Raw genomic sequence first — 57,671 nt, forward strand, 5'->3', positions numbered from 1 at the left:
AGAGATGCAAGCATCTCTTCAACTCCGCTCGACTTGCATGTATTAGGCACGCCGCCAGCGTTCGTCCTGAGCCAGGATCAAACTCTCCAAATTGGTGTTTGACTTGCTCAATAACTAAACTAGCTATTTTAAAACTTATTATCAGATCGACGTGATCCATTTGTTCAGTTTTCAAAGAACTTGTTTGTCACAATTTGTCGTGACAAGAAATTATTTTATCATCTTCATTCCATCTTGTCAACAGCTTGTTTCATTTTTATTTATGAAGCATTTCGTTGTTTTCCGATGTGTCCGAAGCGACAAGAAATAATATACCACTTAGAAAAGGATAAAACAAGTTGTAAAATTTGACAATATGCATTTATTTTATATGTCCCTTTTGGAAGCGATTATCCTCACAACTAAAAAGGTGTTCATGCAGCTGCATGAACACCTTAATGATCACTACTTCACTTCACCCAATAGTCTCAGCAACTCCGCTTCTTCTTCGATTACTGTAATACCAAGTTCACGGGCCTTAGTCAGCTTACTGCCTGCACTTTCTCCTGCAATGACGAAGTCGGTCTTCTTGGACACACTGCCTGAAATCTTTGCACCGCATGCTTCCAGCAGCTTAGCAGCTTCATCTCTAGACATCGTTGGAAGTGTTCCCGTTAAAACAACAGTCTTCCCACTAAAGATACTATCTTGCCTGATTACGGTTTGTTGCTCTGTTTCTGCCTTAACACCCAGTTCACGCATACGAGCAATGCTTGCAATCTGTATCGGATCATTAAAGAATCCAACTATGCTCTCCGCCACAATGCCCCCGATATCCGGCAAGACGATAAGATCTTCTGCTTGCGCCTTCATAATCTCATCTAGACTGCCATAATGCTCAGCAAGCATCTTAGTCGTTGCTTTACCCGTATTCGGAATACCTAGTGCAAACAAAAAGGATGCTAATTCACGTTCCTTCGATTTCTCAAAAGCATCAAGAAGCTTGCGTGCTTTCTTCTCTCCAAAACGATCTAGCTTGATAAGGTCATCATAGCCTAGCGCATACAAATCAGCTGGATCACGAACCTCGCAATCCTTATAAAGCTGCTCTGCGGTCATAACGCTGAATGTATCAATGTCCATAGCATCACGAGAGGCAAAATGTGTAATGCGACTAATGATTTGCGGCTGACAGCCAAGCTTATTGTTGCAGAACAAATGAGCGCCGCGCTGTTCAAGCTCTGTGCCACATGAAGGACAGACATTTGGGAATACAATTTCTTGACCCGGTTCCTCGTCCGCCTTGCCTAATATTTCTGGAATCACATCATTTGAACGTCTAATCGTAACGAGTGTTCCTAATGCATTTTTTAGATTTTTCCGTTCAATATCGCCAATATTGTTAAGCGTACAGTTTTGAACGGTTACACCAGCAAGCTCTACCGCTTCCACACGAGCAACCGGCGTTATTTTGCCAGTACGACCAACCTCCCAGGATACCGATTCCAGTATCGTAGTCGTTTCTTCCGCCTCGAATTTGAAAGCAACCGCCCAGCGCGGGAATTTATCCGTAAAGCCAAGAGCCTCTCGAGTACGCATATCAACAACTTTAATGACCGCTCCATCAATTAAGAAATCCAATGTCTCACGCTGCTCTGTTACGAGAACTAATTCTTCCAGTACCTCTTCGATGGTGTTCTTGTAAGTCACATAAGGATTCACTTTAAATTGATTGTCACGTAAAAATTGCTGCATTTCGCGATGGTCTGCAAAGCTAACGCCATCCGCATAACCGACATTATAGAAGAAAGCATCCAGCTTCCGTTCAGCGGTCACCTTCGGATTGAGATTGCGTAGCGCGCCAGCTGCTGCATTACGAGCGTTTTTGAGCGGATCAATGGCGGTTTCATTATATTTAGAAAGAACAGACAGCCCCATGATCCCTTCACCCTGCACCTCAATAATCCCATTATTAAACGGAATCACGAGCGGAACCGAACGAATCGTACGCACCTGCTGCAAAATACCTTCTCCAACCGTACCGTTGCCGCGTGTCGCTGCTTGCACAAGCTGTCCATCCTCATACGTAAGGTTCAATGTTAGACCATCAAACTTTAGCTCTACTACATAAGTAGGCTGCGGCAATGGCTCCTCATTAGGATGCTTCGCGTTATAATCAGCGACTGATTTCAGCAAGCGAGTATTCCATGTCAGCAAATCCTCAGCGTTTTGCGCTTTATCGAGACTCCACAAGCGAGCACGATGACGATAAGGCTCAAAGCCTTTTAAAAGCTCTGCCCCTACCCTTTGCGTCGGCGAATGCGGAAGAGTGACACCCGTACTTGCTTCCAGTGCGACAAGCTCATGGTAGAGCTTGTCATAATCCACATCATTTATGGTTGGCTGATCCAGAGTATAGTATTGATAATTATGCTCTGATATTATCGCAACAAGCTGTTGCATCCGTTCTAATTGAGCGTTCACGGGAGGCTCCTCCTTCTAATCGTCCAAAATAACTCATAAACCTTAAACTTTTGTTATTGGTGCAAAGCCTGCTAATAGACGCTTTATCCCTATCGGTGCAGGGAAGGCTATATTAAGCTCCATATCCTTACCTGTTCCTTTAACGGATACTATTACACCTATTCCCCATTTGCCATGCGATACTCTCTCACCTGATGCAAAACCTTCAGATGGGGCACCGCTTGCTGCGCCGCCGCCTTGAGCAACACGAGCAGCATCCTGCAGCGGTGTACTCACTCGAACTCCGCCTCTGCCGCCAGCAGCCGGTGTTCCTGTCATGCCTGGTGAGCGATTTCCTGCACCAGGCGTACTGCCCGCTGGTCCTCGTCCCGTTTGCATACCTCTACCTTGAACTGCCGTACCACCAGCGCTCGCACTAGAACCACTGCGTCCAATAGCACGTGAGAAACCGCCTCCGCCTCCGGAGACACCTTCCCTTACACTCTCAGGAATCTCCTGCAAAAATCGAGAAGGCATATTACTGCTCGTACGTCCAAACAAGGTGCGCATCCGAGCACATGTCAAGAACAACTGCTTCTCAGCTCGAGTGATGCCTACATACGCAAGACGGCGCTCCTCTTCAAGCTCCTCATTATCAGCAAGCGCTCTGCTATGAGGGAAGACACTCTCCTCCATACCGATAATGAAGACAACCGGAAATTCCAAGCCTTTTGCGCTATGCATCGTCATCAACGTAACGGAATCTTTGTTTTTCTCTGCTTCCTCTTCATCCTTGTTCAAGGAATCGATATCAGCGATTAACGCCAAGTCAGTTAAGAACGCGACAAGCGTACGATCCTCGTTACGTTTCTCAAAGTCCATGGTAACCGACAGAAACTCATCAATATTTTCAAGACGAGCTTTCGATTCCAAAGTATTCTCTTGATGCAGCTCCATCCGGTATTGCGATAGCTCAAGCACTTTCTCTGTAAGCTCCGTTACGGACAAATACTCTACCATCCTTGTTAGGTTGTCTATGATATCGTAAAACTCACGCAGCAGCGTTCTTGTCCGACCATTAACTTCAACCTCACCAAGATCATTGAGCACTCTATATATAGAAGTTCCTCGTCTTCCCGCTTCATCTGCCAACTTACCTACCGTTGTATCGCCAATTCCCCGCTTCGGAACATTTATGATACGAACTAAGCTAATATCATCATCTGGATTAGAGATCAGCTTCAAATAACCAAGCAAATCCTTGATCTCTTTGCGATCATAGAACTTAATGCCTCCGACAATTTGGTACGGTATATCCGATTTAATAAGAATTTCCTCTATAACCCGGGACTGCGCATTGGTACGATACAAAATCGCATGGTTCGAGAACTTCTGCCCTTTGTTCACGTTTTTACGAATCTCGCCGGTTACAAAATAGCCCTCATCATGCTCCGTATCCGCTTGATACAGAGAAATCGGATCGCCTGCGCCTTGATCGGTCCATAGTTTCTTAGGCTTGCGTCCAGTATTCAGCTTAATAACCGCATTGGCAGCATCTAGAATGTTTGCAGTCGAACGATAGTTTTGCTCCAGCATGATCGTCCGTGCCTCAGGGTAATCCCCTTCAAAATTCAAAATGTTCGTAATATCTGCGCCCCGCCAACGATAAATGGACTGATCGCTGTCACCTACTACACATATATTATGATGTTTATCCGCCAGCATGCGAGTCAGCATATATTGCGCTCTATTCGTATCCTGATACTCATCGACGTGAATATAACGGAATTTGTTCTGATAGAATTCAAGCACCTCAGGTACATCCTTGAACAACTGAATCGTCATCATAATGAGATCATCAAAATCGCATGAGTTGTTAGCTCTCAGCTTTTTCTGATACTTCGTAAATACTTGAGCTACAAGGCCTTCAAAATAATCCCCAACCTTCTGCTCATATTGCTCAGGCGTGATCAGTTCATTTTTCGCTCCGCTAATAGCAGCTTGAACAGCCTTCGGTTCAAACTTCTTCGTATCGATATTCAAATCCTTCATACAGTTGCGGATAACCGAGAGCTGGTCCGAGGAATCCAATATGGAGAAGCTTGATGTGAAGCCGATCCGATCAATATCTCTTCTTAAAATACGCACACACATGGAGTGAAAAGTTGATACCCATATATCCCGTCCAGATGGACCAACAAGCGCACTCACACGATCCTGCATTTCTCTTGATGCTTTATTGGTAAAGGTGATGGCAAGAATGCTCCATGGCGCCACACGCTTCTTCTCTATTAAGTAAGCAATTCGATGTGTCAGCACGCGCGTCTTGCCGCTGCCCGCTCCAGCCATAATAAGCAATGGACCGTCTGTCGTTTGGACGGCATCCCGCTGCGGCGGGTTGAGCTTTTGAACAGCTTGTTCGATGCTAATTTGATTAAACATGCTCCGACTCCTTTGTTCGCATATGTTCGCCTTTTAATAGTGTAGACAAGGACCTGCCCACATGTCAATTACGTATATTTCCTACATGATGACGGTTCACTTCACCGCCAGTTTATAGGTATCAAATACCGCTAGCAAAAGGCTATTAAGGCTGTAAAATTTCGATAGTTTCATACTTAACAAAACCTATTTCGGTGAAAAATGACGTTGTACATCATAAGAGAACAGTATCTCCAACAGTGAACAGCGCCATTATATTCGTTATCCGTATTAAATATTAGTTATATAAAAGGAAAGCTCAGTATTTCAAACCATTAGCCTCACGAACGGCTTCAACAGTAGACAATGCTGCCTTCAAATCACTATAGATCACATTGCCAACTACGACGGTATGCGCAGCTTCGGCTGCTTGACGTGCTTTCTCAGCATTATCAATACCGCCGCCATAAAAGAGCTGAGCTTGAACAGTCGCTGCTTTTGCACGCTTCACTAGCCCCATATCTCCGAATCGCCCGCTATATTCCAAATAAATAACTGGCAAGCGCATTAAGCGGTCAGCCATTCGAACATGGGCTATCAGTTCTATCTCGCTAAGCTCGGTTTGAGCTTCCGTCACTTTGGCCGCAGTAGCCTCCGCATTCAATATAATGTAGCCCTGAGCCGCTGTCTCTTCCCATGGAACAAAGGAGCCATACTCCTGCAAGCCCTCTGTCTGGCGACCTGTTATCCACTCCGCTCGATTCGTATTGAGGACAAGTGGGATAAAATAGCCGTCAAAGCCAGGAACTGCCCCCTCCAGCGTCGACACCTCTAGCGCACAATCGACTGCATATCTGCGTATGCGAGCCATGAGATCGACTGTATTTTCAAAAGTGACTCCGCTGGAGCCCCCTACAATAATAGCATCGGTTCCAGAGGTACAAATAAGATCGAGCTCTTCATCGGATAGTTCACGATCAGGATCAAGCTTAAATACATGTCTCCAGCCAGAAAACCAAACATCATTCATGATGATCAAGCCTCTCTTTTAAACAAAAATGGTTTGCCGTACAATGGCGTTATTTCTCTATGCTATGTCACGTCCATTAACGTGTCAAACGATCTCTCCCTTTGAAGGTCATACTTCCTAAAAAACACGACCAAACAAAAAATACCGTTCCCCCAAACCGCAGAGAACGGTACATTCATTTCACTCTATTTATTTATTGACCAGTTGACCGCGTGTTACACCCAATTGGTTGATCGCTTTCAGACTGCGCCATACTTGCGTTCCTGTGATACGTCCATCAAGAGCGTCTCGGTATAATGATAATACTTCAAGCACCTTCTCCGGCGTTTCTTCCAGAAACTCAACTCGGAAATTAGATACGCCAAGTCCGACGAAATTACGAATGTACTCCGCACCCGATTGCTCGACTGCATTATACACGGTATTGCGGCAGCCTTCATCAACGCGAACCGGATGAGCCATGCCGATGCGATCCTGCAAGGAAGCACGTTTCTCTTCACATGGTCGTCCGCAGTTTGTGAAATCCGTTCCTTCGCTCATAAAGGTACAATATACACAATGCTCTGTATGGAACATTGGCAAATGCTGATGAATGACCATTTCCAGCATCGACGTATCTGAACTCTCCAGTAAATCAACCATTTGCTGAATATTCAAGTCATACGATGGCGTAATAAGATCAAGACCTACCTCTGTGAAAAGTTTAACAGCTTTATGGTTAGCCACATTAAGAGAAAAATCTCCAATAAGCTTAGGGAATGGCTTATCCGGATTAGCAGCTTTTGCACGCAAGTAGTAATAAAGTGCGCCTGTATTTCGAACAAGAACAGCATCCGGCTCCAACTTCAAAATATTTGCGTGATAGCCGTTCTCTCCCGGCATATGAATACGCGGCGTTGCCAGAGCAATAGGCTTGCCAGCTTCTCGAGCAGCAGCAACGGCGGCTGGGAATTGTTTAATAAATTCAAAGTCGGCATATACATACGAAACATCGGTTTTCACCGCTGCTTGCACCTGTTCCAAGCTCCGGCACAAAGCAGTCAGCTTCGCATCTTTTCCACTTAGCGGCGTTAATATGTTAGTATCCGTTTCTTTCGCTTGGAAAGCATCCGCATGAGCATTAACAGCATGCTTCACATAAACAGGAGGCTTAGGACGCTCGCCTGCCAGCAGATCTACCGCTTCGCGACGAAGTCGGTTAAGCTCACGAATCGGTACAATGAGATCGCCCTGAAGCTCAACTTCAAGCTTCTCAAGCTGATAGACTGTACCGCCTAGACGGCCAAGCTGATCCTCAAGCAACGCGGCATCCATTGGACGCTTCTGCGCTTGCTCTAGTTCGAGCTCAGTAGCTACTTCAACGGTTGTTCCTTTCTGAACATCCGTCCACCATGTGCGCATCGGTTGACCAAGCGCACCGGTAACTCTAACATGTAGCGGAAATACGCGATATGGTTTTTCTGTTTCAAAGGTAGCTCTCAGACGCTTATCCAGCGCAGGATCACTTGTCTTCCATACACGGTCGCCTACATGAACCTTGCGCAAATCAACATCATTCCGGCCAGCAACCAGCTCAATCATCGTGCCTTCCTGTGCTTCGCCTTCCATCTTCGTGCCTTGACGGCGTATATCATAGACGCGGCCGCCCTCTTCCTTCTTCGTTGGGTCGCCTGCGTCAAACACAATACCGTCGCCGCGTTTTAGCGGAGCTTCAATACGCAGCGTAACCGCATCGCGCATAATGCGCTCTACACGACCGAGGTATACGCCTCGGCTCTTCGGGAACGTTCCTTCAACAAGCTGCTTGTTGTTCGTTCCCGACAGGAAACCATGCGTGAAGCCGCGCGAAAAGCTTTGCTGCAGCTCACGCACATCTTCAACTGACGGCTTCGATAGATCGCCGTCAAAATATTTATCGATCGCGCGCCGATACTTGCTCACGACATTCGCGACATATTCAGGGCTTTTGAGACGCCCTTCAATTTTAAATGATGTAACGCCCGCTTGGATGAGCTCCGGCACAATATCAATCGCCGCCAAATCCTTCGGCGATAGCAAATAGGCGATGTCTCCCATCGGCTGAACCTCGCCATCGACCATCAAATCATAAGGCAGACGACAAGCCTGCGCGCATTCGCCGCGATTCGCGGAGCGTCCTCCCCACATTTCCGAAGTTAGACACTGACCTGAGTAGGATACGCATAACGCACCGTGAACAAATACCTCCATAGGAAGCTTTGCTTGCTCACCAATTTTTTGAATCTGCTTTAGATTGTTTTCCCGTCCTAGTACAACCCGCTCGATTCCAAAAGGCTTCGTAAATTCAACCGCTTCCGGCGAGGTAATCGTCATTTGTGTCGATCCGTGAATCGGGAAATCAGGCGACAGCTCTCGGATAAGCTTAACCAGGCCCAAATCCTGAACAATAACCGCGTCCACTCCCGCGTCGATACACATTTCAATAAGCTCCTGAGCGTCTCTTAATTCATTCTCAAATACAAGAATATTAAACGTCAGAAAGCCTTTCACACCATACGTATGAAGAAACGCCATAATTTCCGGCAATTCCTCACTGCGGAAGTTATTTGCTCTCGCGCGGGCATTAAACTTCTCCACACCAAAAAATATCGCATCTGCCCCGTTTGCAACAGCAGCACGCATACAATCCCAATCGCCAGCCGGAGCTAGCAGCTCTATGTCCGATCTTATTATTGAATCTGTCATATTGACTATCAATCCCTCACATTCTTGAAACTTGCTCCTCTTATATTAACAAACCGCGACTATCTATTCCACCACACATTACTCCCAGTAAATCGCTTCTCCCTAAAAGAGAGTCTCTACTTCCCCTGCAATACACTTTATTTGCTCTGTTATTATGTGATTTTGTCAAATATGATTTCGTTCATATCTTCCTATTATAGAAGTGATATACTAGCTATGACTGCTAAAACAATCCATGTAATGGATTCGGGAGGTAAATGATAAATGAAATTAGGCGTATTTAGCGTACTCTTCGCACAAAAATCATTCGAGGAATCACTCGAATATATTGCTTCCAAAGGACTTAATGCAATTGAAATCGGTACAGGCGGCTATCCAGGAAACGCACATTGCGATCTTGACGGGCTGCTTGCAGATGCCGGGAAACTTAAAGCTTATAAACAAGCAGTAGAGTCACGCGGCATTATGATCAGCGCACTTAGCTGCCACGGTAACCCGCTTCATCCTCAAAAAGCAATTTCCAGCGAGCATGATGAGGTTATTCGCAAAACGATTGAACTGGCTAACCGCCTTGAAGTACAGGTCGTTAACACATTCTCCGGTTGTCCAGGCGACCATGAGGATGCTAAATATCCGAACTGGCCGGTTGCGCCATGGCCTAATGATTATCAAGAAATTCTAAAATGGCAATGGGAAGAAAAAGTTATTCCTTATTGGACAGAGATTGGCAAAATCGCTACAAACAGCGGTGTGAAAATGGGACTTGAGCTTCACGGCGGATTCTCTGTTCACAGTCCAGCGACAATGCTTCGTCTTCGTGAAGCTGCAGGAAATGCAATCGGAGCTAACCTAGATCCAAGTCATATGTGGTGGCAAGGTATTGATCCTGTACAAGCCGTTCATATTCTTGGCCGCGCAGGAGCGATTCACCACTTCCACGCAAAAGATACTACAATTGATCCTATTAACGTCAATCATCATGGCGTTACAGATATGCAATCTTATGCTCTCATGCTGGATCGCGCATGGCAGTTCCGCACAGTCGGCTACGGTCATGATATGAAAACATGGGCAGACATCCTTAGCGCGCTTCGTTTGGTCGGCTATGACTACGTTGTAAGCATTGAGCATGAAGACGGCCTAATGTCCGTTGACGAAGGCTTTACGAAGGCTGTTCAAAACCTTCAACAAATTCTTATCACAGAACCGCTTGGCGAGATGTGGTGGGTATAATCCTCACAAAAAAAAGATCTGTCGGACTTGTCCGACAGATCTTTTTTTATTCGACTGCTTAAGCCATCCATACTTTCGTGATCATAATGAAATCGATCAGCAGGAACAATGCCAATGAAACAGTAGTGAAACCAATTGCAAAAATGTTTTTCTTTGGAGTAACTCTTAAAAGCCGAACAAGACCGATCGCAATCAATACCGTGAAGGCAAGCATAAACCAATCGAAAGTGCCAATCTTGCTTGCTTCTGTAGCTGCTTCTTCTGCCAAAAACATGAAGGGACCCCCTTTTTCTTCGCACGTAACCTAATAATACTATATGTTAGCTTTAAGTTGCCAGAGACGCAAGTCCGAAATGAGATTCGTAACAAGTTTGTCACGATTTCATAATATTTCCTTCAATTTTTAAAAAACAGTTGACTCTTACGGGTTTCATTTTCCTATATTTCTTATATATGATATCTACAATCGCATAGAATCATACTGAGCTCTTGGATATCTTCAACCCGTTGTTCGCCTATATATTGTCCAACTTTGGCATTATCTATAACATTTAAAAGCATGAAATCATTCCAGTATAAACAATCTCTTTTCAAACTCCATACAGGATCTGAACAGAGAAAAAGCAAGCCGCTATATCGCTAGCGACCTGCTCTTTCCTTATTCTTATTCTGCCGCAGCAGCTACCTTTTCCTCTGCCTTCTTGTGAGCGGCAAATGTACGTTCGCGATCACGCTCTAGAATAGGCTTTAGATACTTGCCGGTATATGAACCGTCCACTTTTATAACCTGCTCCGGTGTTCCTGTGGCTACGATTAATCCACCGCCATTACCACCTTCAGGTCCTAAATCAATTAAATAATCAGCTGTCTTGATAACATCCAAATTATGCTCAATGACCAATACGGATTCACCTGAATCAACTAAGCGATGCAGAACCATCAATAGCCTGTCGATATCATGCACATGCAATCCCGTAGTCGGCTCATCCAATATATAAAGCGTCTTGCCTGTAGAACGGCGATACAGCTCAGCCGCCAGCTTCACGCGCTGCGCCTCGCCTCCAGATAAAGTCGTAGCAGGCTGACCCAGCTTCATATAACCAAGACCAACATCCAACAGCGTCTGTACCTTGCGAAGGATGCGCGGGATGTTCTCGAAGAAGATGCAGCTGTCTTCGATTGTCATTTCCAGCACTTCTGCTATATTTTTTCCTTTGTATTTCACTTCCAGCGTCTCACGGTTATATCGTTTGCCCTTGCAGATCTCGCACGGTACATAAACATCAGGAAGGAAATGCATTTCGATCTTGATAATCCCGTCACCACGGCAGGCTTCACAACGTCCGCCCTTCACGTTAAAGCTGAATCTGCCCTTCTTATAACCACGTACCTTCGATTCATTCGTACTTGCGTACAAATCACGAATATCATCGAATACACCCGTATAAGTAGCCGGGTTTGAACGCGGCGTACGCCCAATTGGCGATTGGTCGATATCGATAACCTTCTCTAAGTGCTCGATACCTCTGAGTTCTTTGTATTGACCTGGGCGAGTTTTGGCTTTGTTTAGATCACGAGCCAATGTCTTGTAGAGAATCTCGTTCACAAATGTCGACTTTCCTGAACCTGATACGCCTGTCACCGCTGCGAACACGCCCAGCGGGATTTTGACATTCACGTTTCTCAGATTATTTTCCTTCGCGCCTCGAACCTCAAGCCACTTCTCGCTTGTCTTTCTCCGCTCCAATGGAACCTCGATAAACTTGCGGCCGCTCAAATATTGACCGGTCAATGAATTCTCATTCGCCATGACCTCTTCAGGTGTTCCTTCGGCAATAACCTTGCCTCCGTGGATGCCTGCGCCTGGTCCAATATCAATAATGTAGTCCGCTGCAAGCATCGTGTCTTCGTCATGCTCTACGATTATAAGCGTATTGCCTAGATTACGCATATGCTCAAGCGTCTCGATCAAGCGATCATTATCACGTTGATGCAATCCGATGCTCGGCTCGTCCAAGATATAGAGAACGCCCATCAAGCTGGAACCGATTTGGGTTGCTAGTCTAATACGCTGTGCTTCACCGCCAGATAGTGTACCGGCAGCGCGGCTTAATGACAAGTATTCCAAACCTACATTCACAAGGAAGCCGAGACGGCTGTTAATCTCTTTCAATATGAGACTTGCAATCGTCATTTCCTTCTTAGTGAGCTCTAGTGAACTGAAATAGTTCTGTGCATCACCAATCGAAAAGGATGTAACTTCAGAAATATTTTGGGCGTTAATCGTAACGGCAAGTGTTTCCTTCCGAAGTCTATGACCCTTACAGCTTGAGCAAGCCTTTGCACTCATATAATTTTCAATGTGCTCACGCATCATATCCGATGCTGTATCACGATAACGGCGCTCCAGATTGTTCACGATACCTTCGAAAGGCACATACGCCTCTTTGCGATGACCGAAATCATTCTCATAGAGGAAACGAACACGCTCACCGCCAGTACCATAAAGCAGCTTCTTTATCTGCTCTGCAGGTATTTCTGATACGGGTACGTCTTGAGGTATGCCATAATGCACACAAACTGCGCTTAGAAACTGCGGATAATAATTCGAAGTACTGCCCGCCCATGCAAGGAATGCTGCATTTTCAATCGATTTGCTCCAATCAGGAACTAGCAGATCCGGATCTACAATCATTTTAAGACCAAGACCATCACATTCTGGACATGCTCCGTATGGGCTATTGAATGAAAACATACGCGGTTCCAGCTCTTCGATGCTGAATCCGCATTCTGGACAGGCTAGGTTTGAGCTGAAGAGCAATTCTTCCTGATCGATGATATCAACGAGCACACGTCCTTCAGACAGCTTGAGCGCTGTTTCCAGTGAGTCAGCTAGTCTGCTCTGAACGTCTGCCTTCACGACAATACGGTCTACTACTACTTCGATGCTATGCTTCTTATTTTTTTCAAGCTCGATTTTCTCACTGAGCTCACGCAGCTCGCCATTCACTCGAACGCGAACGAAGCCTTGTTTCTGAATGTCCGCAAGAAGCTTGGTGTGCTCTCCTTTACGGCCAGAAATAAGCGGCGCCAAAATTTGCAGCTTCGTTTTCTCTGGATATTCCATAATGCGGTCAACCATTTGTTCTACCGTTTGTGATGTAATTTCAATGCCGTGCTCTGGACAATGTGGCTTGCCGATCCGTGCAAATAACAGACGTAAATAATCATAAATCTCCGTTACCGTTCCGACAGTGGAACGCGGGTTGCGGCTAGTCGTCTTCTGGTCAATTGAAATGGCAGGAGACAGACCTTCAATTGAATCGACATCAGGCTTCTCCATTTGCCCTAGAAATTGACGTGCATAAGCAGACAGAGACTCAACATAACGCCTCTGGCCTTCCGCATAAATCGTGTCAAATGCAAGCGATGATTTTCCCGATCCGCTTAGTCCTGTAAGTACGACAAACTTATCACGCGGAATCGTCACATCTATATTTTTAAGATTATGGGCACGAGCGCCCTTAATTACGATTTTATCACTAGCCAATCTATTCTCCTCCTACTTATCCCATCTCAGCGCGAAGCTCAAGCAATGCATCACGAAGCTCTGCAGCGCGTTCGAACTGTAAGCTCTTTGCTGCTTCCTTCATTTCCGCTTCCAATCTCTGAAGAAGCGCTAAACGATCCTTCTTCGACATTTTCTCGGCTCCAACGCCGGTTAAGTAATCGGCCTTTTGCTCCGCTACCTTTGTCGCTTCAATTACATCATGGACTTTTTTGCGAATCGTCTGCGGTGTCACTCCATGCTCTTCATTATAAGCAAGTTGGATCGTGCGACGCCGATTCGTTTCTTTAATGGCCCGATCCATAGAATCGGTAATTTTGTCTCCGTACATAATAACGCGGCCGTGACTATTACGCGCTGCACGTCCAATCGTTTGAATAAGTGCACGATCAGAACGAAGGAAGCCTTCCTTATCCGCATCAAGTATCGTCACGAGTGAAACCTCGGGTAAATCCAATCCTTCTCTAAGCAAGTTAATGCCGATAAGGACATGGAATACACCGAGCCTCAGATCACGCAATATAGCTAGCCGCTCCAGCGTCTTAATATCGGAATGAAGATATCGCACCTTGATGCCGATTTCCTTCATATAATCAGTGAGGTCCTCCGACATTTTCTTCGTCAGCGTCGTCACGAGAACACGTTCATCCTTCGCGATACGGTCACGAATCTCCTCCAATAGATCATCAATTTGTCCTTTGGAGGGACGCACATCGATAATAGGGTCGACCAGCCATGTCGGCCTAATAATCTGCTCAATCATTTTGTCTGTGTGTTCAATCTCATATGGACCCGGTGTAGCCGAAACATAAACAAGCTGTTTCGCCTTCGCTTCAAATTCTTCAAAACGAAGCGGACGGTTATCCATAGCTGATGGCAGACGGAAACCATGATTCACCAGCATTTCTTTACGAGCACGGTCACCATTGTACATCGCGCGAATTTGCGGGAGAGAAACATGTGATTCATCAATAACGATCAGCATATCATCTGGAAAATAATCGAGCAGCGTATATGGAGTAGCTCCGCGCTCCCTAAAGGTAAGCGGTCCTGAATAGTTCTCAATGCCTGAGCAAAAGCCCATTTCCGCCATCATTTCCAGATCATAACGCGTTCGCTGTTCCAGTCGCTGCGCTTCCAGCAGCTTGCCCGCTTCACGCAGCTCAACGAGACGCTCCTCCAGCTCTCTCTCAATATTTACGAGAGCCACCTTCATCGTTTCCTCATGGGTTACGAAGTGAGAGGCTGGAAAAATAGCAATATGTTCGCGTTCTCCAATAATTTCTCCGGTGAGCACATCAATCTCCGATATCCGTTCGATCTCATCTCCAAACAGCTCAACCCGAATCGCCCGCTCATTATTAGCTACTGGGAAAATTTCAACAATATCGCCGCGCACACGGAACGTTCCGCGAGTAAAGCTGATATCATTTCGCTGATACTGAATATCAACCAGCTTATGCAAAATTGAATCACGAGGCTTCTCCATGCCGACCCGGAGAGAAAGGACAAGGCTTCCATACTCGATCGGTGATCCCAAACCGTAAATACAGGAAACACTGGCTACGATAATGACATCACGACGATCAAACAAAGCGCTCGTCGCCGAGTGTCTCAATTTATCAATCTCATCATTGATGCTTGAATCCTTCTCAATAAATGTATCCGTAGAAGGGATGTAAGCCTCTGGCTGGTAGTAATCATAATAGCTAACGAAATACTCAACCGCATTATCAGGAAAAAACGTCTTGAATTCGCTGCATAGCTGAGCAGCTAATGTCTTATTATGTGCAATGACAAGTGTAGGACGGTTAAGCTTAGCTACCATATTTGCAATCGTATAGGTTTTCCCTGTTCCCGTTGCACCTAGAAGCGTCTGATGCCGTTTGCCCTCGCTGATACCTTCCAATAGCTCCTGAATAGCTCTTGGCTGATCACCCTGCGGGGTGTAATCCGACTTCAGATCAAACAGCTTACTATCCTTCATAAGCTCACTCATATCGATATCTACCTCCTGACTTTCCAAATGCTCTTATCATTATAGTCAATTATATGAATTTCATTTCATCTGTCATTATAAAAACAAGAATGTTTGTTCCCCTATATTATAGCGTTATCTAGGAATCGACGCAATCATCCATATTGCTATACAAAATAAAAATTTTACTAATGCTGGCTGCTCATACATTTCTTAATTTTCAAAGCAAAAAACTGTTCCAAGGTTTCACAAACCTCTAGAACAGTTTTCAATTAGGTTGACGTAGTATTTTTAACAAGGGGCGTTTCTGATGCATCGCCGTTTCCGCGGCGATTGGAAGCACGAGAATGACGAAGCAATTGAAGAAGGGATACCGGTCCCGACGCCGCGTAAAAATTCGCTTCTTCATCTGGAGCAAGAATAACACCAAGCTGGTGATGCTCCCCTGCATAACGTGCCCGCTGAGCAAATTTTAGTTCACCATCTAAATTTAATATCTCAAGCTTACAGAATGCCGAATTTAATACGAGCGCCTCATAAAGCTCTTCTTTTGATTTCACTCGTATGCCGTTAACCTTGTGCAGCACTTCGCCTGTCGCCAGCCCCATAGCTGCAGCAGGTGTACCCGGAACAATACCTAATATGCGCAAGCCTCGTTGATCATTTACATAGAGAGGTGATTGTGCTGCTTCTTTGGCACGACTGCGCCATATGATCGCCTCATGCAGCAAGAGAGAAACCAATGCAGCTATAGGAAGCAGCCAAGGCTGCCACCAAGCAATGATCGCAACTGCCGCAAGGCATACACTATAAAGGAGAAGTCCTTTTGCTGCATGCTTCGCTTTTTCTTTCGGGAGCATGGCCCGAGTCATTTCAGTAAAGCCAATGATCATGGGAAGCGCGACGATTGTCCAGCCCTGTGACCAGTCTGCTCCAAATAACGGTGTCCAAGGCAGTGCGATCGTTGACACCCCTTGACCTGTTGCAGGCACAAGCATGAGCAAAGGAACTGGCCAGAACCCTTGCAGCATATATCCTCCTACTAGCTTACCGCGTTTGCCTTCTAAAAATAGAGGTGTAGCAAGACGATCTCCTTGCCAGCGAACAAGTAAAGCTTCAGCCAAATGAAGCAGAGCGACGAGTACCAGCAGGCCTGCCGCATCTATTTTTGCAAGTGACAGAGCTAATGAACCTAACCAATCCGTACGTTCCGCAAGCGTTGTCCAGCCAAGCAACCACTGCAGCAAAGTAATAACACCCGCACTATATGCGAAGCATAAATAACGAATACGAACCAACATAAGCAAGGCAGCTGTTGCCCAAAGCCAAATAACCGCCTCGGCCGTCAGCGCAACGCCAATAAAAGCTCCTGCAAGAGATACAGCTAATCCGATTAATAAACCAGCTGCCATTGCTTTAACGACTAGCATTGGCCAATTATGCAGCTTTACTGCAAACAATTGCCGCTCCATACGAATTTGTCTTGTATACTGCAAAACAATAAATAAAACCGCAATATAATAAAATGGCTGCACCACTAGCTGGGCTGCCGCATCTCCAAGAATTCCGAGCACTTCCATCGTCGTATCCAAAGCTCACACTCCTTCGCTCATGCCACGTTGATTCCTCAAAAAAAAGAATAAAAGGCTGACCCCCTACTTCGGAGTCAACCTCTTATTCATTCGACATACGCTTATTATTTCCTGCCTACAGCCTTAATTGCTTCATCCAGCTGGATATCATTCGCTTTATCCTGTATCCATTTAATGACTGCTTTCTCAAGCGCATCTCCGGTGAGCTTATCAACCTGTCCCGTAGCTGATAATCCGTGCTCCGCTTGAAACTTATGAACAGCCTCTACGGTTTCAGCACCAAAATAACCATCCTCACGCTTCGGATCATAGCCAAGCCCATGAAGCATAATTTGCACGCTTTTCACTTGCTCACCAATGGCATCCTGCTTTAAGGTATCCGTTATGTTCAGTCTGGCTACTGTATACAGAGCAGGCGGCTTTATCGCGATATCCGGCTTAATGCCTGCCTCATGAATCCAATTGCCCTTTGGTGTTAACCATTTTGCAATCGTCATCTTCACAAGACTGCCGTCGCCTAAAGCTTTGTTATAGCTTACTTGTACGGTACCTTTGCCAAATGAGGTCTCACCGACCAATTTCGCACCAGCACCCTCTTGAAGAGCCCCTGCCAGTATTTCGGACGCGCTTGCGCTGCCGTTATTCATCAGCACTGAAATAGGATAGGTCTTACTTTGTCCGTCAGACAGCGTCTTCTCCCGTCTGCCTTCCCGATCCTCTACTTGTACAACCGTTGAGCCTTTGGTCATAAAGTTCTCGGCAATATCTACAACAACCGGCAGCACACCGCCAGGGTTATTGCGAACATCAATTACGAGACCCTTCATCCCTTTCTCTTCTAGCCTTGAAAGCTCTTGCTTAAATCGCTCTGCAGTATGCAGCGAGAACTGACGGATTTCAATTATGCCAACGCCGTCTGGACGCAAGCTTCCATATACCGTCTCCACATCGATATCGTCGCGTATGAGAACAAGCTGTATCGGCTCAGAGAAGCCATTTCTTTGCACCTGAATTTTCGCTTTTGTACCCTTTGGTCCACGAATTTTCCCTACAGCCTCCTGCAAGTTCAAGCCATCGAGCTTGGCCCCATTTACCGAAAGCAGAATATCCTTAGCCAGCAAGCCTGAACGTTCAGCTGGTGAGCCTTTAATAGGAGACACAACGACTATCCGTCCATTCTCCAGCGTCACCTCAGCTCCAATACCTGTGAACGAGCCTTCTATGGATTCAGAAAAATGCCGAGCTACATCCTTCTCCATATAGACGGAGTACGGATCATCGAGCGAAGACATCATTCCGCTAACTGCACCGTCCAAAAGTTCAATGCGATCAACTTTGCGATAGTATTTCGTTTCAATTAAATCCAGCACTGCGTTAAGCTTTGACAGCTCTTCCGCTCTCAGCCCGCCTCTATCTTTCTCTGAGGACGCTGCCGTCAGAGCAGGCGCTGACAGGTTGTCCGGTTTTATTAATTGATCCGCCACCGTTAGGGTTACAATGACGGATGCAAGCATGGACAGTATTACAAAAGCAAATACTGTTTTTCCTTTGAAAAGCACCTGTCTACACCACCTTCTCATCTTACGCGGTCTTATTTTTGACCACAATAGTATATGACAAGCGGCTTACAATTATTTGTCTTATACGGTAAATATAAACGAACGTTACCTTATTTACAATTAGAGGCAGCCCGTATGGGCTGCCTCTAATTGGTATGGATATGATTTATTTATTATTTCAAATAACCGCTCGGGTTAACAGGAACTTCGTTTTTCCGCACTTCAAAGTGCAAGTGAGGTCCCGTCGAGTTGCCGGTGCTTCCTACTTCAGCAATTTTTTGGCCCTTCTTAACGGTTTCACCTTTTTCTACTTTAATTCCGCCATTCCGAATATGACCGTAAAGGGTCCACAAGCCGTTACCATGATCGATAATGACACAATTTCCGTAACTGCTCCATGATTGTGCAACGAGAACGACACCATCCTCAGCTGCATAGATATCTGTACCTTGTGCAGCAGCAAAGTCTATCCCTGTATGTGTATGCTTCTTGCCGGAGATTGGATGTGTACGTGTACCAAAGCTAGAGCTTATCCGGTAATTACCTGAAATCGGCATTCCTAGCTTACCACCTGAGTAAGGATTGGCAATACGGTTTTTCTCGGCGTTCAATTTAGATACCTTCGACGCGAGCGCAACCAATAGCTTCTCTTGCTCTTCGCTAATATTCTCGTATTCCTCAAGCGCGCTGTCAATCTTCTGAAGCTGATTATCAAGCTGCTTGATATTCGAATTGTAGCTGGCAATCATAATCTCTTTTTCTTTTTCCTTTTTCATCAAATGCTCTTCATATAGCTCAAGCTTATCGTAGATCGCTTTTACTTCAACAAGCTGTGCATCTACTTCAGCTTTTTTGACAATAACAAGCTCTTTCTCTTGCTTTTGCTCTTCCAAAATATCTCGATCCTGCAAAAGAATCGATTGAAGAGCGTCAAAGCGGTCTACAAAATCAGTAAAGCTTGTTGCGCTAAGCAAAACATCCATATACGAAACAAATCCATTCGTATACATAAGGCGCATACGCGATTGAAGAAGCTCATCACGTGTTTTCACACGCTCCTCAGCCTGCTCCAGCTCCAAACCGGTCTGCAGTACTTCTTCTTCCTTCGTTTCAAGCTGCGCTTGTGTTTTTGTTTTGTTAATAACAACATTATCAATTTCAGCCATAAGGTTAGCTATGGATGCTTGAGCATCCTTTTTCTTACCTTCAATATCTACTTTCTCATTCTCTGCTGATTTAGCTTCCTGATGTGCAGCATCTGCTTGCCGCTGCGCGTTAGCAGCCCTCTTCTCAGCATTCTTCATTTCTTGTTTTGCTTCAGCTAGCTGCTTCTTTATTTCACTGAGTGAAGCCGCTTCTCCATCTGTTGGCTGAAGAACAAATACCGTTACCATAATAACGACAACACACCATAGCCATTTTTTCTTTTGCACGTTAGCCCTCACCTACACTTTCAAATACTTTCGTACAGAAATGGTGCTGCCCCAAATGCCAATCAATGTACCAAGACCAATGAGCAGTGTGGCGGTCAGCAGGCCAGACTCCTCAATCGTGACGAGTTTTATCATCATTAGAGATAGACTCATCTGAGTAAATTTCACAAGCTGCGAATAACCTACCAACACCACAACTGTCGTAATGACAGAGCTAATGATGCCGATCAATGCTCCTTCAATAAAGAAAGGCCACCGTATAAAGGAGTTTGTTGCACCTACAAGTTTCATAATGCCAATCTCACGACGTCTAGCAATAATCGTCATTTTAATCGTATTGGAGATCAAGAACATTGCCGTAACTCCTAATCCAACTACAACGATGATGCCTATGTAACGCAAAGCATTGGTAATTTTGAACAGCGTCTCTACGGTGCCTTGTCCATATTTGATTTTGCCAATCGGCGCCAGATCATCTGCTTTATTGATAGCGTCAATCTGTTTTGCTGCGACATCTATGGATTGTGGATCATAAACTTCAACTGTAAAGGAATCCGGTAGTGGATTCTTCTCTTTTTCATAGCCATCTAGCAAATCCTTATTATCCTCGCCTAAGTTTTTGCGAAGCAGTTCAAGTCCTTCTGCTTTGGATACGAAGGTTATTTTTTTGACTTCTGTTAAATTTCCGATTTTATTCTGAAGTTCTGTTATTTTTGCTTGATCAACATTCAACTGCAGAAATACTCTAATTTGTACTTGGCTCTCAATTTGAGCAGCCATTGAATTCACGTTCATTGCCAGTAATAAGAAAATACCAAGTATGAGCAAGGAAATGAAGATCGAACTCATGGATGCAAATGACATCCAGCCGTTTCTAATGATGTTTTTGAATCCTTCTCTTAAGTGGCGGAGTACCGTTCTAAGCTTCATACCCGTACTCCCCTCTTGCTTCATCGCGAACAATATTGCCATTCTCGATTGCGATGACGCGCTTGCGCATGGAGTTTACGATATCTTTATTGTGCGTTGCCATCACGATAGTGGAGCCCCTGAAGTTGATTTCCTCCAGCAAATGCATAATGCCCATCGACGTTTCAGGATCAAGGTTGCCCGTAGGCTCATCGGCCACAATGACAGATGGATTATTGACAATGGCACGTGCGATGGATACTCGCTGCTGCTCACCGCCTGATAGCTGCGATGGAAGACTAGCATGCTTGTGTTTCAAGCCTACGAGGTCCAGAACTTCCATCGTACGTTTCTTAATGACGCGTGTTGGAGCTTCAATAACTTCCATAGCAAAAGCGACGTTTTCAAATACGGTTAATTTGGGTAATAATCTGAAGTCCTGAAAAATAACGCCTATATTACGTCTAACAAATGGAATCTTACGCGGCTTCAGCTTGCCAATGTTAAATCCATTGACAGAAATCTGGCCCTTGGTTGGTACTTCCTCGCGATAAATCAGTTTCATGAATGTTGATTTTCCTGCGCCTGATGGACCTACGAGATATACAAACTCGTTTCGATCTATACGAACAGACACACCTTTTAGTGCATGCGTTCCGTCGGTGTACGTTTTCCATATGTCTTGCATTTCAATCACATTATCACATCCTGTTTATAGTCAGTACTACTATTTCGACAGTTTGCGCCGAATTCCTTCATAAGTGGATTGCATTCCTCATTTTTCACAAATCTCATAATTCGTTCCAATGTCGAATAAACTCCCGGCAAAGCAATAGGCAAAATGACATAACAGGTCGCATATACATATAAAACCCGCTTATTGTTATTGTTTTGAAAGGAGTGATTGTTATCGCAAAGCGGATACACATCGGAATTATTGTCATCTCATCGCTAGTGCTCATAGCCGCTGTAGGCTGGGGATTCTTATGGAATTATGCACAACAAGAAACCGTTCCCGATGGGGTTGAAGCAGGAGGTATCCCAATCGGAGGCATGAAGATCAATGAAGCCTTGAAGCAGCTTGAAGGAATAGAAAAATCACTGCTTCAGCGCACGATTACCATTCATGCATCTGCTGGAGAGAAGGATAGCAAGCAGTGGACGGTTAGTGATTTCGGATATAAAGCCTCGTTTTCAGAAGCTCGCGATGCTTTGCTAAAGCTGAATGATGGTGACACTTGGCAACGGGCAAATTACCGCTATCATTTCCAAAAATCATTTCAATTTACACAGAGCTGGAATCGTGAAGCCTTTGATGCTGCACTTCGCAAGCAATGGAGCTGGATTGAAAAGAGCGAGACCAAAAATGCTTCCTTCACGATTACTGATAAGGATGAGGTGATTTATGAGCCTCATTTGGATGCCTACCGCCTCGATACGGGAAAATTAGTAGATGAAGCAGATAAGTGGGTCATTCTGAAAGAGTCAGAAATAGGCAAGCCAGTAGAATCATCATTGGAAGCTGATCTGCCGATTCGCATAATTCAGCCTGAAGTTACGCTTGAGCAATTAAAGGATCAAGGCATCGATCGTAAAATTATGGAGTTCTCAACCGATTTTTTAACTAGTGCGGAGGGACGCGCTTACAATGTCACCGTAACAGCAGAAGCGCTGAATGACTGGCATCTTGCTCCTAATGAAATATTTGATTACGGCAAGCTAATCGCTAGAGCAGAAGAGCTTTATGATTATCGCGAGGCTCCCGTCATATTGAACGGCAAGCTGGTGCCTGGGATTGGCGGGGGCATATGCCAAGTATCGAGCACCCTCTATAATGCCGTGCTGCGTGCAGGGCTCGAAATTGTAGAACGTCGCAATCATTCTCTGCCGGTTGCTTATTTACCGATTGGGCAGGATGCCACCTATGCAGGGGGCGCAATAAACTTCCGTTTTAAAAATACGACAGGTAAAAACATGATTATTCGGACGGTTGTTGAGGATCGCAAGCTGACTATTAAGCTATTTGGAACCATGAACAAAAATGAGCGATACGATATCGAGTCGATCACACTCAAAACCATTGAACCAACTGTACAAGAAACACTAAATGCCGGCTTATCTCCTGGTCAAAAGGTAACCTCCCAGCAGGGTAAGCAAGGCTATGTAGTCGAAACCTATCGTACACTTGTCCGGGATGGGGAAACGATATCCCGAGACCGCTTATCACGCGATACGTACAAGGCACAACCAACGATTGTTGAAGTGGGTCCGATGAAGGGTGAGCGTATCAGTCCTTCCCCAACACCGACTCCTCCAGCGACTGAGCCGTTGCTCGAGGATGGCGTATAGTCGCCACCACATCTATACAACAAAAAAGCAGTTCAGCAATTAGCCTGACAGGCTGCTTGCTGACTGCTTTTTTTAATATATTGCTTGTCTTATCTACTGCGCTCTAGGTATTCGGTCACCCAAGCAGCTGTCGCTTCAAGCGATACAACTGCACGGCCGATTGCAGCCTCTACCTGCGTTCTAGCCGTTCCGCCGTATACATTACGAGCATTAACGACCTGCTCCGGTTGAAGTACCGCATAAATGCGTTCATCAAACAGAGAAGAGAATTGCTTGAATTCATCCAGCGTAAGATCCAGCAAGTACTTGTTCTGCTCGATGCAGTACAAGACAGTTTTGCCGATAACCTCATGCGCTTGACGGAAAGGAAGCCCTTTGCCGACTAGGAAATCTGCAATATCTGTTGCGTTTGAGAAGTCTTGGTTGACTGCTTGACGCATACGATCTTTGTTCACCTTCATCGTAGCAATCATTGGAGCGAACAACTGAAGCGCGCCTTGCAGCGTCTTCACCGTATCAAACATGCCTTCTTTGTCTTCCTGCATGTCTTTGTTGTAAGCAAGCGGCAATGATTTAAGTACAGTTAGCAAGCCGACAAGATCACCGTAAACTCGTCCAGTTTTACCGCGAACAAGCTCAGGTACGTCTGGGTTTTTCTTTTGCGGCATAATGCTGCTTCCTGTGCAGAATGCATCATCCAGCTCAACAAAATGGAACTCTGTGCTCGACCATAGGATAAGCTCCTCGCTGAAACGCGATAGATGCATCATGATAATGGCCGCATCTGCTAAAAATTCAACGATAAAGTCGCGGTCGCTTACCGCGTCCAGACTGTTCTCATATACACGGTCAAACTTAAGCTGACTAGCTACGAAATGACGATCGATTGGGAATGTTGTTCCGGCAAGCGCGCCAGCTCCCAGAGGAAGCACGTTAATCCGTTTGTAGCTGTCTTGCAAACGCTCGATATCGCGGCCAAACATGGACACGTATGCCATCAAATGGTGAGCGAAAAGGATGGGTTGCGCACGCTGCAAATGCGTATAACCAGGAACGATTGTATCCAAATTGGCCTTCGCTTGTTCAATAAGCGCAGATTGCAGCTTATAGAGCATGTCAACAAATTCAACCACGCGCTTGCGAAGCCATAGATGCATATCTGTTGCTACTTGGTCATTTCGGCTGCGGCCTGTATGAAGCTTGCCGCCAACTGATCCAACATCATCAATCAGCGTTTTCTCGATATTCATATGAATATCCTCATCGCCGATCGAGAATTCGATGTCATCACGTTTGATGCGTTGTAGAACACGATGCAGTCCATCTTTAATTTTATCCACATCTTCAGCAGGCAAAATACCTTGCTTGCCAAGCATCGTTACATGAGCCAAGCTGCCTTGAATATCTTCCTCAGCAAGCTCTTTATCAAACAGAATTGAAGCTGTATATTCTTCTACCAATTGGTCCGTTTTTTTTGTAAAACGACCGCCCCATAATTTACTCACTAGTTCGTAACACTCCCTTGTAAAGCTTACTTATTCGTAACTGCAGATGATACTTTCAAACGCAAAGCATTCAGACGGATAAAGCCCGTTGCATCGCCTTGATCATAAGCTTGCGAAGGATCTGCTTCCATCGTTGCAATGTCAGGGTTGTATAGGCTGACAGGACTTTGTACGCCTGCTCCGATAACGTTACCTTTGTATAGCTTCAAGCGAACTACGCCGCTCACATTTTTTTGTGATTCGGTTACAAGTGCTTGCAGAGCAAGACGTTCTGGAGCGAACCAGAAGCCGTTATAGACAAGCTGGCTGTATTTTGCAATTAGTGAATCACGAAGATGCATAACTTCGCGGTCCATTGTCAATGATTCCATTTTGCGGTGAGCTGTAAATAGGATTGTACCGCCCGGTGTCTCGTATACGCCGCGGCTCTTCATACCAACGAAACGATTTTCTACCATATCAACGCGTCCAATACCGTGCTTGCCGCCAAGCTCGTTCAATTGATCCATGACTTCTAGCGGGCTAAGCTCTCGACCATTAATAGCCGTACAATTACCTTCTGAGAAAGTAAGCTCAACGTACTCTGCTTTATCAGGCGCATTCTCTGGAGATACGCTAAGCACATACATGCTCTCGTTCTCTTCAGAACTTGGATCAAACCAAGGATCCTCAAGCATGCCGCTCTCAAAACTGATATGCAGCAGGTTGCGGTCTGTGGAATACGGCTTAGCTGCTGATGCTGTTACTGGAATGTTATGTTTCTCCGCGTAAGCAATCATTTCTGCACGGCCAGGGAACTCCTCACGGAATGCTTCTAGACGCCATGGTGCGATTACACCGATCTCAGGTGCGAGAGCTGCAGCTGTAAGCTCGAAACGAACTTGGTCATTTCCTTTGCCAGTTGCGCCGTGTGCGATATAAGCTGCGCCTTCAGCACGTGCGATATCAACCATACGCTTAGCGATAAGCGGACGAGCAATTGAAGTACCAAGCAGGTATTGACCTTCATACAATGTACCAGCTTGGAACATTGGATAAATAAAGTCGCTTGCAAATTCATCACGAAGATCATCAATGTACACTTTGGACGCGCCTGTTGCTAGTGCTTTTGCTTCAAGACCATCAAGCTCATCCTTCTGTCCGATGTCTGCTGTGAATGCGATGATTTCTGCGTCATAGGTTTCTTTCAACCATTTGAGGATAACGGAAGTATCCAGGCCGCCTGAGTAGGCTAGCACGATTTTTTCTTTTGCCATAGTAGAATATTACTTCCCTTCGATTGTATTTATTGATGGTAGATCAATTAGGACATGATTGCAGCCATGATCGCTTTTTGTGCATGAAGACGATTTTCTGCTTGATCAAAAATAATGGAACGATCGCCGTCAATAACGCCCTCGCTCACTTCTTCACCGCGATGCGCTGGCAGACAATGCATGAATAAATAGTCTTTTTTCGCGTATTTCGCTAATGCTTCATTCACCTGATAAGCAGCGAAAGCAACCTCGCGTTCCTTCTGCTCTGCTTCTTGACCCATGCTTGCCCATACGTCTGTATACACGATATCCGCATCAGCAATCGCTTCCTTCGGATCACGGCAAATATGAATTTGCGAGCCTGTCTCTGCAGCGTGGTCCTTAGTTTGCTTGATGATATCAGCATCTGGTTCATAGCCCTCAGGCGTTGCTACGGACATATGAAGACCCAGCTTAGCCGCACCCATTAGAAGAGAATGCGTCATGTTGTTGCCGTCTCCGATGTATGCGATTTTCAAGCCTTCCAAACGGCCCTTTTGTTCTAGAATCGTTTGATAATCAGCAAGCGCTTGGCATGGGTGTGAGAGATCAGTCAAACCGTTAATAACCGGAATAGTCGCTCCACGAGCCAATTCAACGACTTTGCGGTGAGCAAACGTACGGATCATAATACCGTCTAAGTAACGAGACAACGTCTGCGCTGTATCCCAAATCGTTTCACCGCGGCCGATTTGCAGGTCATTTCCGCTTAGGAACAATCCTTGACCGCCCAATTGATACATCCCTACTTCAAAAGACACGCGTGTACGAGTAGAAGATTTCTCGAAAATCATACCAAGCGTTTTGCCCTTCAAAATATGATGCGTTTCGCCTGCCTTTTGCTTCTGCTTCAAATCAATCGCAAGATCGATCATATAACGAATTTCCTCTGGACTAAAATCAACCAGCATGAGAAAATCGCGTCCTTTTAGACTCGTTGCCAATTCTTCGTTTACCGTTCCTTGCATAGTAAAGTCCTCCTTCATTTTGAAGCTAAACTTCTCTATCTCCTAAGCTACAGGCCGCTTTGCATCTAATAGATCTGCAATAATAGCAACCGCTGTATCTATTTCTTCATTCGTGACCAGCAAATTCGGCAGCAAACGTATAACGTTTGGTCCTGCAGAAATAACAATTAGTCCACGCTCCTGCGCTTCATTCAAAATGCCGGCAATCGGCTCTGCGCACTCTATCCCGACAAGTAACCCAAGTCCGCGAACCTCATGAACGAAAGCATTGCCCTCCAGCTTCTCACGAAGCTGTGCCATTAAATACTCGCCCTGCAGCGCTGCTCTTGCAGGCAGCTCTTCACCAACAATGGTCTCAAGCGTCGCTTTTACGACAGCTGTTGCGATCGGTGTGCCTCCAAAAGTTGAGCCATGGCTGCCGGCACTAAAGCCTTCGCGAAGCTTTTCTTTCGCTCCCATCGCGCCAACTGGAAAACCGCTGCCCAGTCCTTTTGCCATTGTGAAAATGTCCGGCTCAATACCGAAATGCTCATACGCGAACAGCTTGCCTGTACGTCCCATGCCTGTTTGAATTTCATCAACAATAAGCAAAATGCCTTCCTTCTCGCATAAAGCGACAAGCTCCTTCAAGTATGCGGCATCAACCGGATGAATGCCACCCTCAGCCTGCACCATCTCCAGCATAACAGCGGCTGTCTTATCGGATACGGCAGCTTTCAATGCTTCCAGGTCATTCAGAGGAATCGTCTTGAAACCTTCCGGCAATGGCAGGAAGCCTTCCTTTACCTTTGCTTGGCCCGTTGCTGTAAGCGTCGCAAGCGTGCGACCGTGAAAGGACTGCTCAAATGTAATAATTTCGTAACGTTCATTATTCAATACTTTCTGGTTATAACGACGAGCGAGCTTAATCGCCGCTTCATTTGCTTCCGCTCCAGAATTACAGAAGAAGACAGCATCAGCGCAGCTGTTATCAGTAATCAGCTTTGCCGCCTCTGCTTGATTTGGAATATGAAATAAATTGGATACATGCCATAGCTCATCCAGCTGTTTGATTAGTGCCTCTTTAATTTGCTTCGGTGCATGCCCTAGGTTCGTGACAGCAATTCCGCTCATAAAATCAAGATATTTCTTACCTTGATCATCCCATAGCCAGCTGCCGTCACCTTTAACCAAAGCGAGTGGATATCTCGCATAGGTTGGAAATAGAGATTGATCAGCGCTTGCTGCCGTTTTTGTCTCGCTCATTCCTCTTACACCTGCCCTTCGCTCGTTTGAACAATACGTGTGCCGACGCCACCCTCGCGAACAGCCTTCGTCAACACGCCCGGCTCCTCGCCGCTTACGATAATAACCTCACGTACACGACCCTGAATACAAGCAATAGCCGCCCGCACCTTTGGAATCATACCGCCATATATTTCACCGCTCACGATCATCTCTTCGATTTCTTCCACCGTCACAACCGGCAGTACCTGCTTCTGACCGTCTATGGTTTTCAAAATGCCAGGAACATCCGTCACAACGATCATACGCTCTACACCAAGATGAGAAGCAACCGCTCCGGCAGCTGTATCTGCATTAATGTTATAGCGTTGACCTTGATCATCGATGCCTATTGGTGCAATGACCGGGATAAAACCCATGCCCATAATACCCTCAATAATAAGTGCATTAACATCCGTCACATCGCCAACGAAGCCAACTTCATCAGCGTTCGCAACCGGTTTAGCTTGAATGAGCATACCGTCTACACCCGAGAGACCTATCGACTTCGCTCCGTTAATTCCAATTTTACGAACGATTTCTTTATTGATACGACCAGCAAGCACCATTTCGACTACATCCAGAACATCTTCGTTTGTCTTGCGAAGCCCATTCACGAAGCCGCTCTCAATGCCCAGTTTACCGAGTGTCTCTGAAATAGCTGGGCCGCCGCCATGCACAATGACCGGACGAATGCCAGACTGCTGCAGCTCTCTAAGCTCATCAAAAAAACGATTAGGAAGCGCCGCTAACGTGCTGCCTCCGCATTTCATTACAAAACGTTGCTCCGTCACTGTTCCATACCCTCCAAGGTCCATTACTTACGTGCGGTATGCCGCATTAATGCGCACATAATCATACGTCAAATCACAGCCCCAAGCCGTAGCCTGGCCTTCTCCGTTATGAAGATCAACTCGAATCACAACGGTATCACCTTTTAAATATTCCAAAGCCAATTCTTCGTCAAATGCAACAGGACGAGATTGCTCCAATGTCACAATATCACCAAGGCGAATATCTACTGTATCAGGGTTAACCGGTTGGCCTGCACGCCCAACAGCTGCAATAATACGGCCCCAGTTCGCGTCTGCGCCAAACACGGCTGATTTTACGAGTGAAGAGCCAATAACGGTCTTCGCAATAGCTTGTGCGGAATCATCGCTGATAGCGCCATTAACCTGTACCTCAACGAGCTTTGTCGCGCCTTCGCCATCTCTCGCAATCGCTTTTGCCAGCACCTCGCATACATGACGCACAGCAGCTGCAAAAGCTGCCCAGCCCTCATGCTGCGAAGTAAGCTCTTCATTCCCTGCAAGACCGCTAGCCATAGCAACGAGCATATCGTTCGTACTAGTATCACCATCAACTGTAATCATGTTAAAAGTAAGATCCGTTGCTTGGCGAAGCAGCTGCTGAAGCGCTTCGCTTCCAATAGCCGCATCCGTTGTTACAAAGCCAAGCATGGTTGCCATGTTGGGATGAATCATACCTGAACCTTTGGCCGCTCCAGCAACATGAACGATCTTTCCATCCAGCTCAAGCTTCACACATACCATTTTCTGAATGAGATCCGTCGTTAGAATGGCTTGACAAAAGCCATCCGCACCTTCGCGATTTCCATCCAGTCGTACAGGGAGTCCGTCAATACCGCTGCGAACCTTATCCATCTTAAGAAGCTCGCCTATTACGCCCGTGGATGCTACCGCTACTTGTTCCTCTGGAACAGCAATCGACTGGGCAAATCGTGAACGCATCTCATAAGCATCCGCTTCACCTTGCTTGCCTGTGCATGCATTCGCGTTGCCGCTGTTAACAATTACTGCTCGAAGAACGCCGCCTGCTGCGAGGCTCTCGCGTGTTACTTGAAGCGGTGCCGCTTGAAATACATTCGTCGTATACACGCCAGCTGCCGTTGCCGGCACTTCGCAGACAATTGCACCTAGATCGTGACGAGTTGTTTTCTTCAAACCGCAATGTAAGCCTCCTGCCTTAAATCCAATAGGCGTTGTTATCGAGCCGTCTTCGACGATCGAGAATAGTGATGCCGTATTCCCCTGTTCCATGGTAGAATCGAATCTCCTTCACGTGTAAAAGTATAGTTATAAGTCCATTTTATATAAAATTTATGAATATAATTAAGGATAAACGGGAACAAACTGCAAGCCTAGTGTCTCATCCCAGCCGAACATTAAATTCAGGTTTTGAATGGCTTGACCAGCCGCACCTTTAACAAGATTATCAATAACCGAAACGATCGTTAGGCGGCCCGTACGCTCATCTACCGCAAAACCGATGTCACAATAGTTTGAACCCCAAACTTCTTTCGTTGACGGAAATTGTCCCTCTGGACGAATCCGTACAAAACGGCGACCTTCATAATAGGAGCGATATAATTCAATAAAATCCTTGGTACTTCTCTCGCCTTTTATCGAAGCATACATCGTCGACATAATACCGCGCGTCATGGGTACGAGATGGGTACTAAAGGTTGTTACAACCGGCTTATTAGCGATATCAGAAAGCACCATTTCAATTTCCGGGATATGTTGATGTTGATTAAGCTTATATGCTTTTAAATTTTCGTTCAGTTCGGAGTAATGCGTGCCTAATGAAGCACCGCGTCCTGCGCCCGATACACCAGATTTGGCATCGATTATAATAGAAGACGGATCAATCCAGCCCTCTTTGACAGCAGGAATAAGACCAAGCAGGGTAGCCGTCGGATAGCAGCCAGGATTAGAGATAAAAGGAGCGTTATGTATCTGATCGCCATAAATTTCAGCGAGACCAAATACCGCTTGCTTCAAGTAATTTTCATCGGCAGCTGGCTTCTTATACCACTGCTCATAAAGCGCTGGTGATTTCAGACGGAAGTCACCGGATAAATCTATGATTTTCAGATCTGCCTGAAGCAATTGCGGTACGAGCTTGGAAGCTACACCCGCAGGTGTCGCTAGAAATACAACATCTGCTTTCGCTTTGATTGCAGCAGGTTCCACATCATCAAGCAGTTCCTCACGAATACCAATCATATGCGGGTAACCATCCGTAAACGGCGTTCCTGCGCTGGAGGATGAAATGACAGAAGTCACCTCTACCAGCGGATGAGAGGAAAGCAATCGAAGCAGTTCTACACCGCCGTAGCCCGTCGAACCGATAATTGCAACTTTCACTTTTTCGCTCACATTAATCTCTCCTCAAAACTGGACACCGCGCTGAATTCGCCCATGCTGGCAAAGCTTCACTGCAGCTCCATCTATTACTCTTTTCACTTGGAAAAGGTTGTCTTCTACTACAACTTATTATTGTACATCATTCAGCAGGTGATGGAAATATAGAGTTTGTTTCGTATTATTATACATTCCTATTCATAAAAATACAATGAACAAATGGTGTGGATATATACCGAAAATCCGATCAACTCTCGACCTTAAAGCCTTGCCCCAGCACCTCTGCCGTATTGCTAATGATGACAAAAGCGCCCGCATCAATTGCTTTTACAAGCTGCTTCAATTTGGGCACTTCATTCTGACCTACAACAACCATTAGAACGACACGTCCTTGCCCCGTATATCCGCCATGCCCATCAAGCCGTGTCAAGCCGCGATCCAAATCATTCAGAATGGCTGATGCAACCTCATCCGTATGATCGCTTATAATGAAGGCAACCTTTGAGAGCTGCAAGCCGCTTTGCACAAAATCAATCGTTTTACTCGTTACGAAGAGGCCAATTAGCGCGTACAAGGATGTCTCCGGTGAAATAATAATTCCCGCCGCTATAATGACTAAGCCGTCAAAACATACAACAGCTAAACTAAGGGGCAGCCCTGTATATCGATGCAGGATTTGTGCAGCCAAATCCATGCCGCCTGTTGATCCGCCACCGCGAAATACAAGTCCTAGACCAACACCGACTCCAATCCCTCCATAAATGGCAGCGAGCAGCGGATTATGCGTTGGCGTAGGCCAGCTGCTTGTAAGCAGCACAAAAAGCGGCAGCAGCATCGAGCCAAGCGCTGTTTTTGCCGCAAATTTCTTTCCTAGCAGCCATAAGCTTGCTATAAATAACGGAATATTAATAGCCCACTGCGTAATCGCCGGCGTAATGTCGAGCTTTCTTTGAACGAGGATAGATAAGCCCGAAACGCCTCCAGAAGCAATCCCGTTCGGAACCATAAACAAATTAAAGCTGACAGCTATAACGACAGTACCTATGAGAAGCTGAATAATATTCCAAATGGACTGCGTACGCGGACTATAGCGCCGTTCTCCCTTTCTCCGTTTTGCTCGGCTTCCGTCTCCCATAACCTCTATCTCCCTACAACATATTTTCGCAAAAAGAAGAGCCCCACACCTTAAAAGTGATGGAACTCTTCAAATAAATTATAATCCCAGCGGAATCCGCTCTTTAATCATGATGAATCTGGTGACGCAGGTAGCCATCAATAAACGCATCGATATCGCCGTCCATTACTGCTCCTACATTCCCAGTTTCCACTGATGTACGGTGATCCTTCACCATACTGTAAGGATGGAACACATAAGAACGAATTTGGCTGCCCCAAGCAATCTCTGATTGGTCGCCCCGAATATCCGCCAAATGCTTCTTCTGCTCCTCGATCTTACGATCATACAGCTTGGAACGAAGCATCTTCATCGCCCGCTCGCGGTTCTGAATTTGTGAACGCTCTTGTTGACAAGCAACAATAATGCCTGAAGGCACATGCGTAATCCGAATCGCTGATTCCGTTTTATTGACGTGCTGACCGCCTGCTCCACTCGCTCGGTACGTATCTACCTTCAGATCCTCTGAACGAATTTCAATTTCAATACTATCGTCAATTTCCGGCACAACATCACAGGAAGCAAACGAAGTATGTCGACGGCCTGCCGAGTCAAAAGGAGAGATGCGAACAAGTCGATGTACGCCCTTCTCTGCCTTCAGATAGCCGTAAGCATTATGGCCCTTGACCATAATCGTTACACTCTTGATACCCGCTTCATCACCAGGCAAATAATCAAGCAGCTCAACCTTAAAGCCGCGCTTCTCTGCCCAGCGTGTATACATTCGGTACAGCATCAAGCCCCAGTCCTGAGACTCGGTTCCGCCTGCACCAGGATGCAATTCCAAAATGGCATTGAGTTTATCGTAGGGCTCATTGAGCAGCAGTTGAAGCTCGAATTCACTTACCTTGCGGAGAAGCGCCTGAACGCCCGTCACAACATCCGCTTCAAGCGATTCATCATTCTCTTCCTCTGCCAGCTCCATCAGCATCTGCAGCTCTTCCTGCTCGTTATTCAGCCCATCATAATGATCAACGACTGACTTAACAGCATTAAGCTCAGTAATGACACCCTGCGCTTTCTCGTTGTCATCCCAAAAATCAGGCATCGTCATCTTCTCTTCGAAGTTAGCAATGATCTCTTGCTTAAGATCTAAGTCAAAGAGACCCCCTAAGCTCTTGGAGCCGCTTAGCCATTTCACGCAGGTCTTGTTTTACCGTTATGTCTATCATAGCGTCAGCTTCACCTCAAAATATTGGTATGATCTCTTACTTTATGCCGTATATCAGAGCGCCGTGACTTACTTGCCGTGGCACTGCTTGTACTTCTTGCCGCTGCCGCATGGGCAAACGTCGTTACGTCCTACACGCACTTCACGCTTCGCTGGACGCTTCTCCATCGCTTCTCCGCCGCCGCTAGTTGTTGTCGTTTGACCTTGAGCTACTTCTTGACGCTCCAGGTTGCTCTCAACGCGAGCCTTCATGATATATTTCGCGACTTCCTCTTGAATGTTCTCGATCATTTCCTTGAACATTTCAAAGCCTTCGAATTGATATTCACGAAGAGGATCTGTACCGCCGTAAGCGCGTAAATGGATACCTTGACGAAGCTGATCCATAGCATCAATGTGATCCATCCACTTGCTGTCTACAGCACGCAGTACAACAACCTTCTCAAATTCACGCATCGTTTCTTGTCCAAGGCTCTCTTCGCGCTCATCATAGCAAGCAACGACCTCATCAAATATATAATCGATAATCTCATCTTGCTCTTTACCCGTAATTTCTTCCTTCGTCAAAGCACCTTCAGGCAGGAATGTAGCATTCGCATAATCGACGATCGCTTGCAAATCCCACTCCTCCGGAATATCCTCCGAGGTATGAGCTTGTACAATACGATCCACAACTGGCTTGATCATATCCATAACTTCCTGACGGATATCATCGGAGCCAAGAACGTCGCGACGCTGCTTGTAAATAACTTCACGCTGTTGATTCATTACATCATCGTATTGCAATACAACTTTCCGAATATCGAAGTTGCTGCCCTCTACACGCTTCTGTGCGGATTCAATTGCTCTTGAAATCATACGACTCTCAATCGGTTGATCCTCATCAAGGCCAAGCTTATCCATCATGCCCATGATGTTCTCAGAACCGAAGCGACGCATCAACTCATCCTCTAGAGATAAGTAGAATTGTGTAGATCCTGGATCACCTTGACGTCCAGCACGTCCACGAAGCTGATTGTCAATCCGACGGCTCTCGTGACGCTCTGTACCGATAATGTGCAAACCGCCAATATCAGCAACAGAATCACCAAGCAAAATATCCGTACCACGACCAGCCATGTTTGTAGCAATGGTTACCGAGCCAGCTTGTCCAGCGCGTGAGATGATTTCAGCTTCTTCCGCATGGAACTTAGCGTTAAGCACCTTGTGCGTAACTCCTCTGCGCTTCAGCATATCCGAGAGCTTCTCCGAGTTCTCGATAGAAATCGTACCTACTAGTACCGGCTGGTTTTTGCTGTGGCGCTGTACAATCTCCTCCACAACAGCTTTGAACTTGCCATTCTCTGATTTATATACAACATCCGCAATATCTTGACGGATCAAGGCACGGTTAGTCGGTACTTGAATAACATCCAGACCATAAATCCGTTTGAACTCTTCTTCCTCCGTCTTCGCAGTACCTGTCATACCAGCTAGCTTGCGATACATACGGAAGTAGTTTTGGAACGTGATCGTTGCAAGAGTCATGCTTTCGTTTTGAACCTCAAGCTGTTCCTTCGCTTCAATCGCTTGGTGCAAGCCATCGCTGTAACGGCGTCCAGACATTAGACGACCAGTAAATTCATCGACAATAACGACTTCGTCTTCTTCCACAACGTAATCGACATCGCGCTTCATTATAAAGTTGGCTTTCAAGCCTTGTTGAATATGATGGTTAAGCGTTACATTAGCATGATCAAATAAGTTTTCGATTCCAAAAGCTTTCTCTGCCTTCGTAACGCCCGCTTCAGTCAGCATGACGCTGCGTACTTTAATATCGATTGTGAAGTCCTCTTCCTGCTTCAAACGGCTTACAAACCGATCTGCGGCAAAGTAAAGCTCTGTCGACTTCGCTGCTTGTCCGGAAATAATAAGCGGAGTCCGCGCTTCATCCACGAGGATGGAGTCTACTTCATCAATAATGGCAAAATAAAGCGGCCGCTGTACCATTTGTTCCTTATACAGCACCATGTTGTCACGCAAATAATCGAAACCAAATTCATTATTTGTACCATACGTAATATCGCAAGCATAAGCTTCTTGTTTTTGCTCATGAGACAAGCCATGCAGGTTGCAGCCTACAGTCATGCCTAAAAAGTTGTAAAGTTGTCCCATTAATTCACTATCACGTTGAGCCAAGTAGTTATTGACCGTAATGACATGAACGCCTTTACCAGCAAGAGCATTTAAATAGACTGGCAATGTTGCCACGAGCGTCTTACCTTCACCCGTTCTCATCTCCGCTATTTTACCTTCGTGAAGTACCGTACCCCCAAGGAGCTGCACGTCAAAGTGACGCATGCCAAGTGTACGTTTTGAAGCTTCTCTTACCGTTGCAAAAGCCTCAGGCAATAGCGCGTCTAAAGACTCGCCTTTTTCAATTCTTGCTTTAAATTCTTCAGTCTTCGCACGCAGCGCCTCATCAGATAGAGCTGTGAATTTTGATTCGATCGCATTAATTTCATCAACCGTACGCTGGATCCGTTTGACCTCGCGTTCGTTATGGTCACCGAATATCTTTTTCACTAGTCCGAGCATGGTTTTCCCCTTTCGTGATTACGCCTCTTTGCCTTAAATTGTATCAGTTTGTAGACACCGCCGCAACGCGTCTATATGGAAAAGAAAAAGCCTTTCCCCATTAATGAGAAAAGGCTCTTCGTTTTAAGTATGATAGCTGCTAGCCCTGTTCAATTAATCCATACTTTCCGTCGCTTCTTTTGTATACAACATTTACCTCTGTGGTATCCACATTAGCAAAAACAAAGAAGCTGTGCCCTACCATATTCATTTGCAAAATCGCTTCTTCTACATCCATGGGCTTCAAGGCGAAGCGCTTGGTTCTAACAAGCTCCAGTTCGTCTTCCTCTTCATCCAACACGCCCACTGCTGAGCCGGTTTCTGCGAATAAGGAGTGTACACTGCTTGCTTGACGGAATTTTCGATTCACTTTCGTTTTATGTTTACGTATTTGACGTTCAAGTTTGTCCACCACTACATCAATGGAAGCGTACATATCCTCGCTTTTTTCTTCGGCTCTTAGCAAAACACCGATGAGCGGGATAGTCACCTCAACTGCATGTATTCCTTTGGTGACGGATAGTGTTACGTTAATGTCGGAGGCGACTGGTGTTTCAAAATACTTATCCAATCGACTGAGTTTTTTTTCGACGTAGTCTCTCAATGCGTCTGTGACCTGAAAGCGTTGACCTCGAATGTTGTAATTCATGGGGAACTCCTCCTTTACATACTCTTATTATACCATAGAGTGATGGGCAAATCAAAACTGTTTTCAATTTATTCGGAATATTCAGATAAATCATACTTAAGAACTAGTCTATTTCTATATTGTTTTTGTAAATAGCTTCTTTACTATATAATCATTTAAACCCATCTCAATGAATAGAATCATTCCTTGATATAATGAACTCCTTATCATCAATTAATTGCGAATATTTTATTTACATATAAACAGAAAAAAGCCCCGGTTTCCCGGAGCTTTGTGTTGTTTGCTTGGTCATTAATCTGTATTATAGGGTGGCCAATTGTCCAAATAATTACAGTTTTACTACGTTAGCTGCTTGTGGACCACGAGCACCTTCAACAATATCGAATTCCACGGATTGGCCTTCTTCAAGTGTTTTGAAACCATCAGTTTGGATCGCGGAGAAATGAACAAATACGTCGCCGCCTTGCTCAGTCTCGATAAATCCATAACCCTTCTCTGCATTAAACCATTTAACTTTACCTTGCATGTGCAAACATTCCCTTCATCTTCAAATACTGTGAGAGATCTCTTCGTATAACCCACAATTTGACTATAACACCCACTTAACGGAATTGTCAAACAATTTGTTGTAAGCGGATTCATCGTTAATGTAATGGGCTATTTGACGATCTCATTTTTAATTAAAAGTGATAAATGTCCCATGGTATCATATTTCTCTTCTTTAATTTGATTACAAACACTTTGTAGATAACCACTATTATGTTCGTAGTTTTTAGAAAAAGACTGCATAAATTTAACTATAAGTTCATCACTCAATCCTTTATGATGTTTAGCTATTCCAATTAGATGCATTTTAATTAGTGCAAAATTTACAGCCAACAATAGATACTGATCAAATATCCCTCTTTTTCCTGCTACGGGGAAAACGGTATGATATACATGATTTACAAGATAATTTTCTAATACATATTCATGTTGATTCATATAAGGTAAATAATACTCTGCATAACCCTTTGTATAATTAGCTATTATGCTCTGAGTATCTCCGTCTGAACTATTGATCCCGTCTATATAATCATTCAAACATTCTCTGTACCTAACGTTCCAAATTCCTTGTTCTGCACGATCCATAATGAGTTTATTTAGAAAAGTCAGTTGGAATTGTTGATTAACTGGAAAAATTTTGTAGTTTCTTAAATCCTTATCATTTTCCAATTGATATTTAAATTTTTCAATTTCATCTTTCACTGTTGAAAAATCGCCATTCTTCGTAACTTGATGGATTTGGTCGCAAAGCCATCCCAATATTAATACTCGATGAGATACTTCGAATTCTCTATTTTGTAGAATCTCAATAGCAGCAATCCGAACGTCCCATAAATATGTTGAAAACTCACCTTTTTCAGTAGATATCTTTCTATTCATTTGCATATTTTTCTTGCGTATTGGAACACTTTGAACAAATTCAATACCATCTGGATCAAATAACATCAATCTAGTAACCTCTGGACAAGATGGCGTCGCAGATACCTCTTGCACTCCGTCAATTTCATTGATTTTACGTGGATAAGTAGCACAAGTAGGACTTAAATAATCTTCTCCAAAGGTTGCTTGAATCGCACATAGACCACCACTCATCATCGTGCAATCACCAGTTTGTTGATCTAACTTCATCGAAGCATAATGGGAATCCGTAGCATTATTATTTACTTTTGTAACGCTTGCTTTAAAGCGTTGACGCCAAGTTCGATCGGGTATCTTTGTATACGTGTTATAACTCTTCTTATCTATTGATACATTCCAGAGTGCGCAGCATGTGTCTTCACATTTAGCTCCAATGCATTCAAATCGTTCCATATATTTTGGAATAAGTGCATATTCTTTTGACATATGATCCTCCTTATAATCCTGTTTGCTTCATATAGGTATCTTCTTCCTTTATCGGATTTCATTCTGAATAAAATAATAGAAGTCGCGTGGAAATTAATCCCAAGCGACTTCTATTATTTATTATTATTTTTTTTTATCAAAAAAATAGCTGCCTTCAGAATGCCCTTGATCGTATGCATTTTTTTGTATTCGAGAGATTTGGATTTTTTCAAGTCCAATGGAAGCTTCTTCTTTAAGTTCATTCATTCTTCCAACAATCTCTACATCATGTTTCAAAATTTCAGATAGTATTTTTCTATCCGTTTGAGGAATATTAGTACTGGCTTGAAGCGTATCTAGAACCTCATCACGGAGAGCGATTAACTCTTCTAAATCTTCTTCCGTTAGGACGCTTACATTTTCTGACATATACAGTGTAAGATCATATAGCTTACTAAGCGTCATACTCAGCACCTTGTCTCTGCTGAGTAATAGAAGGAGAACTTTTAATGACGTCCTTCCAGGTCTCCCTGAGTTCTTCAAGATAACCAAGCACTTCTTCAGCGCTCGATACCTCCTTCTTAATGTTAGCTTGGATTGTTAGATGCAACATATACTCATAAATTGCAATCAATTCTTTTGATACAGGAAAATCCATATTGAGAGAAGCAATAAGCTCATTAATAATGGATTGGCATTTTTGAAAATTATTATTTGCGTGCTCAAAGTTACCTGTTTGTACACCACTTATACCAGCTTTAATAAAACGGATAGCTCCATCATACAACATTATTATTAACTGTTCTGGTCCAGCTGTTTGGACAGATGCTTGCTTATATATCTGATATGGAGAATTAGTCAATGTAATTCACTCCTTTAACTCGAGAAACCCGCTAAACTAGATGACTGAGAATTAAACTTATTGATTGCCGTCTCCATTGCTGAAAACTGTTTATAATATTGCGTTTCATATCGGTTTAAGCGCGCTAACATGTTGCTCTCGTTTTGTTTCATATCACGTACCCGGCTACCTAGTAATGAGCTTTCTAATAATGTCCCACTCAGACTCGTACTAGTAAGCGATGTACCTGCTTTAGTGGCTAAGCTTTGTAACGACAGCATGGCAGATGCAGATATTTTTGCAAAAACACCAGACTCTTCACTAGTAGGCGAGACATCCGTTCCTCTCTTTGAAAACATAGCAATAAGCTTATCAGGATCGGCTTCTAGGGCATTTCGAAGATCGGATTCCTTCAGTACTAGTTTTCCTTTTTCAGTATAAAGCCCTGTAGAAATACCGATTGACTGAAAGATTTTCGAACCATCATCTCTAACTTCTCCTGTATCATAGCCGCCAACAAGTGAAGTCGTGGCAATACGCATATCTGAAACTAGTTTAGTTAAAATATCATCATTTTTAATGAGACCGCTTTTTGCTTTTTCTTCCCACTTCTTAATTTGACTTTCATCCATTTCTTCTCTTTGCTCGTCAGTCAAAGGTAGAAAGGTTCTGTATTTTTCCTCGGAGAGCTTTGCATGAATATTTTCAATTAAGCTATTATAATCATTAACGAACGATTTGATCGTGTCAATAATTTTATTAGTGTCGGTACTTGCGGTAATGGTTGTTGTACCATTCCCCCCTGAAACAGCCTTAGCGTTGAAATCAAAGCCATTTACATTGAAACGATTGCTTTCTTGCTCATAAGATACGCCATTAATACTCACTTTAGCATTCTGACCTTGATTAACTCCCACGGATGTCGCACTTTGTGAGATACCAGTTATAACAGGTTGCTTGTTTACACCAGTAGTAGTAGAAGCAATAACAAGCTTCCCAGATGCTGTGTCAAAACTTGCACTTGCTCCTGTAGAGGCATCAGCATTTATGGCTGCGGCAAGATCACTTAATGAAGCGGTTTTCAATAAACTAATCTCTTTTCCATTAACATTAATGACGACTTTGCTCGGATCACTGCCCTCTTGGAAACCTAATTGTCCTAAATTTCTTGACTCGTTAGGAGAATAAGAATAAGCAAGATTAGATAAGGTTGCGCCTTCAATTTTCAGTTTACCTATGCCTGTTTGCGTTGCTGCAATCGAGAATTGACCCGATGACTCGTTATAAACAGCTGTAGCTTTGACGGTAGAAGACTGCGTATTTATTGCTGCTGCTAAATCACTTAATGAAGCGGTTTTCAATAATGAAATTTCTTTGTCATTAATTTTAATGACAACTTGGGTTGGATCAGCGCCTTCCTGAAAACCTAATTCCCCTAAATTTCTTGTTTCATTAGCTGAAAATGTATATAAGCTGTTAGCCTGAGAAGCTAATTGATCTACATTAACAGTTAATGCCCCCGCAGCTGCAGATGTAGTACTATTAATCGAAATGGCATTTGTATTCCCGCTGAGTTCTGATTTTTTCGCATTAATCGAATCTGTTAAATTGTAGGATGACAGCTTATTATTTCTGAAATCAATAATTTTGCTGCTTATTTCTCTGTAAGTCTCTCTCTGATATTCTATAGATAACCTTTTCTGAACCATAGTATTATATGATGTCCGTTTGGCCTTCATTAGTTCTTTGACCATGTTGTCTATATCCATGCCTGACGCTAATCCTGTAATTCTCATTATCCACTACCTCCCTTTAAACTCTCTTATCGATTAGTATTCCGTTTATTTCCATAAATTTCGCTACAAGATCCAACGTCTTTTCCGGCGGAATCTCACGTATTAATTCACCTGTTTGTTTGTTTAGCACTTTGATTGTGATTACCTTAGTTGCTTCGTGTACTGAAATATTAAATGTCGTTTCAGGACCTTGAATAGCCTTTAATACGCGGTCAAGCGTTTTTACTACTTGCATGTCTCCAACCGAAACCTTTTCACCTTTCAATTCTGCTTGTTGCAAAGCATTAACTCTCGTTATACCTGAAATAGATCCTTCCATTGATGAAACTTGTTCCGTAACTGCAATTTTTTCCGGTTTATACGGTGATGACTGATTTGTCGAGGAAATATTCATAGACAACCCTCCAATTCCGTTGAAATATCTATTATTATTATCGGTATAATCTTAGGTCTTTATTAGAGATTCAACAAAAAAACAGCCTGCTGGTGTAATCAGCAGGCTGTTTTTTATAATGAAAATTAACGAAGAAGAGATAATACGCCTTGCGGCTGTGAGTTTGCTTGCGCAAGCATTGCTTGTGAAGCTTGAAGAAGAATGTTATTCTTCGTAAGTTCAACCATTTCCTTCGCCATGTCTGTATCACGGATACGAGACTCAGCAGCAGTAAGGTTTTCTACTGTTGTGCCAAGATTGTTAGATGTGTACTCCAAACGGTTTTGTGTTGCTCCTAATGTTGCACGCTGTGTTGATACACCTTCAATTGCTGTCTCAATAAGAGCAGTTCCCTTAGTGTTATCAAGCCCAGAGAATGCAGTATTAACAACTGCTTTAATTGTTATAGCTTGAGTAGAGTCATTCGAACGAATAGTAACATCGGCTGCCGTTAAACTAATTCCATTGAATTTTGTTTCAGTCATGATTAGATCGATTTGTTTACCCAATTCATCTAGCTCAAGATTGATATTAGCTTTATCAGCTGCTTGATATGTTCCGTTATCTTTTTGAACATTTAGTTCTTTCATACGTGTAAGCATGGAGCTTACTTCGTTCATTGCGCCCTCAGCTGTTTGTACGAATGAGATACCATCTTGTACGTTGCGTTGTGCTTGCTCAAGACCGCGAATTTGTCCACGCATTTTTTCCGATACTGCTAGTCCTGCTGCATCGTCTGCTGCACGGTTGATTTTAAGACCTGAAGATAGTTTTTCCATTCCTTTACCTGCTGCTGTGTTGTTAAGACCCATGTTGCGGTGTGTGTTTAAAGCTGTAATATTGTGATTAATACGCATTAATAATTCCTCCTTGAATTTTAAGTGATTTCCACATCCATGTGGTAAGCTATAATAAGTCTGACGACTCCTCAGCTTTAACATAAGTATCGACAAAATGATAAAGATAGTTAATAGTATATTTAAACTTTTTACTCGATTTGTATCTAGATAATCAAAAAGACAGCCTGCTGATATATAGCAGGCTGTCTTTTAATGTAAAAATTAACGAAGTAACGACAATACGCCTTGTGGCTGCGAGTTAGCTTGTGCAAGCATTGCTTGCGAAGCTTGCAGAAGAATATTGTTCTTAGTAAGTTCAACCATTTCCTTCGCCATGTCTGTATCACGGATACGAGACTCAGCAGCAGTTAGGTTTTCTACTGTTGTACCTAGGTTGTTCGATGTGTATTCCAACCGGTTTTGTGTTGCTCCTAGTGTTGCACGTTGTGTTGACACACCTTCAATACCTTTTTCAATGTTTGCTAGAGATGTACCCTTAGTTAGACCTGTAAAAGTAGCATTATCAACTTTAGAAATTACTATCGCTTGAGTAGAGTCGTTCGAACGAATGCTAACGTTTGCTGCAGTAAGACTGATACCATTGAATTTTGTTTCAGTCATGATTAGATCAATTTGTTTACCCAATTCATCTAGTTCAAGATCGATATTAGCTTTATCAGCTGTTTGATATGTTCCGTTATCTTTCTGAACATTTAGTTCTTTCATACGTGTAAGCATGGAGCTTACTTCGTTCATTGCGCCCTCAGCTGTTTGTACGAATGAGATACCATCTTGTACGTTGCGTTGTGCTTGCTCAAGACCGCGAATTTGTCCACGCATTTTTTCCGATACTGCTAGTCCTGCTGCATCGTCTGCTGCACGGTTGATTTTAAGACCTGAAGATAGTTTTTCCATTCCTTTACCAGCCGCTGTGTTGTTAAGGCCCATGTTACGGTGTGTGTTTAAAGCTGTAATGTTGTGATTAATACGCATTAATAATTCCTCCTTGAATTTTAAGTGATTTCCACATCCATGTGGTAAGAAGTATTAGATCATTAGATCTAATCAACTATATTATAATTATCGGTAGCTAAGTAATTATAGTTTATAGTTTGTGAATTTTTTTCTTTTTTACCATTAATTTTGTTGAGGGATAAATCTATAAAAAAACAGTCTGCTGATATAATTAGCAGACTGTTTTTTAAGAAAAATTTAACGAAGTAACGACAATACGCCTTGTGGCTGCGAGTTAGCTTGTGCAAGCATTGCTTGCGAAGCTTGCAGAAGAATATTGTTCTTAGTAAGTTCAACCATTTCCTTCGCCATGTCTGTATCACGGATACGAGACTCAGCAGCAGTTAGGTTTTCTACTGTTGTACCTAGGTTGTTCGATGTGTATTCCAAACGGTTTTGTGTTGCTCCTAGTGTTGCACGTTGTGTTGATACGGCTTCAATTGCTGTTTCAATAGCAGCAGTTCCCTTAGTGTTATCAAGTGCAGTGAATGCAGTATTAACAACTGCTTTAATTGTTATGGCTTGAGTAGAATCATTCGAACGAATAGTAACATCAGCTGCCGTTAAACTAATTCCATTGAATTTTGTTTCAGTCATGATTTTGTCGATTTGTTTACCTAATTCATCCAACTCAAGGTTAATATTACCTTTGTCTGCAGTTTGATATGTTCCATTATCCTTCTGAACATTCAACTCTTTCATACGTGTAAGCATGGAACTTACTTCGTTCATTGCACCCTCAGCTGTTTGTACGAATGAAATACCGTCTTGTACGTTGCGTTGTGCTTGCTCAAGTCCACGGATTTGTCCACGCATTTTTTCAGACACTGCTAGACCTGCCGCATCGTCTGCTGCACGGTTGATTTTAAGACCTGATGATAGTTTTTCCATTCCTTTACCAGCCGCTGTGTTGTTAAGGCCCATGTTGCGGTGTGTGTTCAAAGCTGTAATATTGTGATTAATACGCATTGTTATTTCCTCCTTGAATGTCTCAAATAGTTTCCCACATCCTTGTGGTAAGTGAATCTAGGTCATACGACCTAAAAGTTCACAAATTAGATATCGGCAGAAAACAGAAAAAGTTTATAGCTTTCTCGAACTATTTTTATTCTAATTTCCATTCATCTGATTTGAGAGGAGAGAAAAAAAAACAACCTGCTGTTATAAGCAGGCTGTCTTTTAAATTGAAAATTAACGAAGCAATGACAATACGCCTTGCGGTTGTGAATTTGCTTGTGCAAGCATCGCTTGCGAAGCTTGCAAGAGGATATTATTTTTCGTAAGCTCGACCATTTCCTTCGCCATATCTGTATCACGAATACGAGACTCAGCGGCAGTAAGGTTCTCTACTGTTGTTCCTAGGTTGTTAGATGTATACTCTAAACGGTTTTGTGTAGCACCTAATGTCGCACGTTGTGTAGATACACCTTCAATACCTGTTTCGATTTCAGCCAACGTTGTATCTTTATCCAAAGTTTTGAAAGTAGAGTTATCTACTTTAGAAATCACTATTGCTTGAGTAGAATCATTGGAACGAATACTAACATCATTAGTAGTCAAATCAATACCATTGAACTTTGTTTCTGTCATGATTAAATCGATCTGTTTACCCAATTCGTTAAGTTCAAGATCGATATTATCTGTATCAGCTTTTTGATATGTTCCGTTGTCCTTCTGAACATTCAACTCTTTCATACGTGTAAGCATGGAACTTACTTCGTTCATTGCACCCTCAGCTGTTTGTACGAATGAAATACCGTCTTGTACGTTGCGTTGTGCTTGCTCAAGTCCACGGATTTGTCCACGCATTTTTTCAGACACTGCTAGACCTGCTGCATCGTCTGCTGCACGGTTGATTTTAAGACCTGATGATAGTTTTTCCATTCCTTTACCAGCCGCTGTGTTGTTAAGGCCCATGTTGCGGTGTGTGTTCAAAGCTGTAATATTGTGATTAATACGCATTGTTATTTCCTCCCTGAATTATAATGTTTTGTCCCACATCCCTGTGGTAAGCATATTGAGACCATCCTCACAAGCTCTAATTATATTATCGGAATTTTCATCTAATTGTTTATAGTTAATCTAACTATTATTAATCTTTTTAAATTGATTTTTTAATTCGTTAGCAGTTATGCTGGAGCTTCCTGCATATAAATTCATATTTTCAACTGAAACATAAAGCTCTTTGCGTAATATCCCAACGTCCCCAGGAGCCTTAATGCCTATTTTAATACTGTCCCCCATTACTTCCAAAATGCTAATTTCAATGTTGTCTCCTATGAGCAAAGACTCACCCTTTTTTCTTGTTAAAACTAGCATTTCATTCTCCCCCTGACGATAAATTCTTAGCAAACAACCGTTGATGAATGGAATACGTGCTATTAGGCAATATGTGCTGTATGCCTGTCTTATCTATTTTATTAATAATAATTGGAGCCGCAAGGTTCATCGTAGCTGCAGACAGTTCTCCCTGTACATTGACTATATTATAAACTTGAATATTTTCACTACTATTTATGTTCATTTCGTCCATCAATTCTCCAGACAGTTCAAATTCATACTCCGGGAAAAAATCAAAAGGGGAAGCAATAATAAACGCCAAAGAAGGCTCATCCAAAGATTGCAGATATTGAAACGGGCTATCTTCAATTTCTACGATTATATATTTTTTATACTCTATAAATCCAGGTATTCCACTAGAAAATATCACTATTTGTTCTTTATTACATTCTAATTCTCCAAATCGGGTTGTTTGAATCAATATGTTCACGCTCCAATGAGTTAATTAATAAAAGAAGCTATAGCATCGTTACCGATCCCATAGCCTCGTTTTTACACCTTACTATTATATCAATTATATAAATAACTATATGTTGTTTTAGCGTAAGAAATCAACCAATGATCTGCTAATTACCTTTGCTCCTACTGATAGTGAAGCCTCATAAATAGCTTGACTAGTTGTCGAATTAATAAGAACTTGCTCCAAATCAGCATCTTCTACCTTCGACTGCATATCTGTCAGGCTGAGTTTAAAGTCTGCTAGTCTGGCTTGCATCAACTCTACTCGATTAGTCTTTGCACCAATTTGGGCACGAGCATTAAGCATCTTATCATAGCTGTTTTCAACATTTGAGATTTCAGAAGATATACCGCCATAGTTTCCATTCGTCAATGCAGTCGTAATACGATCAAGAACAGCAAATACATTATCAGGTGAATTCGCGTCTCCGAATACTTGATTACCAGTTAGACTGATACCTACAGTTACATTCGTACCAAGCGCATATGCGACTTGACCAGTATCCGTTGAAACGGTTTTAGCGTCAAAGAGAGGATCGGTTGTATCATATGGCATTTTATCAAACGTTTCTCCATTAAAAATATATTTACCATTCATTTTACTATTGGCAATATCGACAAGTTGATTTTTAAGCTCTGCTAATTCACTTTTAATTGCGTCGAGTGCTTCTTGTGGATTCGTACCGTTTCCAGCCTTTGTAGCTAGTTCTTTCACACGCTGCATAACGTCGCCAGCTTGACTAATTACAGAATCTGTAAAATCTAGCCATGAGAGTGCTTGATCGGTATTTTTCTCGTATTGCTCGTTTTCTGCTAATTCCGAGCGATAACGAAGGGAGTACGTAATACCAACCGGGTTATCTGATGCTTTATTTAATTTCAGCCCTGATGATGCTTGTTGCTGAATCTCTGCCATTCTATTTAAGTTGTTGTTTATATTCCGAGTAAGCTGAGAATGCATCATACCTTGCGTAATTCTAAGCGCCATAACAGATCCTCCTTTAAGTTCTAGTACTTATATTCGAAAAAAACTATATGAATTCAACTTACTTAACGACCTACTGTTCCTGTGCCATTAATCAGTTTATCAAGCATTTCGTCAAAAGTAGTCATAAAGCGAGCGGAAGCTGTATAAGCATATTGGTATTTAATCATATCTGACATTTCCTCATCCAAAGATACACCGCTGATGGACATTCTGCTGCTGTTCACTTGAGCCAGTTGTGCTTCGGCATTAGCATTTTCACGCGTAGCAGACTGACTTTTAACACCTAATGCTCCAACGACTGCGCTATAGAAATCACCTACAGTAGCACTCTTTACAGTACCTCCAGAAGCTGTATCATCAAAGGTAAACTTCTTATCTGATAACTGTGACATTAGCAAGGCTAAATCATTATTCCCTCTTATTACAGAAGTTACACCGTTACTTGTCGTTGTACGCATAGATGAAGCAATATTATTTGAATCATTGGAAATCTTCTGATTCAATTGAATACTAGCAGCTGTAATACTAGTTCCGCCGTTCTTTATGGTAAAAATATCTTCGCCTACAGAAGCAGGGTCTGACAAGGTATACCCCAGCTTATGAAGGCCATTTATCCCTTTTACCATCATTTTCTGATCAGCCGTTATTGGCGCAGTCGTACCTGGAAGAATGGTTCCAGCAGGAATAGTAACTTCAAACTCACCGTTAGCAATAGTATTGGCTAGTGTATCTAGTTGTTTAACAAAATCTGAAACATCTTCTAAAGACACAAACATACCGTGTATTTCTCCGCCGGTCAGCGTTCCTGAGGCATATGCAGTTCGCAAAGTGTTGGCGTTAAAAGGTGTTGATAGCCCACCTTCTACCAAAGGCGCTCCGCCCATCGTGATGGAGTATCCATCATTCGTTTCTGTCACTTTTATATTGACTATCTTTGATAACTTATCAGTAAGAAGATCTCGCTGATCACGCAAATCATTCGCATTATCACCAAGCATTTCAATGTTTTTTATTTGATCATTAAGAGAAGCAATTGAACTCATCATCGTATTCGCTGATTCTGCTGTTGTTTCAATGGTCGTATTTAAATCGGCATCCAAGTCCGATAATTGCCCACTTAAAGAGTTAAACGTATCGGTCAGCGCTTGCGTGCGCTCGACTAGAATTTCACGAGCCGTAACATTTTCTGGATCCTTGCTTAAATCTGACCAGGCGCTCCAAAAGTTTGATAAAACTGTACGAATACTCGTATCTGACGGTTCATTAACAAATGATTCTAGCTTACTAAGCGTATCTGTCTGAATAGAAGTGCTTCCTGCGATATCCGATTGTCCGCGGTATTGTGCATCCAAGAAAGCATCTCTTATACGTGTAATGGAAGTATACTCTACACCCGTTCCTATTTGACCAGGCGCTGTTGATTTGGACATGCCGTAAGCTTCAATAGGTCTTGTCGCAACCATTGTAACCTTTTGCCTTGTATAGCCTTCTGTATTTGCATTCGCAATGTTATGGCCCAAAGTGCTCAGTGCAACTTGCTGCGTAATTATGCTTCGCTTTGATGTTTCTAATGAATGAAAAGTTGAACGCATTGTTTCATCTCCTTATCATGCTCTTGAATCATACATCATCTTGCGTTTATTACCAGACATTTGATTCATAGGATGCTGATAAGTAACATCTTCATTAGGATCGTCCATCATTAAATCGATCGAAAAATTAATGAACTCTAACGACTGCTGAATTAATTGCTGGTTCAAGCCATTGACTTGCTTAAGCTCTAACAACACGCCTGTTAATGTATCATGCATGTCCATTAGCATCTGCTTTTCTTCTGAGTTGCTAACTGACTTAATAAGATCAGACAACAGCCCGCTGCGGTAACGAAAGCCGATATCTATAAAATATCGTGCGGTCATCAGCATTCTGTTTTGCTCTAAAAGTTCAGCTTGTCCCGTTAGTATTTTTTCCTTCTGAGTAACTACATTAAGCTGAACGACATCATTTACTAAAATCAGCGGCTTCTTGCTCACTTCCAATTCAAGAAGCTGCTGATAAAGCTTATGCTGCTGTTGAAGCGTATCTATAATCTTCGCGATAGACATGCTGCGTCACCTATCCTTACTTCTATTAATTATCTTTCAGGTATGGCAACAGCTTCTCTGCAATCTTGCCCGCTTCCACATGGTAAGTACCCGATGCAACTGAATGCTTCAACTGCTCGATTTGTTGCATTCTCTCCGCACTGCTCGCTTTACTAGTAGATAGCATTTCTTTGGCTGCGTCTGAAATTTGGACCTCGTCCTTTTTCCGTGTCTTGTTCGTTTCACTCAAGCGAGACTCATTTTGTTTATGATAGGAATTCAGTCCGCCTATACGATTCGTTTCATTTATTTTCAATTTATCCACCTCATTATTTACGGATAATAAAAAAAGCCGATTACCTTTACAAGTATTATCGGCTTCGCTTATGTGAAATTTTATAGTCAAGTAAATATTAGCATGATTTCATTTATTTGTTTTTATATTGATCTAACCCTTTATAGACGCCAGATTGAGTTTGCGAACTCTTTTCTCCCTGTTTCCTCGACAAATCATCCAGCATTTGACTCCTGTCTTTATCGAATCGTTTACGACAGCTGTCACAGATATGGTTCTCACGAATTAGGGTGCCGCAAGATTCACAAGGATAGGACATATTTGGCGCATTTACCATAGAAATACGACCTTCACGAATAAATTTTGTGATTTGTTTGATTGAAACACCGGTTTGATCGGAAAGCTCCGTAATAATGGCACCTTTGAATTCACGTAAATAGTCCGCGCAAAGCTGATACTCTTTATCAATATCCCTCATGCACACCGGACACACATCTCTAAAGTTTTTAGCAAAAAGCTTTCCGCAACGAGGACAATTATCTAAATTCATCACTCTGCGCCCCCTTTTATTATGAAATCAAATCCAGCTATTAGTCCCATTCTAATCGAAAACGACAAATTTATCACTAGTAATCTATGAATTAGGACTTTTGCTCGATTAGTTCTCAGGAGCGAGCCCATGTTAACAGGCATATTTGCAGCTCCTTCCCTGCCAGCTGGCAGAGTGCCTGTGAACAGGCTTCCCCTGTACTTCCTGTTGTATAAATATCATCAATTAGCAGCACTCTTAGCACACTATCATTTCGTTTTGTTTTCTGAGATTGTTGCTGAACCATTTCCTGAAGCTTGCCAATTTCTAAGAGATTCACCTTAAAAAGCTGCTGTGTATCCCGCATTCGCTGGGATCGCGTTTTAAAGCTTTGCTTCTCCGTATGACGATCTCTGACAAGTAGATTCATGATCGGAATACGATAGTGCTGAGCCACATGGCCTGCAAGCTGCTCCGCCTGATTAAAACCGCGATCAAGTGCTCGTTCTGGGCTAATGGGAACGAATGTAATCGCATCCCAATACGAAGAGATATTTCTGCTCGTATATTTACGAGCGGAAGAAGGTGCATAACGAGTAGAAACCTCAGCAGTCATTCGCTCAAAAGCTGGCAGCAGCATATCACCGAGCAGCGGAGCAAGCTGCTCATTGCCTCGGTATTTGTACTGCGCAAGCAACTCGCGCATGGCTGGATTATAATGAACCGCGCTACGGTTCATTATAAATGAGCGCTGCGGAACGCGTCTGCAGTCATCGCAGCGGATGCCTCGCCCGCATCTGGGACAGATGATGCGGGTAAGCCATGGTATAGCGGAGAGGCAGCCTCCGCAAAGGGATTGTCGAAGCTGGGCTGTCAGCTTCGATTGGTTTGAGGCTGTTGCGCTGCTAGCTTGGATTTGCGATTTGCCGCATAAGAGACATAGGGCAGAGTGTGGGGCGAGCAGCTGCACAGAGCTGGTGAAGGCGGATTGCAACCGCTGAAGCCAGTTGGCGAGTGAGGGACTCATCGAGCTCGTCCTCCTTTATTTGAAGGCAATAAATAGCCATGCTTGCGAGCCATTCGATTCATGGTTTGGATATGGTGCACCGCTGCTACCTGTGATTGATTGCGCTCCTTGCTGCAAAAATACACATTGCCAAATGGATCATCTGCGGAGCGTCCTGCTCTTCCTGCCATTTGAACCAAGGAAGCTTCATCAAATAATCGTCCATCTGCATCCAATATATATACGTCACTTTTGGGGATGGTAACGCCTCTCTCTAATATGGTCGTCGTAACAAGCACCCGTATCTCTCTAGCTCGAAACTGTTGTACCTTCTCTGAGCGTCCAGCATCCTGTGATGAGGTAGCGGCTATGTAAGGATGTCTAAGCACTGCTTGAAGCAATGCAGCCATCGGTTCTGTCTGGACGATTTTTTGAACGAACACAAAAAGCTGAGCGTCCCGCTCCAAGGATTTCTTTAATGCACTCAGCAGAACTGGTGATACCCTTTTCTGCTGGAGCATCTGCTGCACGGTTAATGTTTGCAGCAATCGCGGAACAGGAAGTGGATGCCGATGATAACGTACAGGAACTCTCGCATGAGACAGCTTTCCCTTCCTCGCTGCACGCTGCAGCTCACTTGGAGGAGTCGCTGAGAGAAGTAATCGTGCTGACCCCGGAGCACAGCTTTTATCTGCCGCATAGTGGAGAATTGGATCTCCATGGTAGGGAAAAGCATCAATTTCATCGACTATCACAAGATCAAAGCCTTGATAAAATCGAAGCAGTTGATGGGTCGTGGACAGTGTAATATCCCCGCTCTCCCAGCGCTGCTGGCTTCCGCCGTATAGCGTTACCACTGAAGCCTCGGGAAAAGCCTTCCGAATACGAGGATCCAGCTCAATGACGACATCACGGCGCGGTGTTGCGATTAAAGCTTTGCCTCCTCTTAGCAGTACAGATTCCACAAGCGGAAAAATCATTTCCGTCTTGCCAGCTCCAGTTACCGCCCAAAGTAGAAAATTGCAAATCGATTCCTCCTTCGATTGGTCTGCTTTCAAAACCGGCTTCGCCTTCCCCTCCGCGATCCCCCGCTCCACGAAAACAAGCGCCTTCGCCGCCGCAGCAGCCTGCGCCGGGCTCAGCTTCCACTTCACAAGACGCTGCTCTACCGTCAGCGTCTTCCCAGCCCTACCCGAGCTGCTCCGAACCGTCGCAGCTCCCAAAGCCAAACCCATTCGCTGCCCTCTAACCAGCAGCTCACATTCCCGGCTTCGCCCCATCCCAATGCACGCCGTACAATAGGCGCATTCACGACCGCACGCCGCACAGCTCGTGCGTTGCAGCAACGCCTCCCCGCTCCCGCAGCGCAAACAGCTGCGCTCGCGCCTGCTGCGCCCCAAAACGTTCATCCCCCCGCCATTACCGGCGACGACCGATCCGCTCAGGCGCACACGCCCGAGCAACGAAGCAAGCTGGAGCGCTCCGCTCCAGCCAGCCTCGGCACCGGGCTCCGTCACGCCCTCCAACAGGGCGTGCACTTCGCTCCGCAATAGCGCACGTCCCTGCAGCAGTTCCGCTGCAAGCTTCGCCCCAGCCGCAATCTCCCCCAGCTCCGCATCGCTAAACGTATCATTCAGTCTTCCATGCTTCTCAGTCGCTTGCGCCCTACCTCCAGACTCACCTTTTGAATATTCCATTCCATACATTTCGCCGAACTGTTCATCATCTCTCACCTCCTTTTTCAGATAACCTCCCCTCTGATCCCATCGTTCCACCTTCTCAAGCAAACCGCTCTCCTCGAACCTCCAATCATATTTACTTTCCTTTCGCCACCGCAGCCACCAACGGTTAGTATCCTTCCCAATACCCTCTTGTCCCTCTTTCAAAGCCTTTTCCACACATGCAAACAACTGTGCGAGTTCCTTATACTGTTCTCCTGTTCTGCTAAAGCTAGAACCTTTATTCCACAACTCCACCACTCGACACGCATCACCTAACGGCAAAGCCTCCCTCCACAGCCAGCCTGAAGAAGCTAACCCATTATTCAAATACCCTTCCGAGCCAAAATAACCGCTGAGCCAAAACACCTTATCTACGGCTGGCTCAATGGTCATTTTTGCAATCCAGCACCCCTCATACTGCACAATATAAACATATGCCTTCATTCCCTAACACCCCTTCCCTCAGCATGTATCCCAAATTAGACAAAAAAAAGCACACCAACAACGCTTTATGCGTCATTAAGTGTGCTTCACTTCATGAGTTCTATTGCTGCAGATTATATACTAAAAAGGCATTTTCGACAAATCTTCCGGGTTTTGCAAATCAATCAATACGGCATGGTCGCCATGCGACACAATCCCCTTTGACTGCAGCAGCCACAGCAGCCCTGTTGCATCGTTCGGCATAAATTGAGAACGTTTACTATCTGAATTGTCCGTTTCGGGCTCATCCTTGCTCGGATGTACCTCCAGCGTATCCGCATCTCGAGCCAGCCGCTCAACGATAGCGAGCGTTTCCTCCGATGCTCCGCGGTCAATAATCGTCAAACGAACATCCCTGCCCATCTTACGAGAAAAAGAAAACAGGGAACGCATATACCATTCCATATTTTTTTGACCAACATCAGCGACTAGCACATAGTGTTTACTTTCTTGCAGACGTTTTCTTCTAATACGATATGCCAAATGCACAGACAAAGCTGCCAAAACATAGCAACCGATGACCAAAAGCAGAAGCTCAAACATGGCGACCACCTCCTCTTTGCAACAATATATGCCGCGAAGAGCCCACTGGTTCCGACATTCGTGGACAAGATGACAAATTGTACACAAGCAAAGAATGATCAATTTCCACTCAATAAAACTAGTCAAATTGTGACAAAGAAACACCCTTGAGCATTTTACAGTATATGTTATTATTTTACTACACCATGGCTTCACTTCATTATAGCGTGTCTATTTTCCCTATATACAAGCTCGAGGAATCAGAAAGGGTGGGAATCATTCGATCAATGTTTAGGGAAGCGATGAAGTTTGATCTGTATATGGACACTTGGATCATACGGAGCTAGTAGTGTAACCGGCCCTCTTGGACTTCAATACCTATTCTAAGAGGAGAGTGAGAAATGAGGTTTTTCAAGAAACAAATTTATTTCAGCTTAGCTATGGTATTGCTTCTTTCTTTATCACTGGGATCATTAACTTTTGCTCAAAGCCAAGTGAATGACAACGCCGTGCAAAGTTCATTGCAGAACGTCAATGATAACAGTTGTTCGCAATATTCTTCAGACCCTCAATTTATTACTGCCGGTCATTCTAACATTGTGGACAATGGAAACGGCACCGCTACTGCTACCTTTAGTACAACTAAAGATTGCGTACGAGTCAGCTTTTCTTCCTACGGCTTTCCTAGTGATTGGATACCAACGAGTGGCGGTCAGCCCTATGAGGTTCAAATATACAAGGATGGCGAATCCAACATATACAGTAAATTGGGAACCTACTCCATAACAATCGACATTCCAACTTGTGCACCCTATCAGCTTGATATTTATGCCGGGGATGAACAAAAAAAACTTGGAGTGGGCGGTCATGCCGGTTTCATTAAAGCTTATAAAGTAAAATCGGTTAATGTCTGCAATGGAAAAATCATTATAAATAAAGTACTCAATATTGGTGATAATCAGCCTCATACAGGCATTACTTTTGAGCTTTGGCAAAATAATGTACTCTTCAAAACCGGCGTAACCAATTCGCAAGGCGTTCTTGAATTTCTAGATTTGCCAATCGGAACTTATGTGCTGAAAGAGGTTACGAAGTCAGGCTTTACCACAGATCTGACTGATAACACTGAAATCAATGTTACCAACAATTCAACTCAACTTAAAGTTGTCACGAACTCACCGAAGCTCACTTTACTATCTGCTTGCCTAGAAAGTCCAACCGCGTCTAAAAAGTGGACCATTAAAAACGAGAGCGACGTTGATGTGCCTTACTCTTGGAAGGTTCCAAATACAGTATCAACCGGTAACGGAACTATTTTAGCCGGCTCTACCACTGCACTAACAACGAGTACTGAAGATGCATTGGAAGTTCATTGGGGATCTAACAAGGAAATTACAGCCGTCCATAATGGAGACATCTGTATAGTACCAACACCGACGCCGATTTCTACTCCATCGCCTACTCCGGATACTACACCGACGCCGATTTCTACTCCATCGCCTACTCCGGATACTACACCGACGCCGATTTCTACTCCATCGCCTACTCCGGATATTACACCGACGCCGATTTCTACTCCATCGCCTACTCCGGATACTACACCGACGCCGATTTCTACTCCATCGCCTACTCCGGACACTACACCGACGCCGATTTCTACTCCATCGCCTACTCCGGATACTACACCGACGCCGATTTCTACTCCAAATTCGACACCAACGCCATCAACTTCACCATCTGCTACACCAGTTACTACACCGACGCCGACCAGTTCTTCAACACCGATCCTAACTCCTGAACCTACCCCAGAAGCAACCATTTCCGTTGAAGTTGATGATGAGGACGTACCGATAGGCGGAGTTGTATCTGGAGAGGAAGAAACCGTTCCTTTAGACAAATTGCCTAAGACCGGTGAGACCAGCGCTGTTCCTTACTATCTCCTCGGAACGTTTGCAATTACAACGGGCTTCATCGCTCTTCGCAGACAGAGGCTAAAAAAATAATTTTCGTGTAGCAGCGTCAAGCATACACAAAAGGCCCGTATCCTAGGATACGGGCCTTTGTGATATGTAATGTTACAGTGTAACCCAACCAAACTTTATGGAATGAATAACAGCTTGTGTACGATCATCAACTTCCATCTTCTGAAGGATGCTGCTAACATGGTTTTTAACCGTCTTTTCACTAATAAACAAAAACTCTCCGATTAGCTTGTTGCTTTTTCCTTCAGCCATAAGCCGCAAAACTTCAGCTTCGCGTCGCGTTAATGGGCTTTCATCACCTGCTACAAACTTAACACCCGGTTCTTGAGCCGCCGCGGCACCTGACACAATCCCCATCTCATCCAGGTAAGTCATACGACGAAGCTGATTAATCAGCTTGCCAGTTACTTTGGGATGAATATAGGCATGTCCCTGAACAACAGAGCGTATTGCATTTATAAGCGATTCTGCCTCCATGTCCTTCAGCAAGTAGCCTGTAGCACCTTTGCGAAGTGTTTCAAACACGTAGCTTTCATCATCATGAATGGAAAGAATAATAACTTTTACGTCTGGAAACATATCCTTTAATCTTTCGGTTGTTACTACACCATTCTCGATTGGCATATTAATGTCCATCAGAACAATTTCAGGAATCGTATGATTGCAAAATTCTAATACTTGAATGCCGTCTCCGCACTCTCCAATGACTTCCAGGTCGTCTTCCATATTAAGAATACGCTTGAGGCCTTCGCGAAATAGCTGATGGTCATCGGCAAGTAAAATTTTGATTGTATGGGAACTGCTTGCAGGTCTCTGGATCATCATCATCTTACTCCTTTCTAGATTCGGCAGTAGTAGGTATATCTATTATAATCTTCGTCCCACGTCCGGGATTTGAGTCTATATCCATCCTCCCCTCTATCAGTTCGACCCTCTCTCTCATTCCTACTAATCCAAAATGTTCATTTCGGCTAGCCGCTTCTTCAATGATTTCGCTATTAAAGCCTATTCCATTGTCACTAATTAAGAGCGAGATATGCGAAGGCTGATAGTTGATTTCCAATAATACATGAGTAGCATTCGCATGCTTTAACGCGTTTGAGAAGGCTTCCTGTACCAAGCGGTATATCGCCGCTTCCATAGCAGACGGCATTCTAACCTCTTTGCCGATAAGCTCAAATACAGTGTGTAATTTTGTTTTCTCTTCAAAATCTTGCGTAAACTTGCGAAGTGTAGGGACAAGTCCCAAATCATCTAGCGCCATCGGACGTAAATTAAATATAATTTTACGTATTTCCTCCAGTCCAGATCGAACCTGCCCTTTTAAATCTATTAATTCTTCCTGTACCATTACAAATTCCTGCTTGATTAGCATTCGTTCTGCAATTTCTGTCCGCATGACAATATTGGCAAGTGATTGT

At 44.0% G+C, this 57,671-nt stretch carries 48 protein-coding genes, 1 rRNA gene and 1 riboswitch (1 of these 50 running past the window's edge); of the genes, 3 read left to right on the plus strand and 46 right to left on the minus strand.

All coding sequences use genetic code 11. The annotated features are described in order from the left end of the window. From AC0YOD_RS14315 to AC0YOD_RS14335, 5 genes are all read right to left on the minus strand, one after another. Positions 1 to 93: ribosomal RNA gene (locus tag AC0YOD_RS14315) — 16S ribosomal RNA — on the minus strand; the annotation flags it as partial. Between the two features lie 351 nt (positions 94 to 444). Next, positions 445 to 2,442, minus strand: a complete 1,998-nt coding sequence (ligA, locus tag AC0YOD_RS14320; RefSeq protein WP_475800534.1) for an NAD-dependent DNA ligase LigA — start codon at positions 2,440 to 2,442, stop codon at positions 445 to 447. Positions 2,443 to 2,505: 63 nt separating this feature from the next. Then, positions 2,506 to 4,884 (minus strand): DNA helicase PcrA, encoded by a 2,379-nt coding sequence (pcrA, locus tag AC0YOD_RS14325; RefSeq protein ID WP_475800003.1) that lies wholly within the window; start codon positions 4,882 to 4,884, stop codon positions 2,506 to 2,508. Positions 4,885 to 5,182: 298 nt separating this feature from the next. Further along, complete coding sequence (gene pcrB, locus AC0YOD_RS14330; protein WP_475800004.1) at positions 5,183 to 5,893, minus strand: heptaprenylglyceryl phosphate synthase; 711 nt, start codon at positions 5,891 to 5,893, stop codon at positions 5,183 to 5,185. A 189-nt stretch (positions 5,894 to 6,082) separates the two neighbouring features. Further along, the gene (locus AC0YOD_RS14335; protein WP_475800005.1) at positions 6,083 to 8,617 is read right to left on the minus strand and encodes a U32 family peptidase; all 2,535 of its coding nucleotides are present in this window, start codon (positions 8,615 to 8,617) and stop codon (positions 6,083 to 6,085) included. Positions 8,618 to 8,881: 264 nt separating this feature from the next. On the opposite strand from AC0YOD_RS14335, the gene AC0YOD_RS14340 reads away from it, so the two are divergent. After that, entirely contained in the window at positions 8,882 to 9,850 is a 969-nt protein-coding gene (locus AC0YOD_RS14340) for a sugar phosphate isomerase/epimerase family protein (protein WP_475800006.1), read from the plus strand. 58 nt (positions 9,851 to 9,908) lie between these two features. On the opposite strand, the gene AC0YOD_RS14345 is transcribed toward AC0YOD_RS14340, so the two are convergent. The 8 genes from AC0YOD_RS14345 to ftsE all read right to left on the minus strand — a co-directional run bounded on the left by AC0YOD_RS14345 (position 9,909) and on the right by ftsE (position 21,586). Then, a complete protein-coding gene (locus tag AC0YOD_RS14345; RefSeq protein WP_475800007.1) occupies positions 9,909 to 10,124 on the minus strand; it encodes a hypothetical protein in 216 nt (71 codons plus the stop codon). Positions 10,125 to 10,514: 390 nt separating this feature from the next. Then, positions 10,515 to 13,400, minus strand: a complete 2,886-nt coding sequence (gene uvrA, locus AC0YOD_RS14350) for an excinuclease ABC subunit UvrA (RefSeq protein ID WP_475800008.1) — start codon at positions 13,398 to 13,400, stop codon at positions 10,515 to 10,517. Positions 13,401 to 13,416: 16 nt separating this feature from the next. Further along, positions 13,417 to 15,417, minus strand: a complete 2,001-nt coding sequence (uvrB, locus tag AC0YOD_RS14355; RefSeq protein WP_475800009.1) for an excinuclease ABC subunit UvrB — start codon at positions 15,415 to 15,417, stop codon at positions 13,417 to 13,419. Positions 15,418 to 15,668: 251 nt separating this feature from the next. After that, complete coding sequence (locus tag AC0YOD_RS14360) at positions 15,669 to 16,988, minus strand: serine protease (protein WP_475800010.1); 1,320 nt, start codon at positions 16,986 to 16,988, stop codon at positions 15,669 to 15,671. Between the two features lie 104 nt (positions 16,989 to 17,092). Then, on the minus strand, positions 17,093 to 18,547 hold the full coding sequence (locus AC0YOD_RS14365; RefSeq protein ID WP_475800011.1) for a S41 family peptidase: 1,455 nt from the start codon (positions 18,545 to 18,547) through the stop codon (positions 17,093 to 17,095). Between the two features lie 173 nt (positions 18,548 to 18,720). Next, entirely contained in the window at positions 18,721 to 19,980 is a 1,260-nt protein-coding gene (locus AC0YOD_RS14370; RefSeq protein WP_475800012.1) for a murein hydrolase activator EnvC family protein, read from the minus strand. 12 nt (positions 19,981 to 19,992) lie between these two features. Beyond that, the gene (gene ftsX, locus AC0YOD_RS14375; protein WP_475800013.1) at positions 19,993 to 20,910 is read right to left on the minus strand and encodes a permease-like cell division protein FtsX; all 918 of its coding nucleotides are present in this window, start codon (positions 20,908 to 20,910) and stop codon (positions 19,993 to 19,995) included. Then, entirely contained in the window at positions 20,900 to 21,586 is a 687-nt protein-coding gene (ftsE, locus tag AC0YOD_RS14380; RefSeq protein ID WP_475800014.1) for a cell division ATP-binding protein FtsE, read from the minus strand. The genes ftsX and ftsE overlap by 11 nt, the downstream gene beginning before the upstream one ends. A gap of 203 nt (positions 21,587 to 21,789) precedes the next feature. Between ftsE and AC0YOD_RS14385 the strand changes: the two genes are divergently transcribed. Next, a complete protein-coding gene (locus AC0YOD_RS14385) occupies positions 21,790 to 23,238 on the plus strand; it encodes a VanW family protein (RefSeq protein WP_475800535.1) in 1,449 nt (482 codons plus the stop codon). Between the two features lie 89 nt (positions 23,239 to 23,327). Here the strand turns inward: AC0YOD_RS14385 and argH are convergent, their stop codons facing one another. The 31 genes from argH to AC0YOD_RS14540 all read right to left on the minus strand — a co-directional run bounded on the left by argH (position 23,328) and on the right by AC0YOD_RS14540 (position 54,289). After that, positions 23,328 to 24,743 carry an argininosuccinate lyase gene (argH, locus tag AC0YOD_RS14390; RefSeq protein WP_475800015.1) on the minus strand — a complete coding sequence of 472 codons (1,416 nt, stop codon included), beginning with the start codon at positions 24,741 to 24,743 and terminating at the stop codon, positions 23,328 to 23,330. A gap of 26 nt (positions 24,744 to 24,769) precedes the next feature. Then, positions 24,770 to 25,999: an argininosuccinate synthase gene (locus tag AC0YOD_RS14395; protein WP_475800016.1), complete on the minus strand. Its 1,230-nt coding sequence runs from the start codon at positions 25,997 to 25,999 to the stop codon at positions 24,770 to 24,772. 47 nt (positions 26,000 to 26,046) lie between these two features. Beyond that, entirely contained in the window at positions 26,047 to 27,006 is a 960-nt protein-coding gene (gene argF, locus AC0YOD_RS14400) for an ornithine carbamoyltransferase (RefSeq protein WP_475800017.1), read from the minus strand. Between the two features lie 42 nt (positions 27,007 to 27,048). Continuing rightward, positions 27,049 to 28,251, minus strand: a complete 1,203-nt coding sequence (locus tag AC0YOD_RS14405; protein ID WP_475800018.1) for an acetylornithine transaminase — start codon at positions 28,249 to 28,251, stop codon at positions 27,049 to 27,051. Positions 28,252 to 28,256: 5 nt separating this feature from the next. Continuing rightward, positions 28,257 to 29,042 carry an acetylglutamate kinase gene (argB, locus tag AC0YOD_RS14410; protein WP_475800536.1) on the minus strand — a complete coding sequence of 262 codons (786 nt, stop codon included), beginning with the start codon at positions 29,040 to 29,042 and terminating at the stop codon, positions 28,257 to 28,259. A gap of 48 nt (positions 29,043 to 29,090) precedes the next feature. After that, the gene (argJ, locus tag AC0YOD_RS14415) at positions 29,091 to 30,332 is read right to left on the minus strand and encodes a bifunctional ornithine acetyltransferase/N-acetylglutamate synthase (RefSeq protein ID WP_475800019.1); all 1,242 of its coding nucleotides are present in this window, start codon (positions 30,330 to 30,332) and stop codon (positions 29,091 to 29,093) included. A 72-nt stretch (positions 30,333 to 30,404) separates the two neighbouring features. Then, a complete protein-coding gene (gene argC, locus AC0YOD_RS14420; RefSeq protein WP_475800020.1) occupies positions 30,405 to 31,454 on the minus strand; it encodes an N-acetyl-gamma-glutamyl-phosphate reductase in 1,050 nt (349 codons plus the stop codon). A 232-nt stretch (positions 31,455 to 31,686) separates the two neighbouring features. After that, on the minus strand, positions 31,687 to 32,574 hold the full coding sequence (locus tag AC0YOD_RS14425) for a YitT family protein (RefSeq protein WP_475800021.1): 888 nt from the start codon (positions 32,572 to 32,574) through the stop codon (positions 31,687 to 31,689). A gap of 103 nt (positions 32,575 to 32,677) precedes the next feature. Beyond that, a protein-coding gene (gene prfB, locus AC0YOD_RS14430) for a peptide chain release factor 2 (RefSeq protein ID WP_475800022.1) occupies positions 32,678 to 33,785 on the minus strand; the annotation gives its coding sequence in 2 pieces (ribosomal slippage) (positions 32,678 to 33,712 and positions 33,714 to 33,785; 1,107 coding nt in all). Positions 33,786 to 33,853: 68 nt separating this feature from the next. Next, a complete protein-coding gene (gene secA, locus AC0YOD_RS14435; RefSeq protein WP_475800023.1) occupies positions 33,854 to 36,361 on the minus strand; it encodes a preprotein translocase subunit SecA in 2,508 nt (835 codons plus the stop codon). A gap of 139 nt (positions 36,362 to 36,500) precedes the next feature. Continuing rightward, positions 36,501 to 37,049 carry a ribosome hibernation-promoting factor, HPF/YfiA family gene (gene hpf, locus AC0YOD_RS14440; protein WP_475800024.1) on the minus strand — a complete coding sequence of 183 codons (549 nt, stop codon included), beginning with the start codon at positions 37,047 to 37,049 and terminating at the stop codon, positions 36,501 to 36,503. Positions 37,050 to 37,377: 328 nt separating this feature from the next. Next, positions 37,378 to 37,575 (minus strand): cold shock domain-containing protein, encoded by a 198-nt coding sequence (locus AC0YOD_RS14445; protein ID WP_028559287.1) that lies wholly within the window; start codon positions 37,573 to 37,575, stop codon positions 37,378 to 37,380. A gap of 131 nt (positions 37,576 to 37,706) precedes the next feature. Next, positions 37,707 to 38,939, minus strand: coding sequence for a flagellin lysine-N-methylase (gene fliB, locus AC0YOD_RS14450; RefSeq protein WP_475800025.1), 1,233 nt, complete (start codon positions 38,937 to 38,939; stop codon positions 37,707 to 37,709). Positions 38,940 to 39,062: 123 nt separating this feature from the next. Beyond that, positions 39,063 to 39,347, minus strand: a complete 285-nt coding sequence (locus tag AC0YOD_RS14455; RefSeq protein ID WP_475800026.1) for a hypothetical protein — start codon at positions 39,345 to 39,347, stop codon at positions 39,063 to 39,065. Between the two features lie 25 nt (positions 39,348 to 39,372). Further along, on the minus strand, positions 39,373 to 39,780 hold the full coding sequence (gene fliS / locus AC0YOD_RS14460) for a flagellar export chaperone FliS (protein WP_475800027.1): 408 nt from the start codon (positions 39,778 to 39,780) through the stop codon (positions 39,373 to 39,375). A 14-nt stretch (positions 39,781 to 39,794) separates the two neighbouring features. After that, positions 39,795 to 41,555 carry a flagellar filament capping protein FliD gene (gene fliD, locus AC0YOD_RS14465; RefSeq protein WP_475800028.1) on the minus strand — a complete coding sequence of 587 codons (1,761 nt, stop codon included), beginning with the start codon at positions 41,553 to 41,555 and terminating at the stop codon, positions 39,795 to 39,797. A 16-nt stretch (positions 41,556 to 41,571) separates the two neighbouring features. Beyond that, positions 41,572 to 41,949, minus strand: coding sequence for a flagellar protein FlaG (locus tag AC0YOD_RS14470; RefSeq protein ID WP_475800029.1), 378 nt, complete (start codon positions 41,947 to 41,949; stop codon positions 41,572 to 41,574). Between the two features lie 125 nt (positions 41,950 to 42,074). Next, positions 42,075 to 42,845: a flagellin N-terminal helical domain-containing protein gene (locus AC0YOD_RS14475; RefSeq protein WP_475800030.1), complete on the minus strand. Its 771-nt coding sequence runs from the start codon at positions 42,843 to 42,845 to the stop codon at positions 42,075 to 42,077. Positions 42,846 to 43,049: 204 nt separating this feature from the next. Beyond that, a complete protein-coding gene (locus tag AC0YOD_RS14480; RefSeq protein WP_475800031.1) occupies positions 43,050 to 43,820 on the minus strand; it encodes a flagellin N-terminal helical domain-containing protein in 771 nt (256 codons plus the stop codon). Between the two features lie 219 nt (positions 43,821 to 44,039). After that, positions 44,040 to 44,810, minus strand: coding sequence for a flagellin N-terminal helical domain-containing protein (locus AC0YOD_RS14485; RefSeq protein ID WP_475800032.1), 771 nt, complete (start codon positions 44,808 to 44,810; stop codon positions 44,040 to 44,042). A gap of 222 nt (positions 44,811 to 45,032) precedes the next feature. Then, entirely contained in the window at positions 45,033 to 45,803 is a 771-nt protein-coding gene (locus tag AC0YOD_RS14490) for a flagellin N-terminal helical domain-containing protein (protein WP_475800033.1), read from the minus strand. Positions 45,804 to 45,923: 120 nt separating this feature from the next. Then, positions 45,924 to 46,160, minus strand: a complete 237-nt coding sequence (csrA, locus tag AC0YOD_RS14495; protein ID WP_475800034.1) for a carbon storage regulator CsrA — start codon at positions 46,158 to 46,160, stop codon at positions 45,924 to 45,926. Between the two features lies 1 nt (position 46,161). After that, positions 46,162 to 46,602: a flagellar assembly protein FliW gene (gene fliW, locus AC0YOD_RS14500; protein ID WP_475800035.1), complete on the minus strand. Its 441-nt coding sequence runs from the start codon at positions 46,600 to 46,602 to the stop codon at positions 46,162 to 46,164. Between the two features lie 117 nt (positions 46,603 to 46,719). Next, the gene (gene flgL, locus AC0YOD_RS14505; RefSeq protein WP_475800036.1) at positions 46,720 to 47,628 is read right to left on the minus strand and encodes a flagellar hook-associated protein FlgL; all 909 of its coding nucleotides are present in this window, start codon (positions 47,626 to 47,628) and stop codon (positions 46,720 to 46,722) included. A 62-nt stretch (positions 47,629 to 47,690) separates the two neighbouring features. Then, positions 47,691 to 49,220 carry a flagellar hook-associated protein FlgK gene (gene flgK / locus AC0YOD_RS14510; protein ID WP_475800037.1) on the minus strand — a complete coding sequence of 510 codons (1,530 nt, stop codon included), beginning with the start codon at positions 49,218 to 49,220 and terminating at the stop codon, positions 47,691 to 47,693. 15 nt (positions 49,221 to 49,235) lie between these two features. Next, positions 49,236 to 49,733 (minus strand): flagellar protein FlgN, encoded by a 498-nt coding sequence (locus tag AC0YOD_RS14515; protein ID WP_475800038.1) that lies wholly within the window; start codon positions 49,731 to 49,733, stop codon positions 49,236 to 49,238. 25 nt (positions 49,734 to 49,758) lie between these two features. After that, a complete protein-coding gene (gene flgM, locus AC0YOD_RS14520; protein ID WP_475800039.1) occupies positions 49,759 to 50,028 on the minus strand; it encodes a flagellar biosynthesis anti-sigma factor FlgM in 270 nt (89 codons plus the stop codon). 112 nt (positions 50,029 to 50,140) lie between these two features. Next, positions 50,141 to 50,557 (minus strand): TIGR03826 family flagellar region protein, encoded by a 417-nt coding sequence (locus AC0YOD_RS14525; protein ID WP_475800040.1) that lies wholly within the window; start codon positions 50,555 to 50,557, stop codon positions 50,141 to 50,143. A gap of 115 nt (positions 50,558 to 50,672) precedes the next feature. Further along, complete coding sequence (locus tag AC0YOD_RS14530) at positions 50,673 to 51,563, minus strand: ComF family protein (protein ID WP_475800041.1); 891 nt, start codon at positions 51,561 to 51,563, stop codon at positions 50,673 to 50,675. Then, positions 51,560 to 53,707 (minus strand): ATP-dependent helicase ComFA, encoded by a 2,148-nt coding sequence (locus AC0YOD_RS14535; protein WP_475800042.1) that lies wholly within the window; start codon positions 53,705 to 53,707, stop codon positions 51,560 to 51,562. Before AC0YOD_RS14535 ends, AC0YOD_RS14530 begins: the two co-directional genes overlap by 4 nt. A 120-nt stretch (positions 53,708 to 53,827) precedes the next feature. Next, complete coding sequence (locus AC0YOD_RS14540; protein ID WP_475800043.1) at positions 53,828 to 54,289, minus strand: hypothetical protein; 462 nt, start codon at positions 54,287 to 54,289, stop codon at positions 53,828 to 53,830. A gap of 265 nt (positions 54,290 to 54,554) precedes the next feature. Next, a riboswitch (cyclic di-GMP riboswitch) is annotated at positions 54,555 to 54,638 on the plus strand. A 31-nt stretch (positions 54,639 to 54,669) separates the two neighbouring features. Here AC0YOD_RS14540 and AC0YOD_RS14545 point away from each other — a divergent pair. Then, positions 54,670 to 56,271: a SpaA isopeptide-forming pilin-related protein gene (locus tag AC0YOD_RS14545; RefSeq protein WP_475800044.1), complete on the plus strand. Its 1,602-nt coding sequence runs from the start codon at positions 54,670 to 54,672 to the stop codon at positions 56,269 to 56,271. A gap of 72 nt (positions 56,272 to 56,343) precedes the next feature. Here the strand turns inward: AC0YOD_RS14545 and AC0YOD_RS14550 are convergent, their stop codons facing one another. Next, positions 56,344 to 57,072, minus strand: coding sequence for a response regulator (locus AC0YOD_RS14550; protein WP_102716580.1), 729 nt, complete (start codon positions 57,070 to 57,072; stop codon positions 56,344 to 56,346). A 7-nt stretch (positions 57,073 to 57,079) separates the two neighbouring features. Continuing rightward, on the minus strand, positions 57,080 to 57,671 hold the 3' portion of the coding sequence (locus AC0YOD_RS14555) for a sensor histidine kinase (RefSeq protein WP_475800045.1). 569 nt of this gene lie beyond the right edge of the window; 592 of the gene's 1,161 nt are visible here — the last part of the coding sequence; its start codon lies off the right edge, out of view — the gene reads right to left on this strand; its stop codon occupies positions 57,080 to 57,082.

This window comes from Paenibacillus sp. J31P13 (genome assembly GCF_056269295.1).

Coding starts and splice junctions, on each gene's coding strand:
- AC0YOD_RS14425 (WP_475800021.1), bottom strand. CDS start 32,574: ATGGGAGACGGAAGCCGAGCAAAACGGAGAAAGGGAGAACGGCGCTAT.
- ligA (WP_475800534.1), bottom strand. CDS start 2,442: ATGCAACAGCTTGTTGCGATAATATCAGAGCATAATTATCAATACTAT.
- pcrA (WP_475800003.1), bottom strand. CDS start 4,884: ATGTTTAATCAAATTAGCATCGAACAAGCTGTTCAAAAGCTCAACCCG.
- fliD (WP_475800028.1), bottom strand. CDS start 41,555: ATGAGAATTACAGGATTAGCGTCAGGCATGGATATAGACAACATGGTC.
- AC0YOD_RS14345 (WP_475800007.1), bottom strand. CDS start 10,124: ATGTTTTTGGCAGAAGAAGCAGCTACAGAAGCAAGCAAGATTGGCACT.
- argF (WP_475800017.1), bottom strand. CDS start 27,006: ATGCAAGGAACGGTAAACGAAGAATTGGCAACGAGTCTAAAAGGACGC.
- csrA (WP_475800034.1), bottom strand. CDS start 46,160: ATGCTAGTTTTAACAAGAAAAAAGGGTGAGTCTTTGCTCATAGGAGAC.
- AC0YOD_RS14530 (WP_475800041.1), bottom strand. CDS start 51,563: ATGAGTCCCTCACTCGCCAACTGGCTTCAGCGGTTGCAATCCGCCTTC.
- argB (WP_475800536.1), bottom strand. CDS start 29,042: ATGAAATGCGGAGGCAGCACGTTAGCGGCGCTTCCTAATCGTTTTTTT.
- AC0YOD_RS14335 (WP_475800005.1), bottom strand. CDS start 8,617: ATGACAGATTCAATAATAAGATCGGACATAGAGCTGCTAGCTCCGGCT.
- AC0YOD_RS14540 (WP_475800043.1), bottom strand. CDS start 54,289: ATGTTTGAGCTTCTGCTTTTGGTCATCGGTTGCTATGTTTTGGCAGCT.
- AC0YOD_RS14525 (WP_475800040.1), bottom strand. CDS start 50,557: ATGAATTTAGATAATTGTCCTCGTTGCGGAAAGCTTTTTGCTAAAAAC.
- fliB (WP_475800025.1), bottom strand. CDS start 38,939: ATGTCAAAAGAATATGCACTTATTCCAAAATATATGGAACGATTTGAA.
- AC0YOD_RS14545 (WP_475800044.1), top strand. CDS start 54,670: ATGAGGTTTTTCAAGAAACAAATTTATTTCAGCTTAGCTATGGTATTG.
- ftsX (WP_475800013.1), bottom strand. CDS start 20,910: ATGAAGCTTAGAACGGTACTCCGCCACTTAAGAGAAGGATTCAAAAAC.
- secA (WP_475800023.1), bottom strand. CDS start 36,361: ATGCTCGGACTAGTGAAAAAGATATTCGGTGACCATAACGAACGCGAG.
- AC0YOD_RS14395 (WP_475800016.1), bottom strand. CDS start 25,999: ATGGCAAAAGAAAAAATCGTGCTAGCCTACTCAGGCGGCCTGGATACT.
- AC0YOD_RS14455 (WP_475800026.1), bottom strand. CDS start 39,347: ATGTCAGAAAATGTAAGCGTCCTAACGGAAGAAGATTTAGAAGAGTTA.
- AC0YOD_RS14470 (WP_475800029.1), bottom strand. CDS start 41,949: ATGAATATTTCCTCGACAAATCAGTCATCACCGTATAAACCGGAAAAA.
- AC0YOD_RS14475 (WP_475800030.1), bottom strand. CDS start 42,845: ATGCGTATTAATCACAATATTACAGCTTTAAACACACACCGCAACATG.
- AC0YOD_RS14480 (WP_475800031.1), bottom strand. CDS start 43,820: ATGCGTATTAATCACAACATTACAGCTTTAAACACACACCGTAACATG.
- AC0YOD_RS14485 (WP_475800032.1), bottom strand. CDS start 44,810: ATGCGTATTAATCACAATATTACAGCTTTGAACACACACCGCAACATG.
- uvrB (WP_475800009.1), bottom strand. CDS start 15,417: ATGAGTGAGCTTATGAAGGATAGTAAGCTGTTTGATCTGAAGTCGGAT.
- flgL (WP_475800036.1), bottom strand. CDS start 47,628: ATGGCGCTTAGAATTACGCAAGGTATGATGCATTCTCAGCTTACTCGG.
- argJ (WP_475800019.1), bottom strand. CDS start 30,332: ATGGAACAGGGGAATACGGCATCACTATTCTCGATCGTCGAAGACGGC.
- AC0YOD_RS14340 (WP_475800006.1), top strand. CDS start 8,882: ATGAAATTAGGCGTATTTAGCGTACTCTTCGCACAAAAATCATTCGAG.
- AC0YOD_RS14535 (WP_475800042.1), bottom strand. CDS start 53,707: ATGAAGGCATATGTTTATATTGTGCAGTATGAGGGGTGCTGGATTGCA.
- AC0YOD_RS14515 (WP_475800038.1), bottom strand. CDS start 49,733: ATGTCTATCGCGAAGATTATAGATACGCTTCAACAGCAGCATAAGCTT.
- hpf (WP_475800024.1), bottom strand. CDS start 37,049: ATGAATTACAACATTCGAGGTCAACGCTTTCAGGTCACAGACGCATTG.
- AC0YOD_RS14490 (WP_475800033.1), bottom strand. CDS start 45,803: ATGCGTATTAATCACAATATTACAGCTTTGAACACACACCGCAACATG.
- flgK (WP_475800037.1), bottom strand. CDS start 49,220: ATGCGTTCAACTTTTCATTCATTAGAAACATCAAAGCGAAGCATAATT.
- AC0YOD_RS14445 (WP_028559287.1), bottom strand. CDS start 37,575: ATGCAAGGTAAAGTTAAATGGTTTAATGCAGAGAAGGGTTATGGATTT.
- AC0YOD_RS14550 (WP_102716580.1), bottom strand. CDS start 57,072: ATGATCCAGAGACCTGCAAGCAGTTCCCATACAATCAAAATTTTACTT.
- pcrB (WP_475800004.1), bottom strand. CDS start 5,893: ATGAATGATGTTTGGTTTTCTGGCTGGAGACATGTATTTAAGCTTGAT.
- AC0YOD_RS14405 (WP_475800018.1), bottom strand. CDS start 28,251: ATGAGCGAGACAAAAACGGCAGCAAGCGCTGATCAATCTCTATTTCCA.